Annotated in this window: 54 protein-coding genes (2 of these 54 cut by a window edge); 26 read left to right on the forward strand and 28 right to left on the reverse strand. The window is 68.2% G+C overall.

The annotated features are described in order from the left end of the window. From BUA54_RS10820 to BUA54_RS10835, 4 genes are all read left to right on the forward strand, one after another. Positions 1-1,318, forward strand: partial view of a PHA/PHB synthase family protein gene (locus tag BUA54_RS10820; protein ID WP_072857265.1) — the 3' portion only. Its footprint begins 479 nt before the window's first position; only the last 1,318 of its 1,797 coding nucleotides appear in the window; its start codon lies beyond the left edge, outside the window; its stop codon occupies positions 1,316-1,318. Between the two features lie 171 nt (positions 1,319-1,489). Next, positions 1,490-1,939, forward strand: a complete 450-nt coding sequence (locus tag BUA54_RS10825) for a Phasin (RefSeq protein WP_072857266.1) — start codon at positions 1,490-1,492, stop codon at positions 1,937-1,939. Positions 1,940-2,071: 132 nt separating this feature from the next. Continuing rightward, positions 2,072-2,617 (forward strand): polyhydroxyalkanoate synthesis repressor PhaR, encoded by a 546-nt coding sequence (gene phaR / locus BUA54_RS10830; RefSeq protein ID WP_072857267.1) that lies wholly within the window; start codon positions 2,072-2,074, stop codon positions 2,615-2,617. 12 nt (positions 2,618-2,629) lie between these two features. After that, positions 2,630-3,808, forward strand: coding sequence for a hypothetical protein (locus BUA54_RS10835; RefSeq protein WP_072857268.1), 1,179 nt, complete (start codon positions 2,630-2,632; stop codon positions 3,806-3,808). On the opposite strand, the gene BUA54_RS10840 is transcribed toward BUA54_RS10835, so the two are convergent. From BUA54_RS10840 to rlmJ, 9 genes are all read right to left on the reverse strand, one after another. Continuing rightward, a complete protein-coding gene (locus tag BUA54_RS10840) occupies positions 3,809-5,113 on the reverse strand; it encodes an NAD(P)/FAD-dependent oxidoreductase (protein ID WP_072857269.1) in 1,305 nt (434 codons plus the stop codon). It lies immediately after the preceding gene. 111 nt (positions 5,114-5,224) lie between these two features. Further along, on the reverse strand, positions 5,225-6,577 hold the full coding sequence (locus BUA54_RS10845) for a glutamine synthetase family protein (RefSeq protein WP_072857270.1): 1,353 nt from the start codon (positions 6,575-6,577) through the stop codon (positions 5,225-5,227). Further along, positions 6,574-7,257, reverse strand: coding sequence for a type 1 glutamine amidotransferase (locus BUA54_RS10850; RefSeq protein WP_072857271.1), 684 nt, complete (start codon positions 7,255-7,257; stop codon positions 6,574-6,576). The genes BUA54_RS10845 and BUA54_RS10850 overlap by 4 nt, the downstream gene beginning before the upstream one ends. A 71-nt stretch (positions 7,258-7,328) precedes the next feature. Further along, the gene (locus tag BUA54_RS10855) at positions 7,329-8,135 is read right to left on the reverse strand and encodes an ABC transporter permease (RefSeq protein ID WP_072857272.1); all 807 of its coding nucleotides are present in this window, start codon (positions 8,133-8,135) and stop codon (positions 7,329-7,331) included. After that, positions 8,132-9,016, reverse strand: coding sequence for an ABC transporter permease (locus BUA54_RS10860; RefSeq protein ID WP_072857273.1), 885 nt, complete (start codon positions 9,014-9,016; stop codon positions 8,132-8,134). Before BUA54_RS10860 ends, BUA54_RS10855 begins: the two co-directional genes overlap by 4 nt. A 90-nt stretch (positions 9,017-9,106) precedes the next feature. Then, a complete protein-coding gene (locus BUA54_RS10865; RefSeq protein WP_072857274.1) occupies positions 9,107-9,829 on the reverse strand; it encodes a transporter substrate-binding domain-containing protein in 723 nt (240 codons plus the stop codon). Between the two features lie 103 nt (positions 9,830-9,932). Beyond that, positions 9,933-10,712, reverse strand: coding sequence for an ABC transporter ATP-binding protein (locus BUA54_RS10870; protein ID WP_072857275.1), 780 nt, complete (start codon positions 10,710-10,712; stop codon positions 9,933-9,935). Positions 10,713-10,765: 53 nt separating this feature from the next. Next, on the reverse strand, positions 10,766-11,200 hold the full coding sequence (locus BUA54_RS10875) for a tellurite resistance TerB family protein (protein WP_072857276.1): 435 nt from the start codon (positions 11,198-11,200) through the stop codon (positions 10,766-10,768). 45 nt (positions 11,201-11,245) lie between these two features. After that, positions 11,246-12,028: a 23S rRNA (adenine(2030)-N(6))-methyltransferase RlmJ gene (rlmJ, locus tag BUA54_RS10880; RefSeq protein WP_072857277.1), complete on the reverse strand. Its 783-nt coding sequence runs from the start codon at positions 12,026-12,028 to the stop codon at positions 11,246-11,248. A gap of 103 nt (positions 12,029-12,131) precedes the next feature. Between rlmJ and BUA54_RS10885 the strand changes: the two genes are divergently transcribed. Continuing rightward, positions 12,132-12,914, forward strand: a complete 783-nt coding sequence (locus tag BUA54_RS10885) for a MipA/OmpV family protein (protein ID WP_072857278.1) — start codon at positions 12,132-12,134, stop codon at positions 12,912-12,914. A gap of 288 nt (positions 12,915-13,202) precedes the next feature. Here BUA54_RS10885 and BUA54_RS10890 read toward each other — a convergent pair whose 3' ends face one another. Continuing rightward, a complete protein-coding gene (locus tag BUA54_RS10890) occupies positions 13,203-14,846 on the reverse strand; it encodes a CTP synthase (RefSeq protein WP_072857279.1) in 1,644 nt (547 codons plus the stop codon). 163 nt (positions 14,847-15,009) lie between these two features. Beyond that, complete coding sequence (secG, locus tag BUA54_RS10895) at positions 15,010-15,660, reverse strand: preprotein translocase subunit SecG (protein WP_072857280.1); 651 nt, start codon at positions 15,658-15,660, stop codon at positions 15,010-15,012. Between the two features lie 236 nt (positions 15,661-15,896). Here secG and BUA54_RS10900 point away from each other — a divergent pair, with 236 nt between their 5' ends. Then, entirely contained in the window at positions 15,897-17,192 is a 1,296-nt protein-coding gene (locus tag BUA54_RS10900) for an adenylosuccinate synthase (RefSeq protein WP_072857281.1), read from the forward strand. Beyond that, positions 17,189-17,428, forward strand: a complete 240-nt coding sequence (locus tag BUA54_RS10905) for a DUF2842 domain-containing protein (RefSeq protein ID WP_072857282.1) — start codon at positions 17,189-17,191, stop codon at positions 17,426-17,428. Before BUA54_RS10900 ends, BUA54_RS10905 begins: the two co-directional genes overlap by 4 nt. Positions 17,429-17,500: 72 nt before the next feature. On the opposite strand, the gene BUA54_RS10910 is transcribed toward BUA54_RS10905, so the two are convergent. After that, positions 17,501-19,963 (reverse strand): hypothetical protein, encoded by a 2,463-nt coding sequence (locus tag BUA54_RS10910; RefSeq protein WP_072857283.1) that lies wholly within the window; start codon positions 19,961-19,963, stop codon positions 17,501-17,503. A gap of 139 nt (positions 19,964-20,102) precedes the next feature. Between BUA54_RS10910 and BUA54_RS10915 the strand changes: the two genes are divergently transcribed. Beyond that, a complete protein-coding gene (locus tag BUA54_RS10915; protein ID WP_072857284.1) occupies positions 20,103-20,765 on the forward strand; it encodes a thiamine diphosphokinase in 663 nt (220 codons plus the stop codon). On the opposite strand, the gene BUA54_RS10920 is transcribed toward BUA54_RS10915, so the two are convergent. The 6 genes from BUA54_RS10920 to BUA54_RS10945 all read right to left on the reverse strand — a co-directional run bounded on the left by BUA54_RS10920 (position 20,680) and on the right by BUA54_RS10945 (position 26,438). Next, positions 20,680-21,612 carry a DMT family transporter gene (locus BUA54_RS10920; RefSeq protein WP_072857285.1) on the reverse strand — a complete coding sequence of 311 codons (933 nt, stop codon included), beginning with the start codon at positions 21,610-21,612 and terminating at the stop codon, positions 20,680-20,682. The genes BUA54_RS10915 and BUA54_RS10920 overlap by 86 nt on opposite strands. Further along, complete coding sequence (locus BUA54_RS10925) at positions 21,609-22,580, reverse strand: DMT family transporter (protein WP_281250642.1); 972 nt, start codon at positions 22,578-22,580, stop codon at positions 21,609-21,611. Before BUA54_RS10925 ends, BUA54_RS10920 begins: the two co-directional genes overlap by 4 nt. A 150-nt stretch (positions 22,581-22,730) precedes the next feature. Beyond that, positions 22,731-24,104, reverse strand: a complete 1,374-nt coding sequence (locus tag BUA54_RS10930; protein ID WP_072857287.1) for an L-serine ammonia-lyase — start codon at positions 24,102-24,104, stop codon at positions 22,731-22,733. Further along, positions 24,104-24,772, reverse strand: a complete 669-nt coding sequence (locus BUA54_RS10935; RefSeq protein WP_072857288.1) for a glutathione S-transferase family protein — start codon at positions 24,770-24,772, stop codon at positions 24,104-24,106. The genes BUA54_RS10930 and BUA54_RS10935 overlap by 1 nt, the downstream gene beginning before the upstream one ends. 50 nt (positions 24,773-24,822) lie before the next feature. Beyond that, positions 24,823-25,341, reverse strand: coding sequence for an isoprenylcysteine carboxyl methyltransferase family protein (locus BUA54_RS10940; protein ID WP_072857289.1), 519 nt, complete (start codon positions 25,339-25,341; stop codon positions 24,823-24,825). Continuing rightward, the gene (locus BUA54_RS10945) at positions 25,338-26,438 is read right to left on the reverse strand and encodes a type III polyketide synthase (protein ID WP_084114321.1); all 1,101 of its coding nucleotides are present in this window, start codon (positions 26,436-26,438) and stop codon (positions 25,338-25,340) included. Before BUA54_RS10945 ends, BUA54_RS10940 begins: the two co-directional genes overlap by 4 nt. Positions 26,439-26,590: 152 nt before the next feature. Here BUA54_RS10945 and rpiA point away from each other — a divergent pair, with 152 nt between their 5' ends. From rpiA to BUA54_RS10975, 6 genes are all read left to right on the forward strand, one after another. Then, entirely contained in the window at positions 26,591-27,379 is a 789-nt protein-coding gene (rpiA, locus tag BUA54_RS10950; protein ID WP_072857290.1) for a ribose-5-phosphate isomerase RpiA, read from the forward strand. An 88-nt stretch (positions 27,380-27,467) separates the two neighbouring features. Beyond that, positions 27,468-28,769, forward strand: coding sequence for an Nramp family divalent metal transporter (locus tag BUA54_RS10955; protein ID WP_072857291.1), 1,302 nt, complete (start codon positions 27,468-27,470; stop codon positions 28,767-28,769). Positions 28,770-28,860: 91 nt separating this feature from the next. Next, positions 28,861-30,351: an FAD-dependent oxidoreductase gene (locus tag BUA54_RS10960; protein WP_072857292.1), complete on the forward strand. Its 1,491-nt coding sequence runs from the start codon at positions 28,861-28,863 to the stop codon at positions 30,349-30,351. A gap of 76 nt (positions 30,352-30,427) precedes the next feature. Next, positions 30,428-31,609: an FtsH protease activity modulator HflK gene (gene hflK, locus BUA54_RS10965; protein ID WP_072857293.1), complete on the forward strand. Its 1,182-nt coding sequence runs from the start codon at positions 30,428-30,430 to the stop codon at positions 31,607-31,609. After that, a complete protein-coding gene (hflC, locus tag BUA54_RS10970) occupies positions 31,609-32,727 on the forward strand; it encodes a protease modulator HflC (protein ID WP_072857294.1) in 1,119 nt (372 codons plus the stop codon). Before hflK ends, hflC begins: the two co-directional genes overlap by 1 nt. 155 nt (positions 32,728-32,882) lie before the next feature. After that, positions 32,883-34,502, forward strand: coding sequence for a Do family serine endopeptidase (locus BUA54_RS10975; RefSeq protein WP_084114325.1), 1,620 nt, complete (start codon positions 32,883-32,885; stop codon positions 34,500-34,502). 61 nt (positions 34,503-34,563) lie between these two features. On the opposite strand, the gene BUA54_RS10980 is transcribed toward BUA54_RS10975, so the two are convergent. Beyond that, positions 34,564-35,073 carry a peptidoglycan-binding domain-containing protein gene (locus tag BUA54_RS10980; protein ID WP_072857296.1) on the reverse strand — a complete coding sequence of 170 codons (510 nt, stop codon included), beginning with the start codon at positions 35,071-35,073 and terminating at the stop codon, positions 34,564-34,566. 152 nt (positions 35,074-35,225) lie between these two features. Here BUA54_RS10980 and BUA54_RS10985 point away from each other — a divergent pair, with 152 nt between their 5' ends. Further along, positions 35,226-35,549: a 2Fe-2S iron-sulfur cluster-binding protein gene (locus BUA54_RS10985; RefSeq protein WP_072857297.1), complete on the forward strand. Its 324-nt coding sequence runs from the start codon at positions 35,226-35,228 to the stop codon at positions 35,547-35,549. After that, positions 35,549-36,316 (forward strand): FG-GAP repeat domain-containing protein, encoded by a 768-nt coding sequence (locus BUA54_RS10990; protein WP_072857298.1) that lies wholly within the window; start codon positions 35,549-35,551, stop codon positions 36,314-36,316. Before BUA54_RS10985 ends, BUA54_RS10990 begins: the two co-directional genes overlap by 1 nt. A 132-nt stretch (positions 36,317-36,448) precedes the next feature. Here the strand turns inward: BUA54_RS10990 and BUA54_RS10995 are convergent, their stop codons facing one another. Next, positions 36,449-37,216 carry an adenosylcobinamide-GDP ribazoletransferase gene (locus BUA54_RS10995; protein WP_072857299.1) on the reverse strand — a complete coding sequence of 256 codons (768 nt, stop codon included), beginning with the start codon at positions 37,214-37,216 and terminating at the stop codon, positions 36,449-36,451. Between the two features lie 82 nt (positions 37,217-37,298). On the opposite strand from BUA54_RS10995, the gene cobT reads away from it, so the two are divergent. Next, positions 37,299-38,309, forward strand: a complete 1,011-nt coding sequence (cobT, locus tag BUA54_RS11000; protein WP_072857300.1) for a nicotinate-nucleotide--dimethylbenzimidazole phosphoribosyltransferase — start codon at positions 37,299-37,301, stop codon at positions 38,307-38,309. Here the strand turns inward: cobT and BUA54_RS11005 are convergent. Together BUA54_RS11005 and BUA54_RS11010 are read right to left on the reverse strand one after the other, a co-directional pair. Then, positions 38,306-40,225 (reverse strand): monovalent cation:proton antiporter-2 (CPA2) family protein, encoded by a 1,920-nt coding sequence (locus tag BUA54_RS11005; RefSeq protein ID WP_072857301.1) that lies wholly within the window; start codon positions 40,223-40,225, stop codon positions 38,306-38,308. The two genes, cobT and BUA54_RS11005, sit on opposite strands and share 4 nt — an antisense overlap. 99 nt (positions 40,226-40,324) lie before the next feature. Then, positions 40,325-43,207, reverse strand: coding sequence for a hypothetical protein (locus BUA54_RS11010; protein WP_072857302.1), 2,883 nt, complete (start codon positions 43,205-43,207; stop codon positions 40,325-40,327). 146 nt (positions 43,208-43,353) lie between these two features. Here BUA54_RS11010 and BUA54_RS11015 point away from each other — a divergent pair, with 146 nt between their 5' ends. Next, a complete protein-coding gene (locus BUA54_RS11015; protein WP_072857303.1) occupies positions 43,354-44,052 on the forward strand; it encodes an SIMPL domain-containing protein in 699 nt (232 codons plus the stop codon). Positions 44,053-44,094: 42 nt separating this feature from the next. Here the strand turns inward: BUA54_RS11015 and BUA54_RS11020 are convergent, their stop codons facing one another. Next, positions 44,095-45,396: an O-acetylhomoserine aminocarboxypropyltransferase/cysteine synthase family protein gene (locus BUA54_RS11020; RefSeq protein WP_072857304.1), complete on the reverse strand. Its 1,302-nt coding sequence runs from the start codon at positions 45,394-45,396 to the stop codon at positions 44,095-44,097. Between the two features lie 65 nt (positions 45,397-45,461). Continuing rightward, positions 45,462-45,995 (reverse strand): DUF421 domain-containing protein, encoded by a 534-nt coding sequence (locus BUA54_RS11025; protein WP_072857305.1) that lies wholly within the window; start codon positions 45,993-45,995, stop codon positions 45,462-45,464. Between the two features lie 91 nt (positions 45,996-46,086). Between BUA54_RS11025 and BUA54_RS11030 the strand changes: the two genes are divergently transcribed. Further along, on the forward strand, positions 46,087-46,500 hold the full coding sequence (locus tag BUA54_RS11030) for a VOC family protein (RefSeq protein ID WP_072857306.1): 414 nt from the start codon (positions 46,087-46,089) through the stop codon (positions 46,498-46,500). A gap of 69 nt (positions 46,501-46,569) precedes the next feature. Here the strand turns inward: BUA54_RS11030 and BUA54_RS11035 are convergent, their stop codons facing one another. From BUA54_RS11035 to BUA54_RS11050, 4 genes are all read right to left on the reverse strand, one after another. After that, complete coding sequence (locus tag BUA54_RS11035; RefSeq protein WP_072857307.1) at positions 46,570-47,571, reverse strand: hypothetical protein; 1,002 nt, start codon at positions 47,569-47,571, stop codon at positions 46,570-46,572. 76 nt (positions 47,572-47,647) lie between these two features. Further along, positions 47,648-48,415, reverse strand: coding sequence for an SDR family oxidoreductase (locus BUA54_RS11040; protein ID WP_072857367.1), 768 nt, complete (start codon positions 48,413-48,415; stop codon positions 47,648-47,650). 203 nt (positions 48,416-48,618) lie between these two features. Then, a complete protein-coding gene (locus BUA54_RS11045) occupies positions 48,619-49,542 on the reverse strand; it encodes a sugar kinase (RefSeq protein WP_072857308.1) in 924 nt (307 codons plus the stop codon). Further along, positions 49,539-50,264, reverse strand: coding sequence for a GntR family transcriptional regulator (locus BUA54_RS11050; RefSeq protein ID WP_072857309.1), 726 nt, complete (start codon positions 50,262-50,264; stop codon positions 49,539-49,541). Before BUA54_RS11050 ends, BUA54_RS11045 begins: the two co-directional genes overlap by 4 nt. Before the next feature lie 137 nt (positions 50,265-50,401). Here BUA54_RS11050 and uxaC point away from each other — a divergent pair, with 137 nt between their 5' ends. The 7 genes from uxaC to kduD form a co-directional block, all read left to right on the forward strand. Beyond that, the gene (gene uxaC / locus BUA54_RS11055) at positions 50,402-51,808 is read left to right on the forward strand and encodes a glucuronate isomerase (RefSeq protein ID WP_072857310.1); all 1,407 of its coding nucleotides are present in this window, start codon (positions 50,402-50,404) and stop codon (positions 51,806-51,808) included. A 28-nt stretch (positions 51,809-51,836) separates the two neighbouring features. Beyond that, complete coding sequence (locus tag BUA54_RS11060; protein WP_178352742.1) at positions 51,837-52,817, forward strand: TRAP transporter substrate-binding protein; 981 nt, start codon at positions 51,837-51,839, stop codon at positions 52,815-52,817. A 61-nt stretch (positions 52,818-52,878) separates the two neighbouring features. Then, positions 52,879-53,409 carry a TRAP transporter small permease gene (locus BUA54_RS11065; RefSeq protein ID WP_084114327.1) on the forward strand — a complete coding sequence of 177 codons (531 nt, stop codon included), beginning with the start codon at positions 52,879-52,881 and terminating at the stop codon, positions 53,407-53,409. Further along, complete coding sequence (locus BUA54_RS11070) at positions 53,410-54,690, forward strand: TRAP transporter large permease (RefSeq protein WP_072857311.1); 1,281 nt, start codon at positions 53,410-53,412, stop codon at positions 54,688-54,690. 10 nt (positions 54,691-54,700) lie between these two features. After that, positions 54,701-55,006, forward strand: coding sequence for a cupin domain-containing protein (locus BUA54_RS11075; RefSeq protein ID WP_072857312.1), 306 nt, complete (start codon positions 54,701-54,703; stop codon positions 55,004-55,006). Between the two features lie 16 nt (positions 55,007-55,022). Continuing rightward, positions 55,023-55,847 (forward strand): 5-dehydro-4-deoxy-D-glucuronate isomerase, encoded by an 825-nt coding sequence (kduI, locus tag BUA54_RS11080; RefSeq protein ID WP_072857313.1) that lies wholly within the window; start codon positions 55,023-55,025, stop codon positions 55,845-55,847. After that, positions 55,844-55,997: the 5' portion of a 2-dehydro-3-deoxy-D-gluconate 5-dehydrogenase KduD gene (kduD, locus tag BUA54_RS11085; protein ID WP_281250643.1), read on the forward strand. It continues 584 nt past the right edge of the window; 154 of the gene's 738 nt are visible here — the first part of the coding sequence; it begins with the start codon at positions 55,844-55,846; the stop codon falls past the right edge of the window. Before kduI ends, kduD begins: the two co-directional genes overlap by 4 nt.

The following is a 55,997-nucleotide window of genomic DNA, read 5'->3' on the forward strand; positions in this document are numbered from 1 at the left end:
CCAGCAGATCGTGGACCTGTTCAGCCCGACGAACTTCCTTGCCACCAACCCCGAGGCGCTGAGCCTTGCGGTCGAGACGGACGGCGAGTCGCTGGTCAAGGGGCTGGAGAACCTTGTCCGCGACCTCGAGGCGAATGACGGCGATCTGGTGGTGACGCTGGCGGACAAGGATGCCTTTACCGTGGGCGAGAATCTGGCGACGACGCCGGGCAAGGTCGTGTTCCGCAACCACATGTTCGAACTGATCCAGTACACGCCGACGACGGACAAGGTCCACGCGGTGCCGCTGCTGATCTTTCCGCCATGGATCAACAAGTTCTACATCCTCGACCTGAAGGCCGAAAATTCGCTGATCCGCTGGATCGTGGAGCAGGGCTATACGCTGTTCGTGGTGTCATGGGTCAATCCCGACGCCAGCTACGCCGACACGACCATGACCGATTACATCGAGGACGGCTTTCTGCGGGCCATCCAGGCGGTGAAGGAGATCTGCGAGGTGCCGCAGGTCAATACGGTCGGCTATTGCATCGCGGGCACGACCCTGTCGCTGACGCTGGCGCTGCTGAACCAGCGCGACGACAGTTCGGTGAACGCCGCGACGCTGTTCACGGCACTGACCGACTTTTCCGACCGGGGCGAGGTGGGTGTCTTCCTTGACGAGGATTTCGTGGGCGGGATCGAGCGCGAGGTCGCGGTCACGGGGATCCTCGACAGCTATTACATGTCGCGCACCTTCAGTTTCCTGCGGTCCAACGACCTGATCTATGGCCCGGCGATCAAAAGCTACATGATGGGCAAGGCGCCGCCGGCGTTCGATCTGCTGTACTGGAACGGCGACGCCACGAACCTGCCCGGCAAGATGGCGCAGCAGTACCTGCGCGGGCTGTGCCAGCAGGACCGCTTTGCCACCGACGGTTTCGACGTCGCCGGCACGACCGTGCAGATCAAGGAGGTGACGGTGCCGATCTGTGCCGTCGCCTGCGAGACGGATCACATCGCGGCGTGGAAGAGCAGCTTTCGCGGGGTTCAGAAGATGGGGTCCGAGGACAAGACCTTCATCCTGTCGGGGTCGGGGCATATCGCGGGGATCGTCAATCCGCCGGCCAAGAAGAAATATGGCCACTGGACCCATGCGGACCTGTCACTCGATCCCGATGCGTGGAAGGCCGCGGCGGACAGGCACGACGGCAGCTGGTGGCCGATGTGGGAGGCGTGGCTGGCACCCAAATCCGGCAAGATGATCGCGGCACGGACACCCGGCACGGCGCAGTATCCCGTGCTGTGCGATGCGCCCGGAAGTTACGTCACGGGGCCCTGAAACGAAACGCCTTAAAATTGCATTGCGGAATCAAAGCTTTGTTCTGGGGTGAAATTTTTATGCTGCAGTGCAGAAAAAGGGTTGAAATGCTGCAGTGCAGCATGTAAATAGGGGTCAGTCGAAAAAAGACGGTCGAACCCTCTGCCGTCACATACTGCAAAGGATCACACCATGGCCAAGACCCAAGATTTCACCTCTGTCTTCAAAGACATGATGGGCTCGTTCCCGGTCGACACGAAGTCGATGGAAGACGCCTACAAGTCGCAGACCACGCTGGCCGAGAAGCTCTCGACCGTGTCGCTGTCCGCCGCTCAGGAATCCGCGCAACTGTCCGCCAAGTGGGCGCAGGACACGCTGACCAAGATGCAGGACATGACCAAGGCAAAGTCCGAGCCCGCCGATTACGCCAAGTCGATGACCGACTTCGTGACCGCGACCTCTGAATCCGCCGCCGAGCACATGGCCGCCTTCGCCGAGATCGCCAAGAAGGTCCAGACCCAGACGCTGGAACTGATGATGGCCGCTGGCAAGGACATGTCCGAGGACATGACCGCCGCCGCGAAGAAGGCGCAGGACGAGATGACCAACGCCGCGAAGAAAGCCACCACCGCCGCCAAGTAAGCGACCGGTGCGACGCAAGACAAAGGCGCGTCCCCGAAAGGGGGCGCGCCTTTTGCGTGCAGGGTTTTCCTTGTTTGCGGTGCACTTGCGGCATAGCATCGCTGCACTGCATCATGCTTTGGAGGGCATACCGTGGCCGCCACCGACAAACCGCTGCTGATCAAGCGTTACGCCAGCCGACGACTCTACAACACGGAAACCAGCGACTACGTCACGCTGGAGGATATCGCGAAATTCATCCGCGCCGGGCGCGAGGTGCAGATCGTCGACCTCAAGACCGGGGACGATCTGACCCGTCAATACCTGCTGCAGATCATTGCGGAACACGAAAGCCGCGGCGAAAGCGTGCTGGGGGTCGACCTGCTGACAGACCTCGTGCGCAGCTATACCAGCCAGGCCGCATCGGTCGTGCCGCAGTTTCTGACCGCCAGCTTCGAGATGCTGCGCGACGGGCAAAGCAAGGCGATGGAGAACATGACCAAGTCGAACCCGTTGCTGAACATGCCGGGGTTCGATGCCATGCGCACGCAGCAGGCCGCCTTCTTCAAGGCGATGACCGGCGGCATGATCCCCGGCGCCGCGCGGGACGAAGCGGCGGCAAAGCCCGCCGACGACCTCGAGACGATCAAGGCGCAACTGGCCGAGATGCAGGACAAGCTGTCCAAGCTGGGCAAGTAGGGTCACGCCCCCATGTTCCTGAACATCGCCGTCGTCGCCGCCGTCGTGGCGGTGGCGTTTCTGCTGCTGTGGCCGCGCGTCGCCGCGGCACGGGTCTGGCGGGCCACGACGACGCCACTCGCGTCGATCATCGGCAGTGGGTTCCTTGTGCTGGGACCGTTGCTGGGCGCGTCCTACGGCATCTGGGCGATCGCGGTGATGGCGTTGCTGAACGCGGTGGCGTGGTGCTTCGGTGCCGCGATCCGGCAAAGCATCGCCGACCCGCGCCCGTCGCCGCGACTGGATCAGGTCGCCTCTGTCGTGTTGGCCTTCGCCTATGTCGTCTCGGTTGCCTATTACCTGAACCTGTTCGGTGCTTTCGGTGTCAGCCTGACGCCCTTCGACACGCCGCTGGCGGCGCGGGGGGTGACGACGGCGGTCTATCTTCTGATCCTCGTGGTCGGCTGGACCAAGGGGTTTTCCGCGCTGGAGCGAATGGAACAGGTTTCTGTCGGGGTGAAGCTTGCGATCATCGCGGGCCTGCTGGTGGGGCTTGCACTGGCGTTTGCCGGATCGGTCCGCACCGGCGCGCTGATCGTCAACCCGCCGACGCTGACTGCATGGTCTGCGATCACGCTGGCCTTCGGCCTGATCGTGACCGTGCAGGGGTTCGAAACCTCTCGCTTTCTGGGCGACAGCTACAGCCCGGCGATGCGGATCCGGTCGATGAAGCTGGCGCAGGCCGTCGCGGCGGCGATCTACATGGTCTATATCGTGCTGCTGGTGCCGCTGTTCCCGGCCTCGGACTACATCATTTCCGAAACCGCGATCATCGACCTGATGGCAGAGGTCGCGCCGGTTCTGCCGCTTCTGCTGGTGGCCGCAGCGCTGGCGGCGCAGTTCAGTGCGGCGGTGGCGGACACCAGCGGGTCGGGAGGGCTGCTGAAAGAGGTCTCTCGCGACCGGATCACGCCACGGATGGGCTACGCCCTGCTGGTGGCGGCGGGCGTGGTGATGACATGGACGCTGGACGTGTTCCAGATCATCGCCTACGCCAGCCGCGCATTCGCGCTTTACTACACCATTCAGGCGCTGATCGCGGCCCGCACGTCCTGGGGACGGGGGCGCAGACCCCGCGCGCTGGGCTGGGCCGCGCTGGCCGGGCTGGGGGCGCTGATCGTGGCACTGGGCCGTGCGGCAGAGGGCGGCTGATCAGACCCCGAGGCGGTCACGCAGCGCGTACCACGTCATGGCAAGCGTCAGCAGCGGCGGCCTGAACCGGGCGCCGCCGGGAAAGTTCGGGACCGGCAGCTTCGCCATCACGTCGAAGCGGTCGGTCTGGCCTAGGATCGCTTCTGCCATGACACGCCCGGCGAAGCCCGACAGGGCGACGCCGTGGCCGGAAAATCCGGCACCCGACAGCACGCCGGGCCCGACGCGCTGCAGGGCGGGGAGGCGGGTCATGGTGATGCCGAGCGTGCCGCCCCAGACGTGCGTCAGTTCCACCTTCGCAAGCTTGGGAAACAGAGAGACCATGCGCGCCCGCAGTGCGCCGCCGATGTCGTCGGGATAGCCCAGCGAATAGCTCTCGCGCCCGCCGAACAGCAGGCGGCGGTCTTCGGACAGGCGGTAATAGTTCACGACGAACTTCGAATCCGCGACGGCGACGTCGCGGCTCAGGATCTCGTCCGCGAGGTCGCCGAGCGGTTCGGTGGCCCCGATGAAGGAGTTGATCGGCATGACCTTGGCCGCGACCTTCCGGTTGAGGTCCGGCAGATAGCCGTTGCCGGCGAGGATGACATGGTCCGCCACCACGTGCCCGCGCCCGGTCTGCACCTTGACCGGGGTGCCGGCGCTGACGTGGTGGACCTCTGACCCTTCGTGGATGACGACGCCCGCCGCCTCTGCCGCCGCGGCAAGGCCGACGGCATAGCGCAGGGGATGGATATGGGCGGCCCCCATGTCGAGCCAGCCGCCCGCGTAGACATCCGTGCGCACGACGTCACGCAGCCCCGCCTTGTCCAGCGGCGTGATCTTGTCGTAGCCGTAGGTGCGCGACAGGTAGTTCGCCTCGGCATGGAGAGCGCGGCATTCGCTGTCCTTGTAGGTGCCGAAGGCGACGCCGGGGGTCCAGCGTGCCGCGGGCGCATGGGCTGCCAGCAGGTCGTGCAGGTCGGCCTTTGCCTGCTCGGCCGCATCCCAGAGCGCGCGGGCAGGGCCATTGCCGAGCTTCTTCGCCAGATCGATCTGGTGCCAGTTGTAGCCCGATCCGACCTGACCGCCGTTGCGCCCCGACGCGCCGAAGCCCGCGCGATGGGCGTCGAGCACGATGACCTTTCGCCCGGCCCGTGCCAGCCGCAGGGCCGCGGTCAGCCCGGTATAGCCCGCGCCCACGATGCAGACGTCCGCAGTGTGCCGGCCGCGCAGGTCGCGACGCTGCGGCGGCAGGTCGGTGGTGGCCGCGTACCAGCTTGCGGGATACTGGCCCGGCGCGTCGTTGCGATAAAGTGGGTTCATTCGATCACCGTCACGGGCTGCAGGTCTGCCCGGATACGCCGAACCGCCTTGGCCAGCGCCCCCGGACAGAGGACGAACCCGAGAGGCGTCGGTGTGTTCCGTTCCGGTCGATCAGACATTGAGCAGAAGGTGTTCGCGTTCCCATGGGCTGATGACCTGCAGGAATTCGTTGTATTCCGCGTGTTTCACGATGGAATAGACACGCGCGAATTCCTCGCCCAGCACGGCGTGGATGTCCTTTGCCCCGTCGAAGAGTTCCAGCGCGGCATAGAGCCCCTGCGGGATCTCGTCCTCGGAGGTATAGGCGTCGCCGCGGAACCGCTTGTCGGGCCAGATCTCGTTCTTCATGCCGAGGTAGCCGCAGGCCAGCGACGCCGCGATGCAGAGGTAGGGATTGCAGTCCATGCCGGCGAGGCGGTTCTCGACCCGGCGCGCCTCTGGCGGGCTGATCGGGATGCGGATGCCGGTGGTGCGGTTGTCGCGGCCCCATTCGAGGTTGATGGGGGCGGCGTGGTCGCGGACGTAGCGGCGGAAGGAGTTCACGTAAGGCGCGATCACGGCGATCACGGATGGCATGTGTTCCTGCAGACCGCCGATGAAGTGGAAGAAGTCGTCGGTCTCGCCGCCCTGGGGGCCAGTGAAGATGTTGCGCCCCTTGGCGTCCAGCACCGAATGGTGGACGTGCATGGCGCTGCCCGGCTCGCCCTCGATCGGTTTCGCCATGAAGGTCGCGGTGCAGTCGTGCTTCAGCGCAGCCTCGCGCAGCAGGCGTTTGAAGAAGAAGACCTCGTCCGCGAGCTTCACCGGGTCGCCGTGGCGCAGGTTGATCTCCAGCTGGCCGGCGCCGCCTTCCTGGGTGATGCCGTCGATCTCGATCCCCTGGATTTCGGCGTATTCGTAGATGTCGTCGATGACCGGGCCGTAGTCGTCCACGGCGGACATGGAGTAAGCCTGACGCGCGGCGGCGGGGCGGCCGGTGCGGCCCATCATGGGTTCGATCGCCTTGGCGGGGTCGATGTTGCGGCCGACGAGGTAGAATTCCATCTCCGGCGCCACCACGGGCGTCCAGCCTTCGGCCTTGTAAAGCTCGCAGACCCGCCGCAGCACGTTGCGCGGGCTGCATCCGATCGGGCGGCCCTTCTGGTCGAAGGCGTCATGGATGACCTGAAGGGTGCCGTCCTTGGTCCAGGGTGCCGCGGTGGCGGTCGACAGGTCGGGCCGCAGGATCATGTCGGGTTCAAGGAACCCTTCCGGCCCCGCCGCCTCGCCCCACTCGCCGGTGATGGTCTGGAAGAAGATCGAATTCGGCAGGTGGAAATGCGGCTGCTTGTCCCACTTGGCCGCCGGCACGGCCTTGCCGCGGGCGATGCCGGGCAGGTCGGCGATGACGCATTCGACCTCGTCCAGACGATTGTTTTCAAGATAGAGGCGCGCGGCCTCGGGGATTTCGTCGACCCAGCTCATGCGATGCTCCGTGTCTTGAAGAACCGGGCCATCTGGTCGGCGACGCGGGCGTTGTCGATCGGTTCATGCTCTGTCGCGCGGGCGGCGGCCAGCAGCGGGTCCGGCACGACGCCTTCGCCCCGTTCGTCGCCAAGGCGCCGGGTAAAGGCATTCTCGAATTCCGGATGGGCCTGCACGGTGAACACGCGGTCGCCGTAGACGAGGGCGGCGTTGCGGCAGAAATCGTTGGTCGCGACGACCGTGGCGCCGTCAGGGGCCTGCGTGACCTGATCCTGATGCCAGGCGTTCAGGGCGATGGTCTGTCCCTGCCAGTCGTAGGTCTGGCGACCCACGGCCCAGCCGGCGGCGAACTTCTCGACCTTGCCGCCAAGGGCCTGTGCCACGATCTGATGGCCGAAGCAGATGCCGACCATGGGGACGGCGGCGGCATAGGCATCGCGGATGAATGTCTCCAGCGGTGCGATGAAGGGGTGATCCTCGTAGGCACCGTGCTTGGACCCGGTCAGCAGCCAGCCGTCGGCGGCGTGGACGTCATCGGGGAATTCCATGTCGACCACGTTGTAGGTCACGAAGTCGAATCCGTGGTCGCCGAGGAGGGTCTTGAACAGATCCGCGTAATCGCCCGTATCAGGCCGCATCGCGTCTGGCGCGTGCCCGGTCTGCAAAATTCCGATTTTCATGGGTCACCTGCTGTTGATGGACGGCAACCTAGGACGGGCTTGCGGCAGGGGCAACCCGTCGCCGCGGCCCGCTAGCGGATGACCTGCGGTCTGATCCGCAGCTTCTTGCGGGCATCGGAGGGCAGGTGGCGGTTCAGGCGGGCGTTGATCGCCCCGAAGATCGTGATGACCGTCAGTGTCAGCAGGATGAAGTAGCCTGCGAGGATCGGGTAGGGGATGAAGGGGTTAAAGGTCTTGTCGGCGAAATAGCTGGCATAATAGAGCGCGTCGCCCCGTTGCTGCAGCGCCGGAAAGCCCGAGAAGAAGACCAGCGTCGTGGCGTGGAAGAGGAAGATCGCCTCGTTCGTATAGGCGGGCCAGGCGAGGCGCAGCATGGTCGGCCAGATCACCCGCCGGAACCGCGACCAGCCGGACAGGCCGTAGGCATCCGCCGCCTCCGTGTCGCCCTTGGGGATCGAGAGGAGCGCGCCGTAGAAGATCTCTGCCGAATAGGCGGCGGTGTTGAAGAACAGCACCACCAGCGCCCCCGCCCAGGCGGAGGTGAAGAGGCCGAAGGCCGGGACCGCGCCCTTGAGCGAGAGAAACAGGAAGTAGGCGAAGAAGAACTGGATGAAGAGCGGCGAGCCGCGGAAGATGAAGATGAACCAGTCGGCGGGCTTGCGCAGCAGGGTGTGACGCGAGGTCTTGCCCAAGGCCAGCGCCGTCGCCAGCAGGAAACCGGCGGCCAGGGCCAGCACACCGAAGTAGATGTTCCAGATCATGCCGGACCCGATCAGCGTGAACTGCTGGCAGAGGGTGAAATCCGCACGCGGCAGCAGGCGTTCGCCGATGCCGAGGCTGCGCAGCCCGTAGTCCGCAATGGTCTGCACGCAGCTCATGCGGCGGCCTTGCGTTGCGCTTCACCGCCCGCGGTGGCCTGCCCGCGGGTCAGCCGCGACATGATGCGCGACAGGACGACCTCTGACACCTTGGTGAGGGCGAGGTAGAAGATCAGAAGGGCGAGGAAATACCACATGCGCCAGTCGCCGTGGGGGTAGTCGGTGAAATTGGGCGTCTTGGTGCCGCCCAGTTCCCGCGCCCAGTAGACGATATCCTCGACCCCCAGCAGGAACAGCAGCGGCGTCGCCTTGATCAGCACCATCCACAGGTTCGACAGGCCGGGCAGGGCGTAGACCCACATCTGCGGCACGAGGATGCGGCGCGTGACCTGACGGCGGGACATGCCGTAGGCCTCTGCCGTTTCCAGCTGGCCGCGGGGGACGGCGCGCATCGCGCCGAACAGGACGTTGGCGGCAAAGGCGCCGAAGACGATGGAGAAGGTCAGCACCGCAAGACCGAAACCGTAGGTTTCGTGCACCCATTGGGCGGCATTGCCGAGCGGCATCTTGGCCTGCGGGCAGACGACGAAGTCGTTGCCCTGCCGCACCGGCTGGTCCCAGCCGGGGCAGAGCACCTTTTGCCGCAGGTATTCGATACCCTGATCGAGAGCGATGACGAAGAAGAGGAAGAAGGCGATGTCCGGCACGCCGCGCACGACGGCCATGTAGGTCTTGCCGAACCAGCGCAGGGGGGCCACCCGGCTGCGGGCGGCATTGGCGGCGCCGAAGCCCAGCAGCAGCGCAAGCGGGGCCGTGATTGCCAGCAGCAGCAGCACGGTCCCCACGGACCAGTAGATCCCCATGTGCTTGCCCGTCGTCAGGTAGCAAAGGAGCCACGGCAGGCCAGACAGGCTGGCCGGGTCTGCGCAGGAGCTGAAAATCGGCGGGATCCCTGACTGCTGTCTTTTGAGTTTATCTTGTCAGATGAAGGCGATGCGCCGCGCGTCACCGGGACGCGCGGCGCATGTGTCCTAGAACGGAGCGGAGCCGGGCAGCATGTCGGTGATCAGCGTGTTCAGGCTGCCGTCGTCCTTCATCGACTGGATGGCAGTGTCGAACTTAGCCTTCAGCTCGGTATCGCTCTGACGCAGGCCAAGACCGATGCCGCCGCCGATCAGCACGTCGTCACCGGCGAAATCGAGGTCGGCTTCCGCCTCTGCGATGGGGGCGAGGTAGGCCTTGTCGGCCAGCACCGCGTCGGCCTCGCCGTTGCGGACGGCGGACACGGCTTCCTCTGGCGTGGCGAATTCCAGCAGGGTCGCGTCGGGCATGTCGGCGGCGACGTAGCCCGCCTGAATCGTGCCGGTCTGGGCGGCGATGATGCCCGACGACAGGTCGGCGTCACCGTTCATCGCGACGAAGGCGCTGGGATCGGGCTGGGTATAGGGGTCGGAGAAGGCGATGACCTCTTCCCGCTCCGGCGTGATCGACATGCCGGCAATGATGACGTCGTAGTTGCCGGACACGAGGTTCGGGATGATGCTGTCCCAGTCGTTGGTGACCCAGGTGCAGTTCAGCTCGGCGCGCTTGCACAGCTCGTCGCCCAGCACGCGCTCGAACCCGTCGACCTCTCCTGCGTCGTTGATGAAGTTGTACGGAGGGTAGGCGCCTTCGGTCCCGAGGCGGATCACGTCCTGTGCCATGGCGGATCCGGCAAGCAGCGACAGGGCTGCGGCGGTGAGTGTCAGTTTCATGCGGTGTCGTCTCCCGTTGGATGGGCCGGCGTTGCGGCCCGTTGATCGGCGAAGGGTTAAGCGAAAAGTGGCTGATGGCAAGAGGGGGCGGTTTGACGTTGCGTCAGGCGGGGACGCTGGCCGACAGGAAGCCGCGCAGCCGGTCGGTCTGCGGATTGCTGAAGATGTCGGCAGGGGCGCCCTGTTCCTCGATCAGGCCCTGATGCAGGAACACGACGTGGTCGCTGACGTCATGGGCCATGCGCATGTCGTGGGTCACGATCAGCATGGTGCGGCCTTCCTCTGCCAGCGCCTTGATGACGCGCACCACCTCCTGCTCCAGCTCGGGGTCGAGGGCGGAGGTCGGTTCGTCGAACAGGAGCGCCTTGGGTTCCATGCAAAGCGCACGGGCGATCGCCGCCCTTTGTTGCTGACCGCCTGATAATTGGGCAGGATAGGCATCGGCCTTGTCACCGATTCCCACCTTGTCGAGATAGCGGCGGGCGGCGTCGGCGACCTCTGCCCGGTCGCGTTTCAGCACCGTCAGGGGCGCCTCCATCACGTTCTGCAGGATCGTCATGTGCGCCCAGAGGTTGAACTGCTGGAACACCATCGACAGGTTCGTGCGGATGCGGATCATCTGGGCATGGTCCGCGGGGCGGCGGTGCAGCCCCTCGCCCTTCCACTTCACCGGTTCGCCGTCGAAGACGATGTCGCCCTGCTGGCTGTCCTCCAGCAGGTTGGCGCAGCGGAGCAGGGTCGACTTGCCCGACCCTGACGATCCGATCAGCGAGACGACGTGGCCCGCGGGGGCGGTGATGTCGACGCCCTTGAGGACCTCGAGCGAGCCGTAGGCCTTGTGCAGGTTGCGGATCGCGATGACGGGAGGCTTTGCTGTGTTCATGGGGCCGAATTAGGCCGCAGAACGCGGGGATTTGCAACGGGGTCCGTGCGCGGTCAGGCCTGACCCTCGATCCGGATGCGGATCGCGTTGCTGTCCTGATCGGTGACGCCCAGCATCGGGGCGACCATGCGCATGATGCTGTCCTCCTGCGCGTCGCGGCTGCCGTCGGCCAGCACGATCTGCCACATCGCCTCGATCACGGACAGGCGATGATCGTAATCCACCGCGTCCTTGATCGCGCGGGTAAAGCGGACGGTGTCGGGCGCCTGCGATTCGAGGTCCTCGCACTGCAGGCGCAGGTCGGAGGCGTCGGTCAGGCCGTAGCGGCGGCAGAGGATGGCCTCGATCCGTTCCTTCTCGACCGGTTCGTAGCGGCCGTCGGCGCGGGCGAGGCGGACCAGCAGGGCACCCAGCGCAAGACGGGCGTCGCCGTCGGGCATCCGGTCGGGGGCGGGGGCGGCCATGCGCCGAAGGAGATCTGCAAACATGGGCTTGTTATAGGGCCGGGGCGGGGGCGCGGAAAGGGCGGCCGGTCAGGTCTGGGGTTCCACCCGCGCAAAAAGCCGTGACAGGGCCTTTGCCTCTTCGACGAAGCCGTAGGGCGGATTGACGACGAAGAGGCCGGAGCCGACCATGCCGTGACCGGGCCGCGCGGGCGGAAAGTTCACGGTATGAGAGATCGCATCGGGAAACTGGCGGTGCAGGGCGCGCAGCATCGGCCTGTGCCGGGCGTCGGTCAGGACCGGGTACCACAGCGCCAGAACCCCCACCGGCCAGCGGCGGTGCAGCTTGCGCAGGAACTCGGGCACGTCGTCGTAGTCCGATTTCACCTCCCAGCTGGGATCGCAGAGGAGCAGGCCGCGGCGCGGGTCCGGCGGGCAGCGGGACAGGGCCATGGCCAGACCGTCGGTCTGGCTGACGGTCACGCCGGGCAGGGCGGTGCGCAGGGCCGCGGCCTCTGCCGGGTGCAGTTCGGCGAGCGTGATCTCGTCCTCGAACCGCAGGGTTGTCTGCGCGATCAGGGGGCTGCCGGGATAGACCTGCGGCCCGTGATCCGCGCGGACCCTCGCCAGCGCGCGGGCAAAGGGGTGATCCGGCGCGAACCAGTCCGCGGCCAGCGCGATGCCGCGCGCCGCCTCGCCGGTCTTGGTGGCCTCCGGTCCCGACAGGTCATAGAGCGCGCGGCCGGCGTGGGTTTCGAGATACGACAGCGGCTTGGGCTTGCGCGTCATGTAGTCCAGCATCCACGCCAGCAGGGCGTGCTTGTGGACGTCGGCCATGTTGCCCGCGTGATAGGCGTGTTGATATGATAGCATCACTCTGCCCTAACGTGCTTTGGCAGCGTCGTGAAGCCTTGCCGGTCGGGGCTTTGCTGTTAGTGTCCCCGCAATCCTGATCCCAGTCCTGAAAGCCAGCACCATGACCCTTTCCCGCCTGCTGCCCGCAGTCGTCCTCGCGGCACTTCTGCCGGTCGCGGCCGCAGCCCAGAACACCTTCTCCATCGGCCTCGGCCCGCAGATCCAGCCGGGCTACTTCGGATCCTCCGACTACGAGACCGGGATCGGCGGCAGCTTCGACATCCAGGAGCTGAATATCGGGCCGCTGCACTTCGGCGACTCCAACGGGGTGGACGCGATGGGGTTAGGCTTTACCGGATCGCTGGGCTTCATCAACGAACGCAACGGCGTGAAATACCGCGAGCTGGCGGGCACCGACCCGATCGATGCCGCCATCGAACTGGGCGGCGGCATCACCTACACGGCGCAGAACTACTACCTCTTTGCCGTGGCGCGTTACGGCGTGACCGGGCACTCTGCCCTCGTCGGCGACATCGGCGCCGATGCGATCTTCCGCCCCTCCGACCGGCTGGAGCTGCGGGTCGGTCCGCGCCTGTCCTTCGCCGACGACGAATTCGCGCAGCAGTATTTCGGCGTGACCGCGGCCGAGGCCGCCCGGGCGAAGGCGCTGGGGTCGCGCGTCGGGCAGTTCACGCCAGCGGCCGGCTACGACGCCAAGGGCGGACTGCTGGGTCAGGGGGTCGAGGCCTCTGCCGTCTACGACTTCACCCCCGACTGGTCGATGAAGGCGCTGGTGCGCTACGACCGGTTCGTGAACGACGCCGAGGACAGCCCGATCGTGCGGCAGGGCAAGGATTCGATGACCTCTGCCGGGCTGGTGCTGACGCGGCGCTTCAGCTTCTGAGCGACGGCGGTGCGGCGCTGTCGGCCCTGACGGGCCGAGGCGCCCCGCCCGCCGTCCCCTGCGACAGGCGCGTCCGGCTGCGGACGCGCCTTTTTCGTGTCCGGGTGTTGCGGAAGGAGATGCGTGGGGGCGCCGCGCCCGTACCCCCGAGATATTCTCGACCATGGCAAGAGGGGGCTGGCGGGGGGCGGGCGCGCTGATTTCAGAGGCCGAGGGGGTATCGGGGCGATGCGCGGGGGCGCTGCCCCCGCACCCCCGAGGTATTTTCGACGAGAAGAAGGGGGGACGTCAGACCAGGCGGCTGTTTTCCACGGCGGCGCGGACGAAGTCGGCGAAGAGAGGGTGGGGGGCGAAGGGTTTCGACTTCAGCTCCGGATGGAACTGGACACCGATGAACCACGGGTGGTCGGCCCATTCGACGATCTCCGGCAGCTTGCCGTCGGGCGACATGCCGGTGAAGCACAGGCCCGTCGCTTCCAGCTTTTCGCGGTAGCGGGTGTCGACCTCGTAGCGGTGGCGGTGGCGTTCCTCGATCGCCGTGGTGCCGTAGACATCGGCCACGCGGGATCCTTCGCGCAGGACCGCGTCGTAGGAGCCCAGCCGCATGGTGCCGCCCTTGGCGTCGTCGGCCTTGCGCGCGACGGTCTGGTTGCCGCGGATCCATTCCTTCAGGTGGTAGACCACCGGTTCGAACCGGCGGCTGCCGGATTCGTGGTCGAATTCCTCCGACCCGGCGGTGGTCAGGCCCGCGACGTTGCGCGCAGCCTCGATCACCGCCATCTGCATGCCGAGGCAGATGCCGAGGTAGGGCACGCCCTTTTCGCGTGCGAACTGCGCGGCCTTGATCTTGCCTTCGGTGCCGCGTTCGCCGAAGCCGCCGGGCACGAGGATCGCGTGGAAGCCTTCGAGGTAGGGGGCGGCATCCTCGCGGTCGAAGAGTTCGGCGTCGACCCAGTCGATCCGCACCTTGACCCGGTTCGCCATGCCGCCGTGGGTCAGCGCCTCTGCGATGGATTTGTAGGCGTCTTCCAGCTGCGTGTACTTGCCGACGATGGCGACGCTGACCTCGCCCTCGGGGTTGTGGATGCGGTCGGCCACGTCGTGCCAGACGGCAAGGTTCGGCGCCGGCGCGGGCGAGATGTTGAAGGCGTCGAGCACCGCCTGGTCGAGGCCCTGCGCGTGGTAGGCCAGCGGCGCCTCGTAGATCGACTTGAGGTCGTAGGCGGCGATGACGGCGTCCTTGCGGACGTTGCAGAAGAGGCCGATCTTTTCCCGCTCACGCTCCGGGATCGGGTGTTCGGACCGGCAGACGAGGATGTCGGGGGCGAGGCCGATGCTGCGCAGCTCCTTGACCGAGTGCTGCGTCGGCTTGGTCTTCAGCTCTCCGCTCGCGGCGAGGTAGGGCAGCAGCGTGAGGTGCATGAAGATGCACTGGCCGCGGGGCTTGTCCTGCGCGAACTGGCGGATCGCCTCGAAGAAGGGCAGGCCCTCGATGTCGCCGACGGTGCCGCCGATCTCGCAGAGCATGAAGTCGACCTCGTCCTCGCCGATGCGGATGAAGTCCTTAATTTCGTTGGTAACGTGGGGAATGACCTGGATCGTCTTGCCAAGGTAGTCGCCGCGCCGTTCCTTTTCCAGCACCGTCGAATAGACCCGGCCGGAGGAGATGGAATCGGTCATCCGCGCCGCGACCCCGGTGAAGCGTTCGTAGTGCCCGAGGTCGAGGTCGGTTTCCGCGCCGTCGTCGGTCACGAAGACCTCGCCATGTTCGAAGGGGGACATCGTGCCGGGGTCGACGTTCAGGTAGGGGTCGAGCTTGCGCAGGCGGACCGTGTAGCCGCGGGCCTGCAGCAGTGCGCCGAGGGCGGCGGAGGCGAGGCCCTTGCCCAGGGACGACACGACGCCGCCCGTAATGAAAATGAAACGTGCCATGGAAGGGCCCCCGTGGGTGTCAGAATTGCAGACTGCGAACCCCTTGGGATCGCATCATCACGGGATTTGAGGATAGCCCGAAAAGGCCACCCGGCGCAACCCGTGACGCAAGATCATGATGTGCCGCGCGCAGGCGCGGCAACGTCTAGTGGGCGGTGCGGCGTCAGTTTCCGGCCGGCGCCGGCGCGGTATCGCCGGCGGCAGGCGCATCCGCAGCCGGGGCCGCATCGGCAGGCGCCGCATCGGCGGGGGCAGTGTCGGACGGGGCTGTCGCAGCGGGGGCCGTATTGGCGGGGGCTGCTTCAGTCGGGGCCGTATTGGCTGGGGCGGTGGCTGCGGGTGCCTCCGTCGCCGGCGTCTCTGCGGCAGGTGCGTCAGGTGTCGTGTCGGGTGCCGCGGCATCCGGTGCCGGCACGGTTGCGTCGGCGGGCGCCGTCGCCGCGGGGGCGGCATCGGTGGCGCCGGGCGTCAGGGACGCATCGTTCGCCGGCGGCGGAAGGAGATCGTTGCCGAGGCCCGGCGTGGCGGGCGCGGCCGGTTCCGACACGGGCGCATCCTGCAGCCGGTCGACGACCGAGGCGCCGGCCGCATTTTCTGCCGCGATGATGGTCAGCGCGATCGAGGTCGCGATGAAGCACAGGGCCAGGATCCATGTCACCTTGCCCATCGCCGTCGGCGCGGGCCGGCTGCCGGTGGCGCCGCCGCTGCCGCCCATGCCCAGACCGCCGCCCTCTGACCGCTGCAGCAGCACGGTCCCGATCAGCGTCAGCGCGAGGATCAGGTGGATGACAAGGACGACGTTTTCGTATTGCATGACGAAGGGGCCTGCGGGTTGCCTGCGGTTCGGCGCTGTCTATGCCGAAGGACCCCATGCCGCAACCCCAAAGCACGGCGCGTCCGGGACCGCCTGTCAATGGCGGAATGGCGCGATCCGGCGCCGGGCGGGCGGCTTTGTGGCTCCGCTTCGCCGTGCCGCATGTTTTTCGGTTTCATGACCCCGCCGGGACGCATATAGCGGTCAGCGGAATTTCCGGCAGAGGACCTGGTATCATGGCAAACGTTGTCGTCGTCGGCGCCCAGTGGGGCGACGAGGGAAAAGGCAAGATCGTCGACTGGCTGAGCGAGCGGGCCGACGTCGTCGCCCGCTTTCAGGGCGGTCACAACGCCGGTCACACGTTGGTCATCGACGGCACCGTCTACAAGCTGCACGCGCTGCCCTCTGGCGTGGTGCGCGGCGGCAAGCTGAGCGTGATCGGCAACGGCGTGGTGCTGGACCCCTGGCACCTGCTGAAGGAGATCGAGACGATCCGCGCGCAGGGCGTCGAGATCACGCCCGAGACACTGATGATCGCCGAAAACACGCCGCTGATCCTGCCGTTCCACGGCGAGCTTGACCGTGCGCGGGAAAACCAGGCGGATGTCGCCAAGATCGGCACCACCGGGCGCGGCATCGGGCCGTGCTACGAGGACAAGGTCGGGCGCCGGGTGATCCGGGTCGCCGACCTCGCCGACGACGCCACGCTGGAACTGCGGGTCGACCGCGCGCTGGTGCACCACGATGCCCTGCGCCGCGGGCTGGGGCTGGAACCGATCGACCGCGACGCCCTGCTCGCACAACTGCGGGACGTCGCGCCGGCGATCCTGGAATACGCGGCCCCGGTCTGGAAGGTGCTGAACGACCGCCGGAAAGAGGGCAAGCGTATCCTGTTCGAAGGGGCGCAGGGCGCGCTGCTGGACATCGACTTCGGCACCTATCCCTTCGTGACCTCGTCCAACGTGATCGCCGGGCAGGCGGCGACGGGCACGGGCGTCGGACCGGGCGCCATCGACTTCGTGCTGGGCATCGTGAAGGCCTATACCACCCGCGTCGGCGAAGGCCCTTTCCCGACCGAACTGAAGGACGCCGACGGCGAGAAGCTGGGCGAGCGCGGCCACGAGTTCGGCACCACCACGGGCCGCAAGCGGCGCTGCGGCTGGTTCGATGCGGCGCTGGTGCGGCAGACCTGCGCCACCTCCGGCGTGTCGGGGATCGCGCTGACCAAGCTGGACGTGCTGGACGGGTTCGAGACGCTGCGGATCTGCACCGGCTACGACCTTGACGGGACCACGCTGGATTATCTGCCGACCGCCGCCGACGCGCAGGCCCGCTGCACTCCGGTCTACGAGGAAATGCCCGGCTGGTCCGAATCGACCGAAGGCGCGCGATCGTGGAACGACCTGCCCGCGCAGGCGATCAAGTACGTCCGCCGGATCGAGGAACTGATCGATTGCCCCGTCGCGCTGGTCTCGACCTCGCCAGAGCGGGAGGACACGATCCTCGTCACCGATCCCTTCGCGGCGCGATGAACGGCTGGTTCGCCAACCTCAGCTACCGCGCCCGCAAGCGGTGGGCGCTGGTGATCCTCGTGATCGGTCTGCCGGCCTATATCATCGTGGCGGTCACCGTGACCTCGACGCTGGACCGGCCGTCGATCTGGCTGGAACTGGCGATCTATGTCGGGCTTGGCATCCTCTGGGCCTGGCCGTTCCGCAGCATCTTTCGCGGGATCGGTCAGGCGGACCCGGACGACCGCGACGACTGAACGGTATGTCGGACAAGACGAAAGGCGGCAGGAGTGATCCCGCCGCCTTTCTTCGTTCCGAAGCGGCCGACGTCAGCCGCCGGCGACCATCGACTCCGGCCGGAAACGGGTGCGGGCCGACACCGCGAAGCGGCCGTTGCGCACCCGTTCGATGCGGCCCTGGCGCAGCAGCGTGCCGAATGACCGCAGGCCGTCCTCGCGGCTGAAATCCTCGGCCACGGTCTGCTTGACCTTCTGCATGATGTGCGGGCGCGAGAAATCCTCCGACCCTTCGACGAAGGCCGTGTAGGCGGCCGCCGCTTCCAGCAAGTCCTGCAGGCTGGTCGCGCCCATCTGCGCGGCGAATTCGGCGAAGTTGCCGACATCATGCGCGGTCGTGGCCGCGGCGGCAGGTGTCGCGATGCGGCGCGGCTGCACCGGTTCCGCCGGTGCGGTATCGACGAGGTCGATGCGCTGGCTCGCCACCAGTTTCAAGGGCGCGGGACGCGGACGCTCCGACCGCTCGGTCGCGGCCTCGGGGCGGGACGCACGGCGGGGCTGCACGACCTTCTGCAGGTCGTCGCGGAACACGTCTTCGGTGGTGGCGCGGTCGGACTTCGGTTCGCCCAGCTGGCGCGCGGCCTCTGTCGCGGCCACGGCGGCCTTGAGGTGGGCGATCGCGTTGCGGCGGCGGCTCGCCTCGGGGTCGGCGAGTTCGTCGTCGGCCTGCGACATGATGCGCGACATTTCCGCCTCGGAGGTGCCGGGCAGGGGGTCGCGGCGCGCCTTCGGGTGGGCGTCGTCCTGCGCCGCTGCGTGGTCGGCGTCGGTTTCGGCCGGTGCCGTGGCGGCGCGAAGGACCTGCGCGGCCTCCTGCTCCGCGGCGAGGGCCGCGAGCTCGCGCTGCAGATCGGCCTCGTCGTCTTCCGACAGGGTGCTTTCGATGGTGTCGGGGTCGAAGTCCATCAGGTCTTCGGCGCCATCGCGGGCCGCGACGGAATCGGCGAAGTCGTCTTCGTGGCTGGACGACGGGGTGTCATCGGTCCGGGTTTCGTCCGCGGCGGGGGCGTCCGGGACGATCGCTGCGGCCGAGGTCTCGGATGTGGCGGGCGCGTTGTCGTCTGCCGGGGCCTCGGGGAAGGCGGCTTGGGACGGGGCCGGCGTCGCGGGTGTGACCGCGGCGGGCGCCGGTGCCGTGGACGGCTGTGGCGGGATCGCGGCCTCGGGATCGCGGGGGCGGCGGGTGACGCGCAGGATCCGGCCGCGGGGGGCGGCAGGCCGCACGACCGGCGCGACGACGGGCGTGGGGTTGGCGGCGGCATCGGCGTCGCGCGGCGCCGTATCGCCGCCGTCGTCGGGTGTCGCGGCCGCCACGGGTGCAGCTACCGCCTGATCCCGCGGGGTCTGGCGCAGCCCGGCCCGCCGCAGGTTGCGCAGCACGGCAGAGATCTGGTCGTCGGTGTCATCCGTGGCGTCGGTCGCTGCGTCTTCGGACGCCTCGTCGGTCGTGGCGGAATTGGTGATCTCCTCGGCCGACGTCACGGCGTCGCCGTCGGTCTCGACCTTCGCGGCGTCCTGTTCGGCCGCATCATCGACCCTGTCCCGGGACGGGTCCCCATCATTCCCGTCTGCTGCGTCGAGGGCGTCGTCGGCCCCGGCATCGGGCAGCGGGACCGGGTCCGTTCCGGTGGCGGCCGGCGCGACGTCGATGTCGGCTGTGCCTTCGCGGCTCTGCACGGTGTCGCCCGGCGTAGGTTCGGCCTTGGGCGACGTCGGCGCCGACAGGCCCATCCCGTCGCCCCCGGCGTCATCCTGATCCTCGGCATAGGCAGAGGGCGTCGCGAGGGGCACGCCGCCGACCACCGCGCGGATCCGCTGCAGCTTGGCCGCGACGCTGTCCGCATCGGGGTGCGCGGGGACCACCGTCCGCGGTGGCGCGGCAGTGACGTCAGGGCGTGTGTCGGCGGCCACCTCGGCGGTGTCATCGGCGACATCCGCATCCTCTGCCGAAGCACGGGCCAGCTCTGCGGCGCGGGCGACGGCGGGACGCTGCTGCGGCGGACGCGGGGCGGGCGGCATCGCCGGCGCAGGGTCCTGCACGGCGACTGGCGTCTCATCCGCCTCCGCCTTTGGGGTAAGGGTTTCGATATCCGCGGCAGCGGCGGCATTCGCGGGCTGCAGAAGGTCCGCGACCTGTGGCGCCGGCGCCTTCTCTGGCGCGGCCTGTGCCGGTTCCACCTGCGGCTGCGGTGCGGCAACGGGCGTGTCGGCCACCTGCGGCATCGACGCCCCGGGGTCCGGTTCGCTGGCGCGCAGGACGATTCCCGTGGTGCTCGACCGCATCTCCACCCGGCGCGAGATCTCGCGCTCTGCGATCCGGGTCAGCATCTCTGCATCGGGCGTCGGCGGCTCTGCCCCGAAATAGCGGTCGCCCGCGGCCAGGTCGCGGAAGTATTCCGCGATCGCCTTCATCGTCGAGAAGGAATCATCGAATCCCTCCAGTGTGCACGAGAATGTGCCATAGGAAACGGTGAGAATCTTGCTCGACTCAACCATGATTTCGCTCGCTTTCTGCCACTCCAGGTGAGAGCCTGTTTACCAGCAATTGGATCGCAAAGCGGCACCGGCAGGCGGTTGCGACGGGTTGATTTCGTGTCCCTTTCAAGGAATGTCGCCCGAAAGAGGACAATACCCCATGATCCAGCCGATTGTTCACGCAGCGACTCCTGTCACGCTTCTGGGCGGTGCCGATATAGACGCGGGCGACCTTAACATGTGCCTGCGCCTTGCGCCAATGGTCGTGGCCGCCGACGGCGGCGCGGACCATGCGCTGCGGGCGGGACGGTCCCCCGTCGCGGTGATCGGCGACATGGATTCGCTGACCGAAGCCGCCCGCACGGCCTTTGCCGCCGTGCTGCATCCGGTGGCAGAGCAGGATACCACGGATTTCGAGAAATGCCTGACCCGCATCCGGGCGCCCCTGATCCTTGCGGCGGGATTCCTCGGCGGGCGGCTGGATCACACGTTGTCGACGCTGGGTGTGCTGGCACGGTTGCGGGCCTGCCATGTGGTGCTGGTCACGCGGGACGATGTCTGCGTCCTGCTGCCCGCGGGCGAAAGCCTGTGGCCGCTGGCGGCGGGGCTCCGTCTGGGCGTGCTGCCGCTGGGCGCGGCGCGGGTCAGCAGCGCGGGGCTGCGCTGGGATCTGAACGACCGTGCGATGGCGCCGGACGGGCTGGTCAGCAGTTCCAACGCGGTGGCGTCGGACCCGGTCAGGCTGCAGGTGGCAGGCCCGGTCCTGCTGACCCTGCCGCGACAGGCCGCAGGGGTCGTGACAGACGTCGTTCTCGGACGATGACGTAAAGCCCCGCGGCGACGGTGACGACGATGCCGAAGGCCGCAAGGCCGTTCGGCAGGTCGCGGAACATCACCCAGCCGATCGCGGTGCCGAAGGGGATTTCCAGATACTGCATCGGGGCGAGCGTGGCGGCGGGGGCCAGCCGCAGGCTGGCGGTCATCATCAGCTGCGCCACCGTGCCCATGATTCCCATCACCGCCAGCATCGCAAGGTCAGAGGACGCGGGCAGGGCCGTCAGTCCGCGGTCCGGGACCAGCAGGACGGCGAGGCCGACCAGCACGCTGGCCTGCCAGCCGCTGATCGCCTGCATCCGCAACGCGCCCACCCGGCGCGAGATGTGGCGCGTCACCAGCATGAAGCCGGCGAAGCAGACCGCGACCCCCAGCGGCAGCAGGGCCGCGGCGCCGACGGCGACGAAATTCGGCTGGATGACCAGCAGTGTGCCCACGAAACCCACGGCGCAGGCGCCAAGGCGATGCGCCCCCACCGCCTCGCCCAGCAGCGCCCAGCCCAGCAGCAGCGCGATGAAAGGCATGACGAAGGCGATCGCCAGCGCGTCGGCCAGCGGCAGCACCCGCAGGGCCGCGAACATCAGGCCCATGCCGCCGATGTGCAGCACGGTGCGCAGGGCGACCAGACCGCGGGTGCCGCGGGGCGCGCGCAGGCTCTCGCCCTGCCACAGGGCCGCGACCCCGAGGAAAGCAGCCTGCGTGACGAATCGCGACAGCATCAGGATCAGCAGGCCGGTGCCGGTGCCCAGAAGCTTGGCCATGCCGTCGCCCAAGGGCGCCAGAACGCAGAACCCCAGCATCAGCAGGATTCCCGCGAAGGGACGGTCGCCGGTCACGGGACGGGCTTCTGCACGTCGCGTGGCGACAGGTTCTGGGGCGTTAGACCCACGGCGATCGCCAGCGTCGCGGGCTGCCGTGCCGTCTGACGCTCTCGCGCGATGATGTAGAGGCCGGAGGCCACGATGACGGCGATCCCGGCCCATGTCAGCAGGTCGGGAAAGTCGCCGAAGACGGCATAGCCGAGGGCGACGGCGCTGACGATCTCGAGGTAGTGCAGCGGCGCCAGCGTCGCCGCGGGGGCGGCGCGCAGGGCATAGGTCATCATCAGATGCGCCACCGCCGACGCCGCCCCGACCCCGGCGAGCCAGACCCAGCCGAGGCCCTGCGGCCAGACGGGCGACAGGGTGGGCCAGTCGCGACCGGCGGCGAGCAGCATCACCGGCAGGCACAGCGCCATCGCGACGGTGGAGGTATGGAACTGCATCGCGACCGGGTGCATCCGCCGCGACAGGCTTCGCGTCACCAGCATGTAAAGCGCGAAGGACAGCGCCGTGCCGAGGGGGAACAGCGCCATCGGGCCGAAGGCCGCGAGGCTGGGCCGGATCACGAGCAGCGATCCGGCGAACCCCACGACGCAGGCGGCGATCCGGCGGGGTCCGACCGGGTCGGCAAAGATCAGGTGACCGAGGATCAGCAGCAGGAACGGCTCGACGAAGGCGATGGCGAGCGCGTCGGCCATGGGCATCACCGTCAGTGCCGCGACGAAGCAATAGGTCGAGGCGATCAGGCAGAGCGCCCGGGCCGCGAGGGCCCGGCCCGCCCCCGCCGGCCACCGGACGGACTGCCCCAGCAGCAGGCAGACCGGCGCCATCAGCGCCGCCTGCACGACGAAGCGCGCCGTGGTGATCTGTCCGACCGGCAGGCTCTGACCTGCCAGCTTGGACGCCGCGTCGATCAGCGGTGCCGTGGCGCAGAACCCCAGCATCAGGACGATCCCGGGCAGGATGCGATCGGCCCGGGTCACGGGCGGTGTCCGAATTTTCGGCGAAAATTCGGCGGCCTCTGGCCGACGGGATCGCCCGGGCATGACAACGGGCTGCCACCTGGCGGGATCATTGCGGCCGGCGTCACGGGGCGGGTTCCGAATTTTCGACGAAAATTCGGCGCCTGGGGGTCAGCAGTTCGGAACATTGACCGCCAGCCCGCCGAGGGAGGTTTCCTTGTACTTCTCGCTCATGTCGACGCCGGTCTGGCGCATGGTCTCGATCGCCGCGTCCAGCGGCACGAGGTGTACGCCATCGCCGCGCAGGGCAAGGCTGGCGGCGCTGACCGCCTTGATGCAGCCCAGACCGTTGCGTTCGATGCAGGGGACCTGCACCAGCCCGCGCACCGGGTCGCAGGTCATGCCAAGATGATGCTCCAGCGCGATCTCGGCCGCGTTCTCGATCTGCGCCGGGCTGCCGCCCAGCACGGCGCAGAGGCCGGCGGCGGCCATGGCGGCGGCGCTGCCTACCTCTGCCTGGCAGCCGCATTCGGCGCCAGAGATGCTGGCGTTGAACTTGATGAGGCCGCCGATCGCAGCCGCCGTCAGCAGAAAGTCCGGCACCCGCGACACGGCCGCACCCGGCACGTGATCCAGCCAGTAGCGGATCGTGGCCGGCACCACGCCCGCAGCGCCGTTTGTCGGTGCCGTGACCACCTGACCGCCGGCGGCGTTCTCCTCGTTCACCGCCATGGCATAGGCGGACATCCAGTCGTTGATCGTATGCGGTGCGGGCTGGTTCAGACCGCGTTCCGCCAGCAGGGCGTCGTGGATGCCCTTGGCCCGCCGGCGCACCTTCAGCCCGCCGGGCAGGGTGCCCTCCGTCGTCAGGCCGCGGTCGATGCAGGCGGACATCACCGCCCAGATCCGCTGCAGCCCGGCGTCGAGGTCCTTGCCGCTGCGCCGGCTCAACTCGTTCTCGCGCTTCAGTTGCGCGATGGTCTTGCCCGCGCCTTCCGCCATGTCCACCATCTGCGCGGCAGTCCGGAACGGCCATGGCACCGGCGGTCCGTCGTCGGTGTCCTTTCCGGCAGCCAGTTCGCCGTCCGTCAGCACGAAGCCGCCGCCGACGGAATAGTAAGTCACCTGGGTCACCGTATCGCCTTCGGCGTCCAAGCCCTTGAAGATCAGGCCGTTCGCGTGGCCGGGCAGGGCGGGGCCGTAGTCGAAGATCAGGTCGTCCCTGGGGTGGAACCGCAGCACGGGCAGGCCGTCGGGCGTGATCGAGTGCGTCGCGTTCACCGCCGCCAGCGCCGCCTCTGCCGCGTCGGCGTCGTAGGCGTCGGACCGGATCCCGGCAAGGCCGAGGATCACGGCACGGTCCGTCGCATGGCCGACGCCGGTAAAGGCGAGTGACCCGTGCAGCGAGGCACGCACGCCCGCCACGGAAAACGGTTGCGCGCGCAGGTGATCGAGGAAACGCGCTGCGGCCACCATCGGGCCGATGGTGTGGGAGGACGAGGGGCCCACCCCCACCTTGAACATGTCGAAGACGGAGAGGAACATCAGATCGGGCGTCCTTCGGGCGGATTGGCCGGGTGCGGCGCGGAAAAGGGTGTCGGGCCCAGCCCTTCGGCCCGCGCGGCGGCCTGCGCGGCGGGCATCGCCTCGAACACCTGCGCGAAAAGATGCAGGCGCGGCCAGCGGCCGAGGTCGTACCAGTCGGTCTGACCGCCGTAGAGCGCGGGCCAGCGCAGCATCGGGGCAAGGTAGCACATCTGCAGGACGTGGTCGGGGACCCATGCGTCCTCCAGCAGGTCGAGGTGTGTGGCGATCCGGTGCCGGGCGGCGTGGCGCAGGCTGGCGGGGGCGGCGGGCAGGTACTGGTCGGGATAGAACAGGCTGCGCAGGGTCGGGTGCAGCGTGTTCGCCATCCAGAACAGCCAGCTGAGCGCCTGACCCCGCGCCGGCGCGTCCGGGGCGGGAAACAGGCGGCCGGGGGTCCGGTCCGCCAGCCAGAGCAGGATCGCCCCCGTCTCGAACACCGGGCCGTGCGGCGTGTCCAGCGCGGGGATCAGCCCGGCAGGGTTGATCGCGAGATAGGCGGGCTGGCGCTGTGCCGCGTTCGCCCGGTCCACAAGGGCGGTCGTGTAGGGGATGCCGCCGAACTCCAGCGCCAGCCGCACGCAGAGCGAGGCGTTGTCGGGGGCGTAATGCAGGCGCAGGGATTCCATGCGGCGACACTAGCCGTCCCTTGGGGCGGCGTCAGTCCGAAAGCGACGTGTTACGGGCGGGCACGGCCATCGGCGAACCGGCCCTTGCCCCGCAGGGCGCCATCCTCCACCCCGATCCGGTGCCAGAGCATCGCGGCGTTCAGCACAGTGAAGACCAGCGCCACCCAAGTCAGGCCCAGCACCATGGGGGCCACGATGATCTCTGCCACCACCAGTGTGTAGTTGGGATGCGGGATGAACCGGAACGGACCGCGTGCGACGAGCGGTTCATCCAGCACGATGATCCGGGTCGTCCAGCGAGATCCGAGCGTGCCGAGGATCCAGACCCGGAACACCTGCAGCACGGCGTAAAGCGCCAGCCAACCCATGTGCAGCGGCCGGTCCCAGCCGAAGACGAGCAGCGCCAGCACCCAGGCGGTATGCAGGGCCACCATGACCGGATAATGCCCCGCCCCGACCTCGCGCGCGCCGCGGGCCAGCAGGCGGGCGGTGTTGCGGCGGGCGATGACAAGCTCGCCCAGCCGCTGCAGGACGATGAACCCCAGGAACAGCGCCGTTCCGGTGGTCACGCGGTCACCGTGATCGGCAGCAACGACGCGGTGAACCCCGGCCCCAGCGCGCAAAGCGCCAGCCGGCCCGTCTGCCCTGCCGCCAGCACCCGTTTCAGCACGAAGAGCGCCGTCGGCGCGGACATGTTGCCGAAGTCGCGCAAAGTGGCGCGTTCCGCGTCCAGCGCGCCGGGGGTCAGCTGCATCGTCGCCTCGATCGCTTCCACCACCTTGGTGCCGCCGGGGTGACAGACGAAACGGTCGATCTGGTCAAGCGGAATGCCGGCCTCGGCCAGCATCGACAGGACGGCCGGGCGGAATTCCTCTGCCACGAAGCCGGGGATGGACCGGTCGAAGATGACGCCAAGGCCCGTGTCGTCCACGTCCCAGCCCATGATCGGCAGGGTATCGGGAAAAAGGTGCTCGTGTCCCTCGTGCAGGACGACCTCTCCGCCGTCGCCGGTGCCGCTGCCGATGACCGCCGCCGCGGCGCCGTCACCGAAGAGGACGGTCGCGATCACGTCGGCCTTCTGCAGGCGGTCGGTGCGGAAGGACAGCGAACAGGTCTCGACCGTGACCATCAGGACGGTGCTGCCCGGATCGGCCGCCGCGAGCCGTCGCGCGATGGACAGTCCGGACACGCCGCCGGCGCAGCCCAGACCGAAGACCGGCACGCGGCGGACGTCGCGGCGGAACCCCATCTCGCGGTGGGCCTGCGCCTCCAGCGTCGGGGTCGCGATCCCGGTCGAGGAGACGGTGACGATGGTATCCACCTGATCCGCCGCGATCCCGGCCGCCTGCAGGGCGTCCGTCGCCGCTGCGATGAACAGCGCCCTGGCACCGGTCATGTAGGCGGCGGACCGGTCGGCCCAGCCATGATCCGCGGCGAACCACGACAGGGGCATCACGGAATAGCGCGTATCGACGCCCGCGTTCTCGAAGGCGGGCACCATCTTCTCGAAGAAGGGATATTTCGGCGCAAGCAGCCGTCGCGCCTGATCCAGGACCTCGGACTGCGGCAGGGCATGAGGGGGAACTGCGGTGCCGATACCCCGAAGCACCGTGCCGGGCCGCGTGCCGTATGACGTGCGGTCCAGCGGGGAAACCTGTTGCAACATGTAAAGAACCTCTCGCGCGATGTAAGGGAACGTCGGCCGGTCGCGCCCGGTTCCGGGCGCCCGACGCGACGGTTCCGGGACAGGCACGTTTCCCCCTCGCCTGCAGGGGGGGCGGGGCCTATAACACCTGCGTGATGAAAAGGAGCCTGCCCATGCCCGCCGACCTGTCCCCCATCGACAAGGCCAAGTTCGTGGCCGCCCGCCGCGCCTGCGACTACGTGGAAACCGGGATGACGCTGGGCCTCGGCACCGGATCGACCGCCGCGTGGCTGGTGCGCTGTCTGGGAGAGATGGTGCGCGACGACGGCCTGCGGATCAAGGGCGTGCCGACCTCGACCCGCACGGCCGAACTGGCGCGCGACGTCGGCATCGAGGTGATCTCGCTCGACGAGGCGAAATGGCTCGACCTGACGATCGACGGCGCCGACGAATACGACGGCGCACTGAACCTGATCAAGGGCGGCGGCGGTGCGCTGCTGCAGGAAAAGATCGTGGCCACCGCCAGCGACCGGATGGTCGTGATCGCCGACGTGTCCAAGAAGGTCGAGACGCTGGGCGCCTTCCCGCTGCCGATCGAGGTGATCCCCTTCGGCTGGCAGACCTCGAAGGTGCTGGTCGAGGAGGCGCTGATCGGCCTCGACGTCATGGGATCGAACGCGACGCTGCGGATGAACGGGCAGTCGCCCTTCGTCACGGACGAGGGCAACCACATCCTCGACCTGCACCTGAACCGGATCGGCAACGCCCGGCAACTGGCGCTGGTGCTGAACCAGATCCCCGGCGTGGTGGAAAACGGCCTGTTCATCGACATCTGCGATATCGTGGTCACGGGCTACGCCGACGGCCGGGTCGAGGTCCACGACATCAACAAGGGCGAGACCGACGAGACGCGCTATGACTTCCTCGACGGCGACAACCTCTTCGCCGATCTGGACGACTGACGGCCGAACCACCCGGACACTGGACGCGGGCACCGGCGCGGCGCATATGGTGCTGCGAACCATTCTCATTCCAAGGTCCGGTCCCGCCATGTCCACGCCCAGCACCTCCCTCACGGACCGCACCTCGCAGCGCATGGCCGATGTGCTGGCGGGGCGGCTGAAGGGGCCGCGGTCGTGGCTTGTGTTCGCGGGGCCCGCGGTCATCGCCTCGGTCGCCTACATGGACCCCGGCAATTACGCGACCAACATCCAGGCGGGGGCGGGCTACGGCTATGCGCTGCTGTGGGTCGTGGTCACGGCCAACCTCGTCGCCATGCTGTTCCAGGCACTGTCGGCGCGGCTGGGCATCGTCTCGGGCAAGAATCTGGCAGAGCATTGCCGCGACGGATTCTCGCGCCCCACCGTGCTGTTCATGTGGATCGTGTCGGAAATCGCGGCCATGGCCACCGATCTGGCAGAGTTTCTGGGCGGCGCCATCGGCCTTGCGCTGCTGTTCAACCTGCCGCTGATGGTCGGCATGGGGATCACGGCCATCGTGACCTATGGCCTGCTGCTGGTGGAAAACCGCGGCTTTCGTCCGATGGAACTGCTGGTCGGCACCCTCGTCGGCGTGATCGGTCTGTGCTATCTGGCCGAGCTGCTGATCGCCCCCATCGCCTGGGGCGAGGCGGCGCGCGGTGCCGTGCTGCCGCAGATGCCCGACATGGCGGCCCTGACGATTGCCGTCGGCATCATCGGGGCCACGGTCATGCCCCATGCGATCTACCTCCACTCCGGCCTGACACAGCACCGGGTCAAGATCCACAACGACGTGGAACGCGCCAAGGTGCTGCGGTTTTCGAACATCGAGGTCGTGGTCGCGCTGGCGGTGGCGGGCATGATCAACATCGCGATGGTGATGATGGCGGCGTCCGCCTTTCATGCGGGCAACCCCGAGGTGGCCGAGATCGAGACCGCCTACCACACCCTGACGCCGTTGCTGGGCAGCTTTGCCGCCGCGGCTTTCCTGATCAGCCTGATCGCTTCCGGCGTCTCGTCGTCGGTCGTCGGCACTATGGCGGGACAGATGATCATGCAGGGCTTCATCCGGCTGAACATCCCGTTGCTGGTGCGGCGCATCGTCACCATGGCCCCCGCCTTCATCGTGGTGGCGATGGGGGTCAACGTGACAGAGGCGCTGGTCGCCAGCCAGGTCGTGCTGTCCATCGCCCTGCCAATCCCGATGATCGCGCTCATCATCTTCACCGGGCGCCGCAGCGTCATGGGCGACTTCGCCACCGGTCCGCTGCTGCGCGGACTGGCGATCGCCGCCGCGGCCCTCGTGCTGTCGCTGAACGCCGTCCTGCTGGCCGATGTCGCGGGGCTGCCGATTCCGTTCATGACGAACTGATCCGGCCTGACACTTTCGCGCACGGGGGCGTTGGCCTTTCCCGCGCGTTGCGTCTAGGCTGACCGCGGAATTTACATCACGGGGCCTTTCCATGTCATTCGACTACGACCTTTTCGTCATCGGCGGCGGCTCCGGCGGGGTGCGTGCCGCGCGCATGGCCGCCGAGACCGGCGCAAAGGTCGGCATCGCCGAGGAATCGCGGATGGGCGGCACCTGCGTCATCCGCGGCTGCGTCCCCAAGAAGCTGATGGTCTATGCCTCCGGCTACGCCGAGCGGGTGGAAGAGGCGCAGGGCTACGGCTGGAACGCGACGCTGGGCGACTTCGACTGGACCCGCTTCCGGGGCAAGCTGCACGATGAACTCGACCGGCTGGAAGGCGTCTATCGCAACCTGCTGAAGGGCTCGTCGGTCGATATCCACGACTGCCGCGCCGTCCTGACGGACCCGCACACGATCGATCTCGGCGAGGGGAAGACGGTCACCGCCAAGCACATCCTGATCGCCACCGGCGGCCACCCGACCCGCCCCGAGATGGAGAACTGCGATCTGGGCATCGTGTCCAACGACATGTTCCTGCTGGAGAAACTGCCCAGGACGCTGTTGATCATCGGCGGCGGCTACATCGCCTGCGAATTCGCCTGCATCATGGCGGGGCTGGGCGTGAATGTGACGATGTATCATCGCGGCGCGCAGATCCTGAAGGGCTTCGACGACGAGGCGCGGGGCCTGCTGGCGGAATCCATGCGCCACCGCGGCATCGACCTGCACACCGGGACCACGATCACCGAACTCTGCCCCGCGGATGCCGCGCCGCGTGGCCCGACGCCGACCGGTTCCGACGCCGCCGCCGGTGCCACCACGACGATGCGCGCGCCAGCGAGCGAGGAGAACGCGCTGGCCGGCAATCCCAAGAGCTTCACCGACGGCCGTGCCGCGGGGCCGGTCTGGACCCGGGCGACGAACGGCGACGAAAAGGTCTTCGACCACGTCCTCTTCGCCACGGGCCGCGCACCGAACACCGGCAACCTCGGGCTGGACAAGGCAGGCGTCACCCTCGGCCGCAAGGGCGAGGTCGTCGTCGACGAATTCAGCCAGACCAACGTGCCCTCGATCTACGCCATCGGCGACGTGACCGACCGGGTGCAGCTGACGCCCGTCGCGATCCGCGAGGGCATGGCCTTCGTCGAGACGGTGTTCAAAGGCAACCCGACGCCTGTGGACCACGAACTGATCGCCTCTGCCGTCTTCACCCAGCCGGAACTCGGCACCGTGGGCGAGACGGAGGACGAGGTCATCGCGCGGGGCGAGCCGGTCGAGATCTATTCCACCGCCTTCCGCCCGATGCAGACCGCCTTCCTTGATGCGCCGCAGCGCGTGCTGATGAAGCTGGTCGTCAGCTGCGAGACGCGCAGGGTTCTGGGGTGTCACATCGTCGCGGACCACGCGGGAGAGATGATCCAGCTGGCAGCCATCGCGATCAAGATGGGGGCCACGAAAGAGGATTTCGATCGCACCTGCGCCGTGCATCCGACCATGGCCGAAGAGCTTGTGACGATGCGCAAGCCGGCGCGTACAACTTGAATTTCCGGGCCGGTGGCCCGATCTGCAGATGAACGGGTCCGAACAGGATCGTAACACCAGGGAAGACTGACACACGATGGCAGGCAACAACGGGGGCCCCTGGGGGGGCGGCGGCGACGACAACCGGGGCGGCAACGGCGGCAAGACACCGCCACCACGGCCACCCCGCCGACCGGGCGAGGGGCCTCAGATTCCCGAAATCGACGAGTTGATGAACCGTGGCCGGGAACAGCTGCGCGTGCTGATGGGCGGACGGGGCGGTGGCACCGGGTCCGGCGGCACCGGCGGCGGCGGACCCCGCCTGACGCGCGGCACCATCGGCCTTGGCGTGCTGGCCGTCGTCGTGGCCTGGGTCGTGGCTTCTGTCTACACCGTCAAGCCCGAGGAACAGTCGGTCGAGCTGCTGCTGGGCGACTACATGTCCACCAACGGCCCCGGCCTGAACTTCGCGCCCTGGCCCGTCGTCACGCGAGAGGTGATTCCCGTCACCTCCGAACGGTCGATCGACATCGGCACCAGCCGGTCCGGCATGGACGCGGGCCTGATGCTGACCGGGGACGAGAACATCGTCGACATCGACTTTCAGGTGGTCTGGAACATCACCGATCCGCAGAAATACCTGTTCAACCTCGCCGATCCGGAACAGACGATCGAGGCGGTCTCTGAATCCGTGATGCGCGAGATCATCGCGCAAAGCCAGCTGGCCCCGATCCTCAACCGCGACCGCGGCGCGATTGCCGAACGCCTGAAGAGCGAGATCCAGAGCACCCTCGACAGCTACGAATCCGGTGTGAACATCGTGCGCGTGAACTTCGACAAGGCCGACCCGCCGGAGCCGGTGATCGCGTCCTTCCGCAAGGTGCAGGACGCCGAGCAGGAACGTGACCGCCTGCAGAACGTCGCCGACGCCTACGCCAACCGGGTCGAGGCCGAGGCCCGCGGTCAGGCCGCGCAGACCATCGAACAGGCCGAAGGCTACCGGGCGCAGGTCGTGAACGAGGCCGCCGGTGAGGCGAGCCGCTTCTCTGCCGTGCTGACGGAATACGCCAAGGCGCCGGAGGTCACGCGTAAGCGGCTTTATCTGGAAACCATGGAGAAGGTGCTGGGAGAGACCGACATCATCCTGCTGGACGAGAACGGAAGCGGTCAGGGCGTCGTGCCCTATCTGCCCCTCAACGAACTGGGCGCCAACGCGCCGCGCAACACCCAAAGCGCCGCGCCCGCCGCCGCCGCGACCACGACCGGAGGGACGAACTGATGCGGAAATCCATCTATCTGCTGCCGGTCCTGCTGGTCGTCTTCGTCATCGCCATTTCGTCCGTCTTCATCGTCGATGAACGGGAAAAGGCGCTGGTCCTGCAATTCGGCCAGATCGTGAAGGTAAAGGAGGACCCGGGCCTCGGCTTCAAGATCCCCTTCATCCAGAACGTCGTCAGCTATGACGACCGGATCCTGTCCCGCGACCTCGACCCGCTGGAAGTCACGCCGTCGGATGACCGTCGTCTGGTCGTCGACGCATTCGCCCGCTACCGCATCGTCGATGTGCGCCAGTTCCGGCAGGCCGTCGGCGCAGGCGGAGAGGAAGTCGCCGCCCGTCGTCTGGACGGCATCCTGCGGGACACGACCCGCAACGTGCTGGGCACCGTGGCATCCAACGACATCCTGTCGACGGACCGTGCCGCACTGATGCTGCGCATCCGCAACAACGCCATCGCAGAGGCGCGGGGACTGGGGCTCGAAGTCATCGATGTGCGGCTGAAGCGCACCGACCTGCCGCCGGAAAACCTGAACGCCACCTACGAGCGGATGATCGCGGAACGTGACCGCGAGGCCGCCGACGAGGTGGCGCGCGGCAACGAGGCGGCGCAACGCACCCGTGCCGCCGCCGACCGGACCGTGGTGGAACTGACGTCGGACGCGCAGCGTCAGGCGGACATCACCCGCGGTGAGGCGGACGCAGAGCGCAACGCGATCTTTGCCGATGCCTTCGGTGCGGACCCGGAGTTCTTTGCCTTCTATCGCTCGATGACCGCCTACGAACGTTTCGCCCAGCAGGGTCGGTCGTCCATGGTGCTGAGCCCGGATTCGGAGTTCTTCAACTACCTTCAGTCCGATCAGGGCCAGACCGCCAACCAGACCGCCGCCGCCGCACCGGCCGCACCCGCCGAGGGCACCGCGCAGACGCCGGCCACGTCGGAGCCTGAAGCCTCTGCCGGGGAGGCCACGCCGGCCGCCCCTGCCGCCGAAGCGCAGCCGGCACCTGCATCCGCACCGGCCGCCACATCGCCGGACACAACGCCGGAGACCGGGGCAGAGACCGAGGCGGCGGCCGATCCGGCCCCCGCCGACGCCGGCGCCGCCGCTCCGGTCAACTGATCGCGGGCCTGTCGCCCGCAAGACGAAGGGCCGGTCATCTTACCGGCCCTTTTCACGCCCGGGACGACGATCCGGCGCCGTTCGAGGCAAAAGGTCACGTTCCGTTCAGCGTCCGCATTCAGACTTTGCGACGCACGCTTTGCGGCCTAGGTTCAATGCAAAGCACCGCTGTCGCGTCCATCATCCAAGGAGTCCGCCCCGTGAGGTCACAGGCCAAAGTCCAACACCGCGCCGATCCCCGCCCCGTCCTGACCGGTCTGGCGCTGACCACAGCACTCGTCCTTGCGCAGGCCCTGCCGGGGTTCGCGCAGGTCAATCCGGAAACCACGACCGCGGATACCACGCAGGCGCTGCCGGGTGCCGTCGCGGGCCGTCCGCTGACCTTTGCCGATCTGGCCGCGCAGGTCAGCCCTTCGGTCGTGAACATCACCACCTCGACCACCGTCGCCCAACGCGAGGGGCCGCAGGGCATCGTGCCGGACGGATCGCCGTTCGAGGATTTCTTCAACGACCTGCAGAACGGCCCCGGCGGCCAGCCGCGCCGGTCCAGCGCGCTGGGCTCCGGCTTCGTGATCTCGGCCGACGGCTACATCGTGACGAACAACCACGTCATCGACGGCGCCGACGAGATCGAGATCGAGTTCTTTCCCGGCGACGGCCAGCCGCCGGAACAGCTGCCGGCGACGCTGATCGGCACCGATACCAATACCGATATCGCCCTGCTGAAGGTCGAATACGACGACCCGCTGCAGTTCGTGAAGTTCGGTGACAGCAATGCCACCGGCGCCCGCGTCGGCGACTGGGTGTTGGCGATGGGCAACCCGCTGGGGCAGGGCTTCTCGGTCTCTGCCGGCATCGTGTCGGCGCGCAACCGGGCGCTGTCGGGCACCTACGACGACTACATCCAGACCGACGCCGCAATCAACCGCGGCAACTCGGGCGGGCCGCTGTTCAACATGGACGGCGAGGTGATCGGCGTGAACACCGCGATCCTGTCGCCCAACGGCGGGTCCATCGGCATCGGCTTCGCCATGTCCGCGGCGGTTGTGTCGAACGTCGTCGACCAGTTGCAGGAATTCGGCGAAACCCGCCGCGGCTGGCTGGGCGTCCGCATTCAGGACGTGACCCCCGACATGGTCAGCGCCATCGACGGCCTCGACGGTGCGCGCGGCGCGCTGATCACCGACGTGCCCCCCGGCCCGGCAGAGGACGCGGGCCTGCTGTCCGGCGACGTGATCCTGTCCTATGACGGGACCGATGTCACCGACACCCGCGAACTGGTGCGCATGGTCGGCAACTCCGCCGTCGGCGCCACGATCCCGATGCGGGTGCTGCGCGGCGGCAAGGAGACGATGATCGACGTGACCCTCGGCCGCCGCGAGACGGACGAGGCGACGGCCTTCCCCGCCTCCGACACCGCGCCGGAGCCGGAGGACAATACGCAGGACATGCTGGGCCTCACCGTCTCTCCGGTCACGCCCGATCTGGCAGAGCAGTATGGCCTCGACGATCGCGCGGGCCTTGTCATCACCGCCGTCGATCCGGACTCGGACGCGGGCGCCAAGGGGCTGGCCGAAGGCGACCTGATCACCGACGCGGGGCAGGAGCCCGTGACCACGCCGGAAGAGCTTCAGGCCCGCATCGACAACGCGACCGAAGCGGGGCAGACATCTCTGCTGTTGCTGGTCCGTCGCGACGGCAACCCGCGGTTCCTTGCACTGGCGCTGGACGATACGGGCCCGGCAGAGCCGGACGACGGCACCGATCAGAACTGATTCCGTCAGGCGCGACGCCGAACTTAACGACGCCCTCCCCGCATGGGAGGGCGTCGTCGTGTCAGCTGCGCGGCACCGCGACGATGCCCAGCGACCGGGCCGCATCCACCCCCAGCAGCGGGCTGTCGATGCCATCCGGGCGCTGGAACATCTGCACCGCAAGGCTCGTCGCGTCGTCGTACTGCCCGGTGATCGGCCCGTCGTAGGCCCGGCGGATCAGCAGCGCCCGTTGCAGGCTGGATACGAAGGGCACCGTATAGACCGGCGGGCAGACCGTCTCGAACCGCTGGCCGGGGCCGGTGGACACGGTTCTGGGCCGCGATACGGTGCGATAGACGGGCGGGCTGGCGACGCTGCCGTCGGCGGCACGCACCTCCGGGACGACCTCGATCAGTTCGTCGACGATTTCGGTCCGGGTCGGGCCGGCGGTCGTGGCAAAGCAGCGGCCCGTGACATCGGTCTCGATCTCGCCCAGCGACACGACGATCTCTGCCGGGGCCACCGCGTCCCGCGGCGGCGCGCCCGTGCAGGCGACGAGGGCCAGTGGCAGGACATGGATCAGGTGGCGCATCGGAACTCCTTCGGTGCAAGGCTTAGCGGCTGCGGGGGGACGGCGATAGGCCGACGCGGTGCCGCACGCCCCGGCAGCCGGGAAATGTGACTGGCAGGTCGCAACCATTGTCTTTAGAACATGCGAAACGCGAAGGCACAAAGGAACATCGGATGGCCAAGATCACCTACGTGGAGCATGGCGGCAAGGAGCACGTCGTCGAGGTCAAGACCGGCATGACGGTCATGGAGGGCGCGCGTGACAACGGCATCCCGGGGATCGAGGCCGATTGCGGCGGTGCCTGCGCCTGTTCGACCTGCCACGTCTACGTCGATCCGTCATGGGTGGACCGCCTGCCGGCCAAGGACGCGATGGAAGAAGACATGCTGGACTTTGCCTACAAGCCCGATCCGGCACGGTCGCGCCTGACCTGCCAGCTGAAGGTCAGCGACGATCTGGACGGTCTGCGCGTGCAGATGCCCGAAAAGCAGATCTGATGCGCACCGGGGTCGCCGCGGGTCTGCTGGCCTGCCTGGCGGCCCCCGTTGCGGCCTGCGACACGCCACGGCCCTTCGACTTTCCCGCCAGTCTGGTGCGCGGCGGGGCCGATCTGGCGGCCGCATGGTTCGCCGGTGCGACGACGATCTACGATCACGGCATCCTCGGCGATGCGGTCGAGGCGGCGATGCTGACCGTGCAGGTGCAGGGCAGGGATTGCCCGGTCGTCACAGTCGCCGCCGGTGCCGGTCACGTCTTCGAGGATACCGCGCCGCGCCTTGCCGATCTGGACGGCGACGGCCGCGACGAGGTCATCGTCGTGCGCAGCAGCCTGACGGAAGGGGCGCAACTGGCGCTTTACGGTCTGCGCGACGATGCGCTGACCCTGCTGGCTGCCACGCCCTACATCGGCCGGACACACCGTTGGCTGGCGCCCGTGGGGGCCGGCGACCTTGACGGCGACGGCCGGATCGAGGTCGCCTACATCGACCGCCCGCACCTTGACCGCGTCCTGCGGATCTGGCGGTTCGACGGTGCCAGTCTGACCGAGGCCTACCGCGTCCCCGGCCTGACCAACCACCGGATCGGCGACAGGACCATCACCGGCGGCATCCGCACCTGCGACGGCAGGACCGAGGCGGTGACCGCCGATGCCGGATGGTCCCGCGTCGTGGCGATGCGGATCGCGGGCGACCGCGCCGTCATGCGCGATCTGGGGCCGATGGGGCCGGACGCCCTGTCGGCCGCGTTGCGCTGCGGGGGATAGGGCACTTTCTGCCTCGACCGCCTGCGGCCCTGCCGCAGAACCGGATGTGGATGCAGACGGAAACCGGGCGATCCGGCGCCGCCGCGGCCAGAAGCCCGCGCTGATGCGGCGCGCCGGGTCGCCTCCGCGCCCTCAGGCCAGCGCGGCGAGCGTCATAAGCGCGGTGACGTCCGCGATCTGCTGCGCGGCGCCAAGGATATCGCCGGTCTGGCCACCGATGCGCGCCCGGGCGATCAGGGCCCAGAGGGTCGTGGCAAGGGTGATCGTCACAAAGACCGGCACGGCCGTCAGGCCAAGGCAGACGATGGCGATGCAGGCGGACAACACGCCCCCCAGAGCGAGGGTGCCGCGACCGGGGCGGCCGACGCTCCGCCCCAGACCGCCATCGCGGGCGGGCGGCAGGGCGTGGGAGAGGGCGACCATCGGCACCCGGCTGAGGACCCCGGTCGCGACGGCCACCGTCCAGAGCGGTGCGCCAGCCACCAATAGCAGCGTCCAGAGCTGCCAGCGCAGCAGAAGCGAGAGGCCGAGGGCCAGCACACCGTAGGTGCCGATCTGGCTGTCCTTCATGATGGCAAGGCGACGGGCCCGGTCCCAGCCGCCCCAAAGACCGTCGGCACTGTCGGCCAGCCCGTCCTCGTGCATCGCACCCGTCACGACGATCTGGGTCGCGATCAGCATCAGCGCTGCGATGGCGGGCGGCAGCCCGATCCACAGCATCAGACCCGCAACGATCGCCGCCAACCCGTTGACGCAAAGCCCCACCAGCGGCCAGGCCCAGGCGGCACCCGCGCCGCGGGCGACGGCGCGGTCCGTATCGACCCGCACCGGCAGCCGCGTTAGCAGCCCCAGTGCCGCAAGCAGGTCGGTGGGCGCCGCGAGGGCGTCGTCCTTGGGCATGGGCCGTGCGGTCCTTGGCAGGGGTTTCCATTTCGCACCCCATGGTTAGACATGACGCGACAGAACCGCAACGAGGACCACGATGACCGCGCCCTTCACCAGCCTGACCGAGTTCCGTGACACACTGGCCGCCGCCTCCGGCCCGGATGCGGCGGCCGGCTCTGCCGCCACCGCCCGCAACGGCCAGCTGACGAAGCCCCCCGGTGCGCTGGGCCGGCTGGAGGATCTGGCGATCTGGGTCGCGGGCTGGCAGGGCACCGACCGGCCCCGCATCAAGGCACCGCAGATCGTCATCTTCGCCGGCAACCACGGGATCTGCGCGCAGGGCGTCTCTCTCTTTCCGCCAGAGGTGACGGCGCAGATGGTCGGCAACTTTCAGGCCGGCGGGGCCGCGATCAACCAGCTGGCGCAGACCTTCGGCGCGCGCCTCGACGTGGTGCCGCTGGACCTCGACCGGCCGACCGCCGACTTCACGACCGGTCCCGCGATGACCGAGGACGAGGTCGTGGCCGCCCTGCGCGCCGGCTGGGACGCGGTCGCGTCCGACACCGACCTGCTGGTGGTCGGAGAGATGGGGATCGGCAACACCACGGTTGCCGCGGCGATTGCCATGGCCCTTTACGGTGGCGCCGCCGCCGACTGGACCGGGCGCGGCACCGGTGTCGACGACACGGGCCTTGCCCGCAAGACCGACGCGGTGACGCGCGGCGTGGCGCTGCACCCCACGACTGATCCGCTGCAGGTGCTGCGCTGCCTCGGCGGGCGGGAAATCGCAGGCATGGCCGGCGCCATGGCACGGGCGCGGGTCGCGGGCATTCCGATGATCCTCGACGGTTTCATCTGCTGCGCCGCCGCCGCCGTGCTGGCACAGGCAGTGCCGGGGGCGCTGGATCACGCCGTCGCCGGCCACCAGAGCGCCGAGGGCGCCCACGCGCGGCTGCTGGCGCAGCTGGACAAGGCGCCGCTGCTGTCGCTCGGCCTGCGTCTGGGCGAAGGCTCCGGTGCGGCGCTGGCGATCGGCGTCGTGCAGGCGGCGGTGAACTGCCACTCCGGCATGATGACCTTCGCCGAGGCGGCGGTCAGCACCGCCTAGCGGCTGTTGTTGGAGGTGTCGCCGGGCCGCCGCGGCAGCAGGCGCGCCGCCTCCTCCTCCTCGCGGTTCTGGACGCGCGAGGCGAGGGCGGTCTCGAGATCGTTGTCGAGCTGCCGCGCCCGCGCGACATAGGCGGGATTGTCGGCCACGGCGACGCCGGGCTTCCACAGCTCCGCCAGTTCACGCACCATGTCCCGGTCGGAATGGTAGAACATCGTCTCGGCCTCCGCCGCCTCGAAGTCCGTCAGACCGAGGTTTTCCAGCGCGTAGCGCCCGGCGCGCAAGGAGCTGTCGAACATCTCTCGCACGATGTCGTCGGCCCCGGCGGCGTAGAGTTCGTAGACATGCACCCGGTCGCGGGCACGGGCGATGATGTGGATGTCGGGCCGCACCTTGCGGACGTAGGCGACCAGCCGCGTCGCCGTGTCCTTGTCGTCGAGCGCCACCATCATCACGCGCGCGTCGTCGATCCCGGCGGCGGCCAGCAGGTCGGGCCGGGTCGGATCGCCGAAGAACCCGCGATAGCCGAAGCGGCGCATCATCTGCACGGCGGACAGGTCGTTGTCGATCACCACGGTGGAAAAGCCCGCCGACTGGATCAGCCGGTTCGCCATCTGGCCGAAGCGGCCGATGCCCGCGATGATGACGGCGCCCTGTTCGTCGACCTCGTCGTGCTCGTGGTCCTCGTCCTCGTCCATGCGACGGGTCAGCCAGTCGTAGCCGATGAACAGCAGCGGCGTGACCAGCATCGACAGGGCGATGACCAGCAGCAGCATTTCCGACAGACCCGGCGACAGCACCGCCTGCTGGGACGAGAAGGAGATCAGGACGAAGCCGAACTCCCCCGCCTGCGCAAGGCCGAGGGTGAAGAGCCAGCGATCCTTGCCCTTCATCTGGAACAGCCACGACAGGGCGTAAAGCACCGCGCCCTTGATCGCGATGATGCCAAGGACGTAGGACGCGACCCGCACCGGCTGCGCCGCCAGCAGGGTGAAATTGATGCCGGCACCCACGGTAATGAAGAAAAGGCCCAGCAAGAGCCCCTTGAACGGTTCGAGGTCGCTTTCCAACTCGTGCCGGAATTCGGAGTTTGCCAGCACCACGCCCGCAAGAAAGGTGCCGAGGGCGGGGGAAAGGCCGACCATACCCATCAGCACGGCGATGGCGACCACCATCAGCAGGGCGAGGGCGGTATACATCTCGCGCAGCTTGGCCTGATGGATGTAGCGGAACACGGGCCGCGTCAGGTAGATCCCGGCCAGCACCACCGCGGCGACCGCCCCGATGGTGACCAGCGTGACCCCCCAGCCCGGAAGCCCGTCCACCAGCGACAGCGCCGCATGGCCATCGTCGGCACTGGCCCGTTGCAGCGATCCGTCGGGGGCGATGGTCAGCCGGTTGGTCGAGACGGCCAGCAGCGGCAGAAGCGCCAGCATGGGGATCACCGCGATGTCCTGCGTCAGCAGGACAGAGAAGATCGACCGCCCGCCGTTGGTCTGCATCAACCCCTTCTCGGACAGGGTCTGGAGCACGATGGCGGTGGACGACAGCGCCATGATGAGGCCGATCGCAAGCGCGGTCTGCAGCGTATAGCCCAATGCCATGCAGGCCCCGGTCACGATGGCGGTGGTCAGCACGATCTGCAGACCGCCCAGCCCGATCAGCCGGTCGCGCATGTCCCACAGGGCGCGCGGTTCAAGCTCCAGCCCGATCAGGAACAGCATCATCACGACGCCGAATTCGGCGAAATGCTGGATGTCCTTTGCCTCTGTCCCGACGAGTCCCGTCAGCGGACCGATGACGATGCCCGCGGCAAGGTAGCCCAGCACCGACCCCAGCCCCAGACGCGCGGCAAAGGGCACCGCGATGACGGCGGCGCCCAGATAGATCGTGGCCTGCAGCAGAAACGGTTCCATCGCCACTCTATCGCAATGCAGCGATCATTACGCAATGGCGCGGCGATCACGGATGGTTTCCGAACCGACATGACCGGGCAGGGCCGTGGCCCGGACGGATCAGCCGGGCAGGGTCAGGGCGTAGGTCTTGCCGCGCTTGACGAAGTTCAGCGCCGTGTCCCCGATCGCCGTCACCTGACCGCCGTCAAGGCGGCTGCCGACCTCGACCTTCACGTAGCGGCCATTGCCGAGCCGCACGAGGGCGCGGCGGGCGTTCGGTTTGCCGTAGACGCCGACGAGGTTCATCTGCCGCATGTTCATGGCATTGTCGACGGTCGCGGCCCGGGCGACTCCGCCGGGCACATTGCCGCTGGGCGCCACGATGGTCGGCGCCACGGGCGCCGCGGGCTTCGGGGCGATCGCGGCGGCGCGGCTGGGTGCGGCTGCGGCGGGCGGCGGCGCGACGGTCCGCGTCCGTGCGACGACCTGGGCAAAGTTGCGGGGGCGCGGCGCGGGCCGCGGAATCACGCTGACCGCCAGTGCCGTGCGGTTCTGGAAGGTCGACCGCGGCGCCGCGGCGGCGATGGCGGCGGCCACGGCAGAGATGTCGGCCACCGGCTCCGGCGCGACCTCTTCGACGACTTCGCCGGCTTCGGCCTCTTCCTCGGGGGCGGGCGGCGCGATGCCGGCGGGGCGCAGCACCGGGCGGGTGCCCGTGTAGGCCGCGATCGCCACGGCGGCCTCCGGCACGAGCGCGGCGGGACGCAATTTCGGGCGCGTCCCGGTATAGGGCGGCAATGGCGCTTCGGCGGCGGGTTCGGCCGCGGCGCGGGTGGCCGCGGCTGCGGACTGCGGACGCAGGACCGGCCGCAGCGGCGGTGCGGCGGTGGCGGCCTCTTCCGCGGGCACCAGCCCCTCCGGCCGCGCGACCGGTGCCACCGGCGGTGTGGCGGCGGCGGCGGGGCTGGGCACCGGCGTGCCGGGTCGCAGCCTGGGCCGCAAGTCCGGCGCACCGGCAAAGACCACGGCCCCTTGCGGCGTCAGGGTGCCCTCCGCCGTGGCAAGGATGTTGCCGCGCGCGTCGCGCGCGAAGGTCTCGTCCGGGCCCGGCGGCGCCGGCTGTGCCGCGATCAGGGCGTCCGGTTCCGCCGCGGCCAGCGTCGGCATCAGCGGCTGCGGCACGACCGGTGCCGCCGCGACGGTGGCGACCGGCCCGACGCCTTCCAGCGTCGCGCTGCGGGGGGTGACGGCGATGCGCGGGGCGCGCTGATAGACGCCGGTCGCGGCGTAGATGCGGTTCGCCTCGTCCGGCGTCAGCACGCGCCCGGCGGGGGCGCGGGGCGCGGGGGCGGCCGCGGCCTCCGTCACGGTGGGCTGGATCATCACCGCGGCGGGCGTCACGACCGCCGCGGCGGTCGCGGTCGGGGTTTCGGTCGTGGCGGGGGCGCTCTCCGTCGCAGCGGGACCCTCCGCCTCCGCCACGGCAACCTCCGCCTCGTCCGAAGCGCCACCGAACCAGCCGGCGATTCCGCCCGGCGGCAGGGTGGCGGCCCAAAGACCGATCAGCAGCAGCACGATCAGCAGGATCGCGGTCAGGATCAGCCCCAGATAGCGGGGTCGGCCGCGGGGACTGCGGGCGGGGGCCGGTGCCGGATCGGCGCTGCGGGACGCGACGCGCCCCTGCCGTTCCGGTGCGACCATCGGGGCCACCTCCGGCGCGCGGGCGACCGGGGCCGCGACCGGCTGCACCGGTGCCTCTGGCGGACGCGCCGCCGCGGTCAGCGCGGACACGGGCGCATCGCTGTGCCCGTTCGCCCGCAAGGCCACGTCGGATGCCGCACGCCCCTTGCCAACGAGCGGTGGCGGCGGTTCCTTGCGGCGGGTGAACAGCGGTTCGGTTGCGGGCGCCGGAATGGGCTGCCCGCCGGGCAGGCCGACGCCCGCCGCGGCAGAGGTCCGCGACGGGACGTCCGGTGCGATCCGCGGCCGCGCGTCGGACCCCGTCACCGCCGGTGCCGCCTTTGCCGATGATGGCGACGCGGCATCCGCGACGCTCCCCCGCGAGGCGGCGATGTCAGGCGTGAACCGCGGACCCGGCGCGCCCTTTCGCAGGTCCGAAGGCGTCGACGCCCCCGGCACGGCGGCACCGGCCATGGCGGCGGACGAAACGCCCTTCGTCGCACCGTTCAGGGCCGGCGCCGCGCCCTTGCTGCGCGAGGCGAAGATCGGCGCCCTTACAGGGTCGGCCTCGGCGTCCGCAGGTCCTCTCTCGTCGATCATGGCGTCGGCCGGTCCCGGCGCGTCGGCATTCGCCCGGTCACGCGCCGTATAGTCGGCTTTCGCTTCATCCTGCGACGTCACGGCGGCTGCCGCCCCGCTGCCCGTCGTCTGGATCGCCCGCAACACGTCGGACCCCGACGGCTCCTCGGCCTTCACCGGGGGTGCCGTCCCGTTTTCATCGGCAGCCGCAACGTCTTCTGCTGCATCGCCCACGGCACCGGTCCGGCGCACGGGCCGGTCGTCGCGCACGGCACCCGATCCGCCCAGCGCCGCCAGAAAGATCTCCGTCCCGAAGGTGCCGTCCTCGGGCACCGCGACGCAGGCCACCGGATCGAACCCGTGGTCCCGGGCAAAGCTCTCGGCCTCCTCCAGCGTCTCGCGCGCGACCGCGGCGACATGGGTCCGGCCGCCGTGGCGGGTGAAGTCGATGACAAGCTCGTTCAGCGCATAGGGGGTCTTGCCCTCCAGCGCGGCCTCGACATCCGACCGGGTCGCCTGATCTGTGTCCAGCGACATGAACCGGATCTGGTCGCCGGGGATCACCAGCTTGGTCCGCAGCCCCTCCGGCACGATCCGCAGCGCCTTGCGGCGCAGGTCGGCCAGTGCCGTCTTCAGGTCGCCGCTGTCCAGCGGGACCTCGCCCACGAGGTCCCATCCGTCTGGCACCCGGTGCAGCAAGGCGATACCGTCGAAAGAGAGCGAGAGCGCGAAATTGGGTATCATCGAATGGCCATCTGTCCCTGCGAAACGGGGGAAACCGACCGTTTCCCGTTGCAGGAGGCTAGCGCAGATTCCTGCGGGGGCCAAGGCGTTCGCAATCCCGGTGGCGTGTGCTCGCCTGTTTTCAACTTACCCGAAAGATCCACACCATGAGACCCCAGATACCAGCAGCCCTGCTTCTGTGCGCCCTTGCGGCCCCCGTCGCGGCACAGGACACGGAAACCGACGCCGCCCTGACCGTCAGTGGAACCGGCGAAGTCTCCGTGGCCCCCGACATGGCCCGCATCTCGCTTGGCGTGCTGGCGCAGGCCGAGACGGCGGCGGACGCCGTGCGCGCGATGAGCGCGGACATGGAAAAGGTGCTGGCCAGCCTGACCGCGGCGGGCATCGATGCAAAGGACGTGCAGACCAGCGCCCTGCGGGTCGACGTGCAGCAGACCTATGACGAGGCGACGCAGTCGGCGCGCGTGACGGGCTACACCGCCGTCACCGACGTCAACGTGAACGTCATGGACCTTGCGACGCTGGGGCAGACCCTCGACGCCGTCGTGCAGGACGGGGCCAACCAGATGAACGGCCTCAGCTTCGATCTGAAGGACCGCAAGCCCGCACTGGACGAGGCCCGCCGCGCGGCGGTCGCCGATGCGATGGACAAGGCGCAGCTTTACGCGCAGGCCGCCGCGGTGACGCTGGGACCGATCACGATGCTGACCGAAGGCGGCAACATCGGCACCCCGCCGCAGCCGTTGATGCGCATGGCGATGGACAGCGCCGAAAAGGTGCCCGTCGCCGCCGGCCAGATCACCATCGACGCCAACGTGACGATCACCTACGGCCTGGCCGACTGATCGCGGTGCGCGGGGCGCGTTCCTGACGCACCCCGCAGCCCGTCAGGCGACGGCCTTGGCCAGCGCCTGATCCAGATCCGCGATCAGGTCGTCGGCATCCTCGATCCCGATGCTGACGCGCACGATCTCGGGCGCCGCCCCCGCCGCGCGCTGCTGGTTTTCCTGCAGCTGCCGGTGGGTGGTGGACGCCGGGTGGATGATCAGGCTTCGCGTGTCGCCAAGGTTCGCGACATGGCTGAAGATCTCGAGGCTGTCGATCAGCTTGATGCAGGCGGCATAGCCACCCTTGACGGCAAAGGTGAACAGCCCGCCGGCGCCCTTCGGGCAGACCTGTTTCCCCCGCTCGTAATACGTGCTGCTTTCCAGACCCGCATAGGTGACGAAGTCGATGCGATCGTCCGCCTCCAGCCACTTCGCGATCTTCACCGCATTCTCGACGTGGCGCGCCATCCGCAGGGACAGCGTCTCGATCCCCATCAGCGTGTAATGCGCGCCCTGGGGGTTCATCGTCATGCCAAGATCGCGCAGCCCGACGGCGATGCTGTGGAAGGTATAGGCCAGCGGGCCGAAGGTCTCCGCGAACTTCAGCCCGTGGTAGGCGGGCTCGGGCTCGCTCAGCGACGGGAACCGGCCGGACGCGGTCCAGTCGAACTTGCCCGAATTGACGATGCAGCCGCCGGTGACGGTGCCGTTCCCGGTCAGGTATTTCGTGGTCGAATGGACGACCAGCGTGGCGCCATGTTCAATGGGGCGGCAGAGGTAGGGGGTCGCCGTCGTGTTGTCGATGATCAGCGGGATGCCCGCCGCGTCGGCGATGTCGGCAATCGCGCGCACGTCCATGATATAGCCGCCGGGGTTGGCGATGGCCTCGCCGAAGATCGCCTGGGTATCGTCGTCGATGGCGGCCTTCACCGCGTCCAGATCGTCGAAGTCGACGAAGGTCGCGGACCAGCCGAAGCGCTTGATCGTCTGGGTGAACTGCGTGACCGTCCCGCCGTAAAGCCGGGTCGAGGCCACGATGTTCTTGCCCGGCCGCATCAGCGGGAACAGCGCCATGATCTGGGCCGCGTGGCCCGACGAACAGCAGACTGCCCCCGCGCCGCCCTCCAGCGTAGCGATGCGTTCCTGCAGCGCCGCGACCGTGGGGTTGGTCAGGCGGGAATAGATGTAGCCGACCTCCTGCAAATTGAAGAGCGCCGCCGCGTGATCCGCGTCGCGGAACACATAGGCCGTGGTTTGGTAGATTGGCACCTGCCGCGCGCCGGTCGCGGGGTCTGGCCGCGCGCCTGCGTGGATCTGCAGGGTGTCGAAACCGTATTTGGGCGTGGTCTGGTCGCTGGGCATGGCTTGGGTCCTCTCTCCCTTTTGGACCCGAACCCTAGCGATCCCGTTGCCACCCGGCAATCGGCTCAATCGGTCTTGCGTGCGAGTCCCGCCTGCGCATAGGCTCCCGGCGTGCCGTCCTGCGCGCGCGCGATGACGCTGAAGGACCCGTCGGTTTCCATGATGACGGCGCTGGTGTTCTCGAGTGCCGAGGCCGCGCTTTGCCGGATCACGGTCAGGACCTCGGTCTCGGTGATCCGTTCGCGCCGCATGGCGCCGTGGCACAGCGCCCCTTCCCGCACCAGCAGCGTGGCGTCGGACCGCACCATGCGCGCGACGGTCGCCGACCGGACCGACGACCAGGCCACGATCCACTGCAGCCCGATCAGGACCGCCAGCGCCAGCAGCCCTTCGGCCAGCGCCACGCTCTCCGACAGCAGGATCGACGCGAGGGTCGAACCCAGCGCCACCGTTACGATCAGGTCGAAGGCGTTCAGCTTGGCCAGCGTGCGCTTGCCCGACAGGCGCAGCATCACCAGCAGGGCAGGGTAGGCCAGAACCCCGACGATCGCCGTGCGGGCAAGGCCAAACCAGTCCTGAAACAGCATGTCCGACAACATCTTGCACCTTCCGTCTCTGTCAGCCGTTGACCAACCGGGCGGTTGGCGGCAGGTTCCCCCTGCCACAGCCCTGTCCACCGGAGACCGACCGATGCCGCATCCCTTCCACTTCGCCTATCACGTGACCGACCTCGACGTCGCGCGGGAATTCTACACCGGGGCGCTGGGCGCGACCGAGGGCCGGTCCACCGACACCTGGGTCGATTTCGACTTCTTCGGCCACCAGCTTTCGCTGCATCTGGGCGAACCCTTCGCCAACGCCCCCACCGGAAAGGTGGGCGACCACATGGTGCCGATGCCCCACTTCGGCGTCGTCCTCCCGCTCGCGGACTGGACGGTCCTCGCCGGTCGGCTGGAGGAACGCCAGACCGATTTCATCCTCGCCCCCTCCGTCCGCTTCAAGGGAGAGCCGGGCGAGCAGTGGACGATGTTCTTCCGCGACCCCTCCGGCAACCCGATCGAGATCAAGGGCTTCGCCGACAACGCGGCGATCTTCGCCAGCTAGGGCGCGGTCCCCCCTTCTTCTCGTCGAAAATACCTCGGGGGTCCGGGGGCTGGCCCCCGGTCCGACGCCTCACCGGGTCCAGAACCCCGCCGCCTTGATCTGGTTGCGGATCTGGCTCTCCTTCGGCGGCAGTGCGTTGCGGTCGAACATCGCGCGCACCTTCTGCCCGCGCCCCTGATAGATCATCCGCTTGAAGGCATCGTGCCCCTTCAGGTGCTTCTTGATCCGGTTGGGGGCCGCGACCGCCTCCAGCACCTCCACCGCGCGGTCGCTTTCGCGGGCGTAGAACAGTGGCAGCATCCGGTAGTGGCAGGTCACATCGCCGTCGAGGCCCACCAGTTCCGGCCCCGGCCGGCCGCCCCCCAGGGCGTGTATCACCAGCGGCAGCACCACCTGGTCAAGCCAGGGGTCGAGCGGCTGGATCACCAGCGCATCCGGTGTGTCGTCGCGCACGGACAGGGCGTAGTCGAGGAACAGCCGGTGGAACGCCACGGGGTCGGCGCCGAAGAACCAGCCTGCATTGAAGTAGAGGTAGCGCTGCCAGTATTCGTCCGGGTGCGACACATCGAGGCTGCTTTCGAAATCCAGCCCGAACCGGTCGTAAAGCGCCCGCCAGACCGCGGTATAGCCCGGCCAGTAAAGCTCCTCGACGGGCCACGTCCCCTCGCGCTTCATCGAGGCGGCGGGCCGGTCGAAGTCGAAGGGCACTGCCGACAGCTCGCCCGTGACCAGCGTGTCCGTGTCGAAGAAGACGAAGGGCTCGCCCGCCGGCAGCACCGTCAGCCCCTCGATCTTGTTGCCGTAGGGATAGGCGCTGCCGAAGGCGGTGGAGGTGAAGGGGCGGACCTCCGCCCCTGATGCGGTCAGGGCCGCGTGGAACGCCGCATCCATCCGCGGGTCATTGTCCCAAAGCGGCCCGGGCTGCGGTTCGGCGACGATGACCCGGCCGGTGAACCCCGGCGACATCTCGCGCAGGGACGCCATGAACAGCAGCGCTTCGTGCTGGAGGCGGCCGCCCTGACCCACGATCATGATGTTGAAGGCCCCGCCGCCCCCCTGCGCCTGTGACATGAAACACGATCCCGTTGAAACCTCGTCACAGGTTAAGGCCGCGCGGCAGCGCTGACCAGAACCGATTGCGTCGAGGTCAGAGGGAAACGGTGATGCCGCCGTCGACGTAGACCGTCGTGCCGTTGACGAAGGACGATGCCGCCGACGACAGGAAGATGGCGGCGCCCACCAGTTCCTCGACCTGCCCCCAGCGTCCCGCGGGCGTGCGCTTCGACAGCCATTCGTTGAACGCGGGATCGTCTAGAAGCGCGCGGTTCAGCGGCGTCTCGAAATAGCCCGGCGCGATGGCGTTGCACTGCAACCCGTAACGCGCCCAGTCCGTCGCCATGCCCTTGGTCAGGTTCGCCACGGCGCCCTTGGTCGCCGTATAGGGTGCGATGCCGGGCCGGGCGAGGGCGGTCTGCACGCTGGCGATATTGACGATCTTGCCCGCGCCGCGGGAAATCATGTGCCGCGCCACCGCCTGACCCACATGAAAGACCGAGGCGACGTTGGTCTGCAGCAGCCGCTCGAAGGCCTCGGCGGGGAATTCTTCCAGCGGGGCGCGGTGCTGCATGCCGGCATTGTTGATCAGAATGTCGATGGGACCGTTCGCCGCCTCGAAGCCGTCGACGGCGGCCCGCACCGCGGCGTGGTCCGTCACGTCGAAGGCCAGCGTATCGACCGTGGCCCCGGTGTCGCGCAGGGCCGCGGCGGCGGTGTCCAGCGTGGCCTGCGTGCGCCCGTTCAGGATCACGGCGGCGCCGGCGTCGGCCAGCCCGCGCGCCAGCGCGGCCCCGATGCCCTGCGACGATCCTGTAATCAGCGCCCGCTTTCCGGTCAGGTCGAACAGTGTGGTGGTCATCCTTGGTCCTTTCGTTTCCGTCGCGCCCGGTCGGGACGCCGCCACGCCGCCGGTCGCGGTCGCGATCATCGTCAGCCCCGGCCCGAGGTGCAGCGCGTCGTGAATCGTTTTCGCCATGCCCCGACAACGCCGGGACGCGGAACGCCGTGGGCCGGCCCGGGTCGGGGCAGGATCGACCGGCAGCCGGCAAACTGCAAGGCCGGCTATCCGTTCGGCGGCAGTGCGGTCGTCGGCGTCATCAGCGCGCCGCGGGTGCCGATCACCTCTGCCGCCAGCGTGGCGCCAAGGCGCATCGCATCCGCGACAGCGGCGCCTGCCGTCCGCGCCGCAAGATAACCTGCATTGAAACTGTCGCCCGCCGCCGTGGTGTCCACGACCTCTGCCACCTTCACCGGGTCGACGGTGATGCTGTCGCCGTTGGACAAAGCCAGCATCGGCCCGGGGCCGTTCTTGATCACGACCTCCGCCGCGCCGGCATGGGCATAGCGCGTGGCGGTGGCGGCGGGATCGGCATCGCCGAACCATTCCGCCTCGTCCTCGTGCGATGGCAGCACGGTGTCGCTGACGGCCGCGGCCTGCATCACGGCCCGCGTCATCGTCGCGGTGTCCTGCCACAGCCGCGGTCGCAGGTTCGGGTCGAAGACGACCTGCCCGCCGCGTGCCCGGAACGCCGCCAGCCGGTCCAGCAGCCGGGCGCGGCCATCTTCCGGCAGGATCGCCAGCGTGATCCCTGAAAAGTAGGCCGTGCCCATGTCCCGCAGCGCCGCATCCAGCCGGTCCCCGTCGGCAGCCAGCGTGCGGGCCGCGCTTTGCCCCCGCCAATAGCTGAAGCTGCGCTCGCCCCGGTCCAGCTGGATCAGGTAAAGGCCGACGGTCCGGTCCGCGCGGCGCTGCACATGGTCCGTTCCGATCCCCGCCTGCGCCAGAAAGTCGACCATCCGGTCCGACACCGCATCGGTGCCGACGGCGGTGAAATAGCTGACCGGCATCGCTGCGGGCAGCAGCCGGCGCAGGTACCACGCCGAGTTCAGCGTGTCCCCGGCATAGCCCATGCGGTAATCGCCTTCGCCGGGCAGGGGGGCCAGTTCCACCATGCACTCGCCGATGCTGAGGATCCCGCCGTTCATGGCGCGTCATCCATGAACCAGCTGTGATTCTCGGCCTTGATCTGGTCGATCAGCCCCCTGATCCGGCTCAGGTGCTGGCGCAGCAGGGCGATCGCCGCATCGCTGTCGCGCCGGGTGATCGCGTCGAGGATGCGGATATGCTCCTGCAGGGCCATCTTCTGGGACGCGGTGCTCAGCGAAAGCATCCGCACCCGGTCCATGTGCGCCTTGCTTTCGTGGATCAGGTCCCAGGCGAACCCCACGCCGGAACGTTCGCAGATCTCGCGGTGGAACCGGTCGTCGAGGGCGTGGAAATCGCTGCGCGCGTCGCGGGCGACCGCATCGGCCTGCTGTTCGATCAGCTGCCCCAGCGCCGCAAGGTCCGGGGCCGTCAGCGTCTCGCAGGCGCGTGCAAAGGTCTCGGCCTCAAGCGCCGTGCGGATGAACTTGGCCCGCAGCACGGCGGCTTCGGAAATCAGGCTGACCGTCGTCGCGCGCTGCGGACGGATGTTCAGGAATCCCAGCTTCGACAGCCGGTAGAAGGCATCGCGCACCGGCTGGCGCGACACCCCCATCTGCTGCGCCACCTCGACCTCTGACATCTTGCTGCCCGGCGGCAGGTCGAGCGAGAGGATATGCCGCTGAAGCAGGTCGAAGACCTGATCGGTCACAGACGGACGCGGCGCATCCTCCAGCGCCGGCAGCGACAGCGACGCGCCAGAGACCTGTTGTACGAATGTCATCCCGATCCCTCCCCCGGCTGTCTGCGGTGCTTCTACCTGCAGGCTAGCAGAGCGCCAAATAAAAAACTAGCATATTAGTTTTCTAGTTGATAGCGTAACGCTGTGGCGGATGGAATCGTCACGGGGGGACGACACTGATGGCGATACTGGACGACGACCGGCTTCTGGGCACCGATGCGGGACTGCGGGCCATCGCACGCGATCTTTACGACGGTGTCCGCGATCTGCCGATCATCAGCCCGCATGGCCATACGGACCCCCGCTGGTTCGCGGAAAACGCGGCGTTTCCCGATCCGGCCCAGCTTTTCGTGACGCCGGACCACTACGTCTTTCGCATGCTGCACAGTCAGGGGATTCCGCTGGAAGACCTTGGCGTGCCGCGCGCCGACGGCGGCCCGATCGAGGGCGATCCCCGCAGGATCTGGCGTCTCTTTGCCGGGAATTATCACCTGTTCCGCGGCACGCCCTCTCGCATGTGGCTCGACCACGCCTTTCAGGACGTCTTCGGCATCACCGAACGCCTGTCGGCGGACAATGCCGATGCGATCTATGACCGGATCGACGGACAGCTGAAGACCGACGCCTTCCGCCCCCGCGCCCTGTTCGAGCGGTTCAATATCGAGGCGATCTCGACCACCGATTCAGCGATCGACGATCTGAAATGGCACCGGATGATCCGCGACTCGGGTTGGCAGGGCAAGGTCGTCACCGCCTACCGCCCCGATGCCGTCGTCGACCCGGAATTCGCGGGCTTCGCAGAGAATGTCGCGAAGCTGGGAGAGATCGTGGGCGAGGATGCCACCACCTGGACCGGCTACCTCGCCGCGCACCGCAACCGGCGCGATTACTTCAAGTCCTTCGGCGCCACATCATCCGATCACGGTCACGCCACCGCGCGGACGGAGGATCTGCCGCAGGACGTCGCCGCCCGCCTGTTCGACAAGGCCCTGCAGGGCACCTGCACGGAAGACGAGGCCGATGCCTTCCGCGGCCACATGCTGACGGAAATGGCGCGGATGAGCCTCGACGACGGGCTCGTGCTGCAGATCCACCCCGGATCGTTCCGCAACCATTCGGGCACGACGCTGGACCGGTTCGGGCGCGACAAGGGCTATGACATCCCGACCCGTACCGATTACGTCCACGCGCTGAAGCCGCTGCTGGATGCGGTCGGCCACCGCGCCGACCTGACGGTGATCCTGTTCACGCTGGACGAAAGCACCTACGCCCGCGAACTGGCCCCGCTGGCCGGCGTCTATCCCTGCCTGCGCCTCGGCCCGCCATGGTGGTTCCACGACAGCCCCGAGGGGATGCTGCGGTTCCGCCAGATGGCGACCGAAACCGCGGGCTTCTACAACACGGTCGGGTTCAACGACGACACCCGTGCCTTCTGCTCGATCCCGGCGCGGCACGACGTCGCCCGCCGTGTCGACTGCGCCTTCCTCGCCACGCTCATCGCCTCCGGGCGGCTGGACGCGGACGAGGCACCAGGGGTCGCCCGCGACCTCGCCTATGGGCTTGCAAAACAGGCCTACCGTCTTTGACCACGACAATTTCCAGGGAGGAAATCCAATGACACTGAAGACATCACTTTTCGCGGCCCTGCTGGGCAGCGCCGCGATGGCCACCGCCGCCACCGCCTGCGACACGACCCTGCGGTCGTCCGACACCCATCCCGAAGGCTACCCCACCGTGGTCGCCGTGCAGGAAATGGGCAAGCTGGTGGAAGAGCGCACCGACGGCCGCGTCTGCATCGAGGTCTTCGCCTCGGCCCAGCTGGGCGAGGAAAAGGACACCATCGAACAGACCCAGTTCGGCGTCATCGACATGAACCGCGTCTCGCTCGGGCCGTTCAACAACATCATCGAGGAAACGCAGGTCCCCTCGCTGCCCTATATCTTCCGGTCCGTCGACCACATGCACAAGGTCATGGACGGCCCCGTCGGACAGCAGATCCTCGACGCCTTCTCCGACCATGACCTCGTCGGCCTCGCCTTCTTCGACGGCGGCTCGCGCAGCTTCTACAACTCGGAAAAGCCTGTCAAATCCATGGACGACCTGAAGGGCATGAAATTCCGCGTGATGCAGTCCGACATGTTCGTGGACATGGTCGACGCGCTGGGCGCCAACGCGACGCCGATGCCCTATGGCGAGGTCTATTCCTCGATCCAGACCGGCGTCATCGACGGGGCAGAGAACAACTGGCCGTCCTACGACTCTTCGGGTCACTTCGAGGTCGCCAAGTACTACACGATGGACGAGCACCTGATTGTGCCGGAAGTGCTGGTGATGTCGAAATCCTCCTTCGAGAAGCTGAGCCCCGAGGATCAGGAGATCGTGCGTCAGGCCGCCAAGGAAGTCGTGCCCGTGATGCGCGACCTCTGGGCCGCCAGCGAGAAGGAGTCCGAGGAGAAGGTCCGCGCCGCCGGGGCGGAGATCGTGACGGACATCGACAAGCAGCCGTTCATCGACGCGATGAAGCCGGTCTATGACAAGTACGTCACGTCCGACAAGCTCAAGCAGATGGTCGCCGACATCCAGGCCACGGAATAAGCGAGACCGCCGCCGCCCGGATCACCCGGGCGGCGGTCATCACGGGGGCAGGGGACAGGTCTTGGAACGTATCATGTTGCAGGTGGCGCAGGCCACCGGAGCCATTGCGCGGCTGGCGCTCTGGGCCGCGGGGGTCGGCCTCGTGCTGATGACCGTGTTCATCGCGGCGCAGGTCTTCTGGCGCTACGTCCTGAACGACAGCATCATCTGGACGGAACCCGCCTCGGTCATGATCATGGGCTGGTTCATCTTCCTCGGCGCCGCCGTCGGCATCCGCGAGGGCTATCACCTGTCCTTCGACGTCCTGCTCTACGTCCTGCCGGAACGTGGCAAGCTGGTCCTCTACTCGATCTCGGACCTCGTCGTCGCCGCCTTCGGCGCCGGCATGATGTGGTACGGATCGTCGCTCGCCTACAAGGCCGCGAGCAACACGATGCCGTCGCTGGGCATCTCCGACGCGTGGAGCTTCATTCCCGTCGTGATCGGCGGCGTGCTCATCATCCTGTTTTCGATCGAGCGCATCGCCCGCCGTCTGGCCGGCCTGCCCACCGCACGGTTCGGCGACGACGTCGACGACGCAGAGGCTGCATAAATGGAACTGTACGTCCTCTTCGGCACCTTCGTGGTGCTGCTGCTGATCGGCACGCCGGTCGCCTTCTGCCTCGGCGTGTCCAGCTTCGCGACCGTCCTCTACCTCGGGCTGCCGCCGGTGGTGGTGTTCCAGCGTCTGAACTCCGGCGTGTCGGTCTTCGCGCTGATGGCGATCCCCTTCTTCATCTACGCCGGCGACCTGATGGTGCGCGGCGACATCGCCCGCCGCCTCGTGGCGCTGGCGGGCGCCATGGTCGGCCACCTGCGGGGCGGACTGGGGCAGGTCAACGTTCTGGCCTCGGTCATGTTCGGCGGCGTGTCGGGGTCTGCCGCGGCCGACGCTTCTGCCGTCGGCGGCCTGATGGTCCCGCAGATGAAGGCGCGGGGCTACGACGTCGACTACGCCGTGAACCTGACCGTCGTGGGGTCGATCATCGCCCTGCTGCTGCCGCCGTCGCACAACATGATCATCTACTCGATCAGCGCGGGCGGACGCATCTCGATTGCCGACCTCTTCACCGCCGGCATCATCCCCGGCCTGCTGCTGGCCCTGTCGCTGATGATCACCGCCTACTATGTCGCGGTCAAGCGCGGCTACCCGACCGAAACCTTCCCCGGCCTGCGGGCCGTCGGCGCCATCTTCGCCGGGGCGGTGCCGGGCCTGATCCTCGTCGCGATCATCTTCGGCGGCGTGCGATCGGGCATCTTCACCGCCTCCGAATCCTCCAACATCGCGGTCGTCTACGCCCTGCTGGTCACCTTCTTCGTCTACCGCACCCTGTCGTTCCGCGACTTCGTCGAGGCGACGATGGCCGCAGTGCGCACCACCGCGATGGTGCTGCTGGTCATCGGCTGCGCCGCGTCCTTCGGCTGGCTGCTGGCCTACCTCAAGGTGCCGACCGCCATGGTCGCGGCCCTGCAGGACTTCTCGGACAACCCGATCGTGATCCTGCTTTTGCTGAACGTCGTGCTGCTGATCCTCGGCACCTTCATGGACATGTCGCCGCTGATCGTCATCACCACGCCGATCTTCCTGCCGGTGGCGCAGGCCTTCGGCGTCGATCCGGTCCACTTCGGCGTGATTCTGATCCTGAACCTCGGCATCGGCCTCTGCACACCGCCGGTGGGTGCCGTGCTCTTCGTCGGCTGCGCCGTGGGGCGGATCCCGATCTGGCAGGCCGTCCGCACGATCTGGCCGTTCTACAGTGCCGCCTTCGCCACGCTGATGCTTGTCACCTACATCCCCGGCCTGTCGCTCTGGCTGCCGTCCCTGTTCCGTTAAGGAGGTTCCGATGCCCCATCCGATCGTCCCCGCCGACCCCGGCGTCACCCGTCAGGTGCTGGCAGAATCGCCCGACATGATGACCGTCGCCTTCCGGTTCGAGACGGGCGCCGAGGGCCGCCTGCACGACCACCGCCACGTTCAGGCGACCTATGTCGAGGCGGGGCGCTTCACCTTCCACATGGATGGCAAGGACTACGACCTCGGCCCCGGCGACAGCCTCATCATCCCCGGCAACGTGACCCACGGCTGCACCTGCCACGAGGCCGGCACCCTGATCGACACCTTCACGCCCCGGCGTGACGATTTCCTCTGACCTGAAAGAAGACCCGATGCTGACCACACAGACCCGCTATGCCATCGACCCCGCGACCGCAAAAACGCTGGATACCGATCAGCTGCGCGACCATTTCCACGTGGACGGGTTGTTCGCCGACGGCCAGATCAAGCTGATCTACAGCCACTACGACCGCCTCATCCTCGGCTCCGCCGTGCCGGGACAGGGCGCCCTGACGCTGGACCGGGTAGAGGAGACGGGCACCGCCACCTTCCTCGAACGCCGCGAGATGGCGGTGCTGAACGTCGGCGATACCGGCACCGTCACCGTCGGCGGCGAGGCGCATACGCTGGAAAAGGGCGAGGTGATCTATATCGGCATGGGCGCAGGCCCCGTCGACTTCGCCGGCGCCGGCCGCTTCTACATCCTCTCCGCCCCCGCACACCGCACCTGTCCGACGCGGCTCATCAAGCTCTCCGATGCCCGCCGGGTCGAGATGGGATCGGCCGAGACTGCGAACGAGCGCGTGATCCTGCAGTTCCTGCACCCCGAGGTCGCGGACTCCTGCCAGCTGCTGATGGGCTACACCCAGTTCGCCGAAGGCTCTGTCTGGAACACCATGCCCGCCCACACCCACGACCGCCGGATGGAGGCCTACCTCTACTTCGACATGCCCGCCGATCGCCGGGTCTTTCACATCATGGGCGAGCCCACCCAGACCCGCCACATCGTCATGGCGAACGAGGAAGCGGTGATCTCGCCCCCCTGGTCGGTCCATGCAGGGGCCGGCACCGGGTCCTATACCTTCTGCTGGGCCATGGCGGGCGACAACGTCGATTTCTCCGACATGGACATGATCCCGATGGAGGCGCTGCGGTGAGCATGTTCTCTCTGGCAGGCAAGACTGCGCTGGTCACAGGTGCCAACACCGGCATCGGTCAGGCGATCGCCGTCGGTCTGGCGCAGGCGGGGGCCACGGTCGTCTGCGCCGGGCGCCGGTCCTGCGACGAGACGGTTGCGATGATCGAAA

Source organism: Loktanella atrilutea (assembly GCF_900128995.1).
Taxonomy (GTDB): Bacteria; Pseudomonadota; Alphaproteobacteria; order Rhodobacterales; family Rhodobacteraceae; genus Loktanella; species Loktanella atrilutea.

Excerpts from the sequence above, each read along its gene's own strand:
- BUA54_RS10840 (WP_072857269.1), bottom strand. The coding sequence starts at position 5,113 with ATGAACCCACTTTATCGCAACGACGCGCCGGGCCAGTATCCCGCAAGC.
- BUA54_RS10975 (WP_084114325.1), top strand. The coding sequence starts at position 32,883 with ATGCAAAGCACCGCTGTCGCGTCCATCATCCAAGGAGTCCGCCCCGTG.
- BUA54_RS10875 (WP_072857276.1), bottom strand. The coding sequence starts at position 11,200 with ATGTTTGCAGATCTCCTTCGGCGCATGGCCGCCCCCGCCCCCGACCGG.
- BUA54_RS10905 (WP_072857282.1), top strand. The coding sequence starts at position 17,189 with ATGAACGGCTGGTTCGCCAACCTCAGCTACCGCGCCCGCAAGCGGTGG.
- BUA54_RS11070 (WP_072857311.1), top strand. The coding sequence starts at position 53,410 with ATGGAACTGTACGTCCTCTTCGGCACCTTCGTGGTGCTGCTGCTGATC.
- BUA54_RS11020 (WP_072857304.1), bottom strand. The coding sequence starts at position 45,396 with ATGCCCAGCGACCAGACCACGCCCAAATACGGTTTCGACACCCTGCAG.
- BUA54_RS10825 (WP_072857266.1), top strand. The coding sequence starts at position 1,490 with ATGGCCAAGACCCAAGATTTCACCTCTGTCTTCAAAGACATGATGGGC.
- BUA54_RS11010 (WP_072857302.1), bottom strand. The coding sequence starts at position 43,207 with ATGATACCCAATTTCGCGCTCTCGCTCTCTTTCGACGGTATCGCCTTG.
- BUA54_RS10960 (WP_072857292.1), top strand. The coding sequence starts at position 28,861 with ATGTCATTCGACTACGACCTTTTCGTCATCGGCGGCGGCTCCGGCGGG.
- BUA54_RS10930 (WP_072857287.1), bottom strand. The coding sequence starts at position 24,104 with ATGTTCCTCTCCGTCTTCGACATGTTCAAGGTGGGGGTGGGCCCCTCG.
- BUA54_RS10990 (WP_072857298.1), top strand. The coding sequence starts at position 35,549 with ATGCGCACCGGGGTCGCCGCGGGTCTGCTGGCCTGCCTGGCGGCCCCC.
- BUA54_RS11075 (WP_072857312.1), top strand. The coding sequence starts at position 54,701 with ATGCCCCATCCGATCGTCCCCGCCGACCCCGGCGTCACCCGTCAGGTG.
- BUA54_RS10910 (WP_072857283.1), bottom strand. The coding sequence starts at position 19,963 with ATGGTTGAGTCGAGCAAGATTCTCACCGTTTCCTATGGCACATTCTCG.
- BUA54_RS11025 (WP_072857305.1), bottom strand. The coding sequence starts at position 45,995 with ATGTTGTCGGACATGCTGTTTCAGGACTGGTTTGGCCTTGCCCGCACG.
- BUA54_RS11015 (WP_072857303.1), top strand. The coding sequence starts at position 43,354 with ATGAGACCCCAGATACCAGCAGCCCTGCTTCTGTGCGCCCTTGCGGCC.
- BUA54_RS10985 (WP_072857297.1), top strand. The coding sequence starts at position 35,226 with ATGGCCAAGATCACCTACGTGGAGCATGGCGGCAAGGAGCACGTCGTC.
- BUA54_RS10915 (WP_072857284.1), top strand. The coding sequence starts at position 20,103 with ATGATCCAGCCGATTGTTCACGCAGCGACTCCTGTCACGCTTCTGGGC.
- BUA54_RS10850 (WP_072857271.1), bottom strand. The coding sequence starts at position 7,257 with ATGAAAATCGGAATTTTGCAGACCGGGCACGCGCCAGACGCGATGCGG.
- BUA54_RS11050 (WP_072857309.1), bottom strand. The coding sequence starts at position 50,264 with ATGACATTCGTACAACAGGTCTCTGGCGCGTCGCTGTCGCTGCCGGCG.
- kduI (WP_072857313.1), top strand. The coding sequence starts at position 55,023 with ATGCTGACCACACAGACCCGCTATGCCATCGACCCCGCGACCGCAAAA.
- BUA54_RS11005 (WP_072857301.1), bottom strand. The coding sequence starts at position 40,225 with ATGGAACCGTTTCTGCTGCAGGCCACGATCTATCTGGGCGCCGCCGTC.
- BUA54_RS10995 (WP_072857299.1), bottom strand. The coding sequence starts at position 37,216 with ATGCCCAAGGACGACGCCCTCGCGGCGCCCACCGACCTGCTTGCGGCA.
- BUA54_RS11035 (WP_072857307.1), bottom strand. The coding sequence starts at position 47,571 with ATGTCACAGGCGCAGGGGGGCGGCGGGGCCTTCAACATCATGATCGTG.
- BUA54_RS10945 (WP_084114321.1), bottom strand. The coding sequence starts at position 26,438 with ATGTTGCAACAGGTTTCCCCGCTGGACCGCACGTCATACGGCACGCGG.
- BUA54_RS10855 (WP_072857272.1), bottom strand. The coding sequence starts at position 8,135 with ATGAGCTGCGTGCAGACCATTGCGGACTACGGGCTGCGCAGCCTCGGC.
- BUA54_RS11060 (WP_178352742.1), top strand. The coding sequence starts at position 51,837 with ATGACACTGAAGACATCACTTTTCGCGGCCCTGCTGGGCAGCGCCGCG.
- BUA54_RS11030 (WP_072857306.1), top strand. The coding sequence starts at position 46,087 with ATGCCGCATCCCTTCCACTTCGCCTATCACGTGACCGACCTCGACGTC.
- BUA54_RS10870 (WP_072857275.1), bottom strand. The coding sequence starts at position 10,712 with ATGAACACAGCAAAGCCTCCCGTCATCGCGATCCGCAACCTGCACAAG.
- BUA54_RS11040 (WP_072857367.1), bottom strand. The coding sequence starts at position 48,415 with ATGACCACCACACTGTTCGACCTGACCGGAAAGCGGGCGCTGATTACA.
- cobT (WP_072857300.1), top strand. The coding sequence starts at position 37,299 with ATGACCGCGCCCTTCACCAGCCTGACCGAGTTCCGTGACACACTGGCC.
- BUA54_RS10900 (WP_072857281.1), top strand. The coding sequence starts at position 15,897 with ATGGCAAACGTTGTCGTCGTCGGCGCCCAGTGGGGCGACGAGGGAAAA.
- hflC (WP_072857294.1), top strand. The coding sequence starts at position 31,609 with ATGCGGAAATCCATCTATCTGCTGCCGGTCCTGCTGGTCGTCTTCGTC.
- BUA54_RS10955 (WP_072857291.1), top strand. The coding sequence starts at position 27,468 with ATGTCCACGCCCAGCACCTCCCTCACGGACCGCACCTCGCAGCGCATG.
- BUA54_RS10865 (WP_072857274.1), bottom strand. The coding sequence starts at position 9,829 with ATGAAACTGACACTCACCGCCGCAGCCCTGTCGCTGCTTGCCGGATCC.
- BUA54_RS10845 (WP_072857270.1), bottom strand. The coding sequence starts at position 6,577 with ATGAGCTGGGTCGACGAAATCCCCGAGGCCGCGCGCCTCTATCTTGAA.
- secG (WP_072857280.1), bottom strand. The coding sequence starts at position 15,660 with ATGCAATACGAAAACGTCGTCCTTGTCATCCACCTGATCCTCGCGCTG.
- BUA54_RS10885 (WP_072857278.1), top strand. The coding sequence starts at position 12,132 with ATGACCCTTTCCCGCCTGCTGCCCGCAGTCGTCCTCGCGGCACTTCTG.
- BUA54_RS10890 (WP_072857279.1), bottom strand. The coding sequence starts at position 14,846 with ATGGCACGTTTCATTTTCATTACGGGCGGCGTCGTGTCGTCCCTGGGC.
- BUA54_RS10835 (WP_072857268.1), top strand. The coding sequence starts at position 2,630 with ATGTTCCTGAACATCGCCGTCGTCGCCGCCGTCGTGGCGGTGGCGTTT.
- rlmJ (WP_072857277.1), bottom strand. The coding sequence starts at position 12,028 with ATGCTATCATATCAACACGCCTATCACGCGGGCAACATGGCCGACGTC.
- BUA54_RS10935 (WP_072857288.1), bottom strand. The coding sequence starts at position 24,772 with ATGGAATCCCTGCGCCTGCATTACGCCCCCGACAACGCCTCGCTCTGC.
- BUA54_RS11045 (WP_072857308.1), bottom strand. The coding sequence starts at position 49,542 with ATGAACGGCGGGATCCTCAGCATCGGCGAGTGCATGGTGGAACTGGCC.
- BUA54_RS10980 (WP_072857296.1), bottom strand. The coding sequence starts at position 35,073 with ATGCGCCACCTGATCCATGTCCTGCCACTGGCCCTCGTCGCCTGCACG.
- hflK (WP_072857293.1), top strand. The coding sequence starts at position 30,428 with ATGGCAGGCAACAACGGGGGCCCCTGGGGGGGCGGCGGCGACGACAAC.
- rpiA (WP_072857290.1), top strand. The coding sequence starts at position 26,591 with ATGCCCGCCGACCTGTCCCCCATCGACAAGGCCAAGTTCGTGGCCGCC.
- uxaC (WP_072857310.1), top strand. The coding sequence starts at position 50,402 with ATGGCGATACTGGACGACGACCGGCTTCTGGGCACCGATGCGGGACTG.